This window comes from Escherichia sp. HH41S, from assembly GCF_009820115.1.
Classification (GTDB): Bacteria; Pseudomonadota; Gammaproteobacteria; order Enterobacterales; family Enterobacteriaceae; genus Escherichia; species Escherichia coli_F.
In genome coordinates this window covers 113,533-168,958 of record NZ_VNXE01000098.1, presented here as the reverse complement: position 1 = coordinate 168,958, position 55,426 = coordinate 113,533, and the positions used below count along the sequence as shown (strand labels likewise).

At 49.3% G+C, this 55,426-nt stretch carries 65 protein-coding genes, 3 tRNA genes and 1 pseudogene (2 of these 69 running past the window's edge); 25 read left to right on the top strand and 44 right to left on the bottom strand.

From position 1 onward, the window contains the following. Positions 1–10 carry the end of a hypothetical protein gene (locus FQZ95_RS20095; protein ID WP_000969103.1) on the top strand. 656 nt of this gene lie to the left of the window's left edge, so 10 of the gene's 666 nt are visible here — the last part of the coding sequence; its start codon lies beyond the left edge, outside the window; the stop codon is at positions 8–10. 30 nt (positions 11–40) lie between these two features. Here the strand turns inward: FQZ95_RS20095 and FQZ95_RS20090 are convergent, their stop codons facing one another. From FQZ95_RS20090 to FQZ95_RS20050, 9 genes and pseudogenes are all read right to left on the bottom strand, one after another. After that, the gene (locus tag FQZ95_RS20090) at positions 41–388 is read right to left on the bottom strand and encodes an antiterminator Q family protein (protein WP_024198211.1); all 348 of its coding nucleotides are present in this window, start codon (positions 386–388) and stop codon (positions 41–43) included. Continuing rightward, entirely contained in the window at positions 388–645 is a 258-nt protein-coding gene (locus FQZ95_RS20085; RefSeq protein WP_001520742.1) for a hypothetical protein, read from the bottom strand. Before FQZ95_RS20085 ends, FQZ95_RS20090 begins: the two co-directional genes overlap by 1 nt. Further along, positions 642–2,033: a replicative DNA helicase gene (locus FQZ95_RS20080; protein WP_103433233.1), complete on the bottom strand. Its 1,392-nt coding sequence runs from the start codon at positions 2,031–2,033 to the stop codon at positions 642–644. Before FQZ95_RS20080 ends, FQZ95_RS20085 begins: the two co-directional genes overlap by 4 nt. Next, positions 2,030–2,908: an ATP-binding protein gene (locus FQZ95_RS20075; RefSeq protein WP_000988191.1), complete on the bottom strand. Its 879-nt coding sequence runs from the start codon at positions 2,906–2,908 to the stop codon at positions 2,030–2,032. The genes FQZ95_RS20080 and FQZ95_RS20075 overlap by 4 nt, the downstream gene beginning before the upstream one ends. An 88-nt stretch (positions 2,909–2,996) precedes the next feature. Next, positions 2,997–3,743 (bottom strand): annotated as a pseudogene (locus tag FQZ95_RS20070) (helix-turn-helix domain-containing protein); the annotation flags it as partial. Beyond that, positions 3,740–3,964: a hypothetical protein gene (locus FQZ95_RS20065; RefSeq protein WP_000621185.1), complete on the bottom strand. Its 225-nt coding sequence runs from the start codon at positions 3,962–3,964 to the stop codon at positions 3,740–3,742. The gene FQZ95_RS20065 and the pseudogene FQZ95_RS20070, both read right to left, overlap by 4 nt. Beyond that, positions 3,961–4,194 carry a hypothetical protein gene (locus FQZ95_RS20060; RefSeq protein WP_000336163.1) on the bottom strand — a complete coding sequence of 78 codons (234 nt, stop codon included), beginning with the start codon at positions 4,192–4,194 and terminating at the stop codon, positions 3,961–3,963. Before FQZ95_RS20060 ends, FQZ95_RS20065 begins: the two co-directional genes overlap by 4 nt. Beyond that, positions 4,187–4,852 carry an ash family protein gene (locus FQZ95_RS20055; protein WP_160530571.1) on the bottom strand — a complete coding sequence of 222 codons (666 nt, stop codon included), beginning with the start codon at positions 4,850–4,852 and terminating at the stop codon, positions 4,187–4,189. Before FQZ95_RS20055 ends, FQZ95_RS20060 begins: the two co-directional genes overlap by 8 nt. Before the next feature lie 113 nt (positions 4,853–4,965). Continuing rightward, a complete protein-coding gene (locus FQZ95_RS20050; RefSeq protein ID WP_001406052.1) occupies positions 4,966–5,673 on the bottom strand; it encodes a Rha family transcriptional regulator in 708 nt (235 codons plus the stop codon). A 119-nt stretch (positions 5,674–5,792) separates the two neighbouring features. On the opposite strand from FQZ95_RS20050, the gene FQZ95_RS20045 reads away from it, so the two are divergent. Then, complete coding sequence (locus FQZ95_RS20045) at positions 5,793–6,086, top strand: hypothetical protein (RefSeq protein WP_000867914.1); 294 nt, start codon at positions 5,793–5,795, stop codon at positions 6,084–6,086. A 70-nt stretch (positions 6,087–6,156) separates the two neighbouring features. On the opposite strand, the gene FQZ95_RS20040 is transcribed toward FQZ95_RS20045, so the two are convergent. Next, the gene (locus tag FQZ95_RS20040; protein ID WP_001695592.1) at positions 6,157–6,429 is read right to left on the bottom strand and encodes a transcriptional regulator; all 273 of its coding nucleotides are present in this window, start codon (positions 6,427–6,429) and stop codon (positions 6,157–6,159) included. Between the two features lie 133 nt (positions 6,430–6,562). On the opposite strand from FQZ95_RS20040, the gene FQZ95_RS20035 reads away from it, so the two are divergent. The 16 genes from FQZ95_RS20035 (at position 6,563) to cmoB (ending at position 15,995) form a co-directional block, all read left to right on the top strand. Continuing rightward, entirely contained in the window at positions 6,563–7,252 is a 690-nt protein-coding gene (locus tag FQZ95_RS20035) for an XRE family transcriptional regulator (protein WP_000800136.1), read from the top strand. Between the two features lie 145 nt (positions 7,253–7,397). Continuing rightward, on the top strand, positions 7,398–7,946 hold the full coding sequence (locus FQZ95_RS20030; protein ID WP_032327430.1) for a helix-turn-helix domain-containing protein: 549 nt from the start codon (positions 7,398–7,400) through the stop codon (positions 7,944–7,946). 287 nt (positions 7,947–8,233) lie between these two features. Continuing rightward, complete coding sequence (locus FQZ95_RS20025) at positions 8,234–8,440, top strand: hypothetical protein (RefSeq protein WP_000141090.1); 207 nt, start codon at positions 8,234–8,236, stop codon at positions 8,438–8,440. A 196-nt stretch (positions 8,441–8,636) separates the two neighbouring features. Then, a complete protein-coding gene (locus FQZ95_RS20020) occupies positions 8,637–8,825 on the top strand; it encodes a hypothetical protein (protein WP_000660644.1) in 189 nt (62 codons plus the stop codon). Further along, a complete protein-coding gene (locus FQZ95_RS20015) occupies positions 8,822–9,403 on the top strand; it encodes a hypothetical protein (protein WP_012565120.1) in 582 nt (193 codons plus the stop codon). Before FQZ95_RS20020 ends, FQZ95_RS20015 begins: the two co-directional genes overlap by 4 nt. Positions 9,404–9,580: 177 nt before the next feature. Beyond that, complete coding sequence (locus FQZ95_RS26540) at positions 9,581–9,769, top strand: hypothetical protein (RefSeq protein ID WP_001242070.1); 189 nt, start codon at positions 9,581–9,583, stop codon at positions 9,767–9,769. Next, the gene (locus FQZ95_RS20010) at positions 9,766–10,593 is read left to right on the top strand and encodes an SPFH domain-containing protein (RefSeq protein ID WP_000720008.1); all 828 of its coding nucleotides are present in this window, start codon (positions 9,766–9,768) and stop codon (positions 10,591–10,593) included. Before FQZ95_RS26540 ends, FQZ95_RS20010 begins: the two co-directional genes overlap by 4 nt. Before the next feature lie 40 nt (positions 10,594–10,633). After that, positions 10,634–11,005, top strand: a complete 372-nt coding sequence (locus FQZ95_RS20005) for a DUF5406 family protein (protein ID WP_001695578.1) — start codon at positions 10,634–10,636, stop codon at positions 11,003–11,005. Between the two features lie 31 nt (positions 11,006–11,036). Further along, positions 11,037–11,279: a DUF4222 domain-containing protein gene (locus tag FQZ95_RS20000; protein WP_021558719.1), complete on the top strand. Its 243-nt coding sequence runs from the start codon at positions 11,037–11,039 to the stop codon at positions 11,277–11,279. Between the two features lie 3 nt (positions 11,280–11,282). Beyond that, on the top strand, positions 11,283–11,429 hold the full coding sequence (locus FQZ95_RS19995; RefSeq protein WP_001030144.1) for a hypothetical protein: 147 nt from the start codon (positions 11,283–11,285) through the stop codon (positions 11,427–11,429). A gap of 8 nt (positions 11,430–11,437) precedes the next feature. Next, positions 11,438–11,674, top strand: a complete 237-nt coding sequence (locus tag FQZ95_RS19990) for an excisionase family protein (protein ID WP_000528717.1) — start codon at positions 11,438–11,440, stop codon at positions 11,672–11,674. A gap of 55 nt (positions 11,675–11,729) precedes the next feature. Beyond that, entirely contained in the window at positions 11,730–13,043 is a 1,314-nt protein-coding gene (locus FQZ95_RS19985) for a tyrosine-type recombinase/integrase (protein WP_000361996.1), read from the top strand. Next, entirely contained in the window at positions 13,025–13,795 is a 771-nt protein-coding gene (locus FQZ95_RS19980) for a DUF72 domain-containing protein (RefSeq protein ID WP_160530576.1), read from the top strand. The genes FQZ95_RS19985 and FQZ95_RS19980 overlap by 19 nt, the downstream gene beginning before the upstream one ends. A 52-nt stretch (positions 13,796–13,847) precedes the next feature. Next, positions 13,848–14,243 (top strand): MAPEG family protein, encoded by a 396-nt coding sequence (locus FQZ95_RS19975; protein WP_000252980.1) that lies wholly within the window; start codon positions 13,848–13,850, stop codon positions 14,241–14,243. 40 nt (positions 14,244–14,283) lie between these two features. Continuing rightward, the gene (cmoA, locus tag FQZ95_RS19970) at positions 14,284–15,027 is read left to right on the top strand and encodes a carboxy-S-adenosyl-L-methionine synthase CmoA (protein ID WP_000019597.1); all 744 of its coding nucleotides are present in this window, start codon (positions 14,284–14,286) and stop codon (positions 15,025–15,027) included. After that, positions 15,024–15,995: a tRNA 5-methoxyuridine(34)/uridine 5-oxyacetic acid(34) synthase CmoB gene (gene cmoB, locus FQZ95_RS19965; RefSeq protein ID WP_000564758.1), complete on the top strand. Its 972-nt coding sequence runs from the start codon at positions 15,024–15,026 to the stop codon at positions 15,993–15,995. The genes cmoA and cmoB overlap by 4 nt, the downstream gene beginning before the upstream one ends. Positions 15,996–16,159: 164 nt before the next feature. On the opposite strand, the gene torZ is transcribed toward cmoB, so the two are convergent. The 4 genes from torZ to FQZ95_RS19945 all read right to left on the bottom strand — a co-directional run bounded on the left by torZ (position 16,160) and on the right by FQZ95_RS19945 (position 21,426). Then, positions 16,160–18,589 (bottom strand): trimethylamine N-oxide reductase TorZ, encoded by a 2,430-nt coding sequence (gene torZ / locus FQZ95_RS19960; protein WP_032184431.1) that lies wholly within the window; start codon positions 18,587–18,589, stop codon positions 16,160–16,162. Between the two features lie 24 nt (positions 18,590–18,613). Then, the gene (locus FQZ95_RS19955) at positions 18,614–19,714 is read right to left on the bottom strand and encodes a NapC/NirT family cytochrome c (protein WP_032184432.1); all 1,101 of its coding nucleotides are present in this window, start codon (positions 19,712–19,714) and stop codon (positions 18,614–18,616) included. A gap of 385 nt (positions 19,715–20,099) precedes the next feature. Then, positions 20,100–20,846 (bottom strand): copper homeostasis protein CutC, encoded by a 747-nt coding sequence (gene cutC / locus FQZ95_RS19950; protein ID WP_001185733.1) that lies wholly within the window; start codon positions 20,844–20,846, stop codon positions 20,100–20,102. Positions 20,847–20,859: 13 nt separating this feature from the next. Beyond that, positions 20,860–21,426, bottom strand: coding sequence for a VOC family protein (locus FQZ95_RS19945; RefSeq protein ID WP_032184433.1), 567 nt, complete (start codon positions 21,424–21,426; stop codon positions 20,860–20,862). 215 nt (positions 21,427–21,641) lie between these two features. On the opposite strand from FQZ95_RS19945, the gene argS reads away from it, so the two are divergent. After that, positions 21,642–23,375 carry an arginine--tRNA ligase gene (gene argS / locus FQZ95_RS19940; RefSeq protein ID WP_001025314.1) on the top strand — a complete coding sequence of 578 codons (1,734 nt, stop codon included), beginning with the start codon at positions 21,642–21,644 and terminating at the stop codon, positions 23,373–23,375. 41 nt (positions 23,376–23,416) lie between these two features. On the opposite strand, the gene yecV is transcribed toward argS, so the two are convergent. Continuing rightward, complete coding sequence (gene yecV / locus FQZ95_RS26535; protein WP_211180499.1) at positions 23,417–23,461, bottom strand: protein YecV; 45 nt, start codon at positions 23,459–23,461, stop codon at positions 23,417–23,419. Positions 23,462–23,551: 90 nt separating this feature from the next. Between yecV and FQZ95_RS19935 the strand changes: the two genes are divergently transcribed. Next, positions 23,552–24,040 (top strand): lysozyme inhibitor LprI family protein, encoded by a 489-nt coding sequence (locus FQZ95_RS19935; protein WP_001370468.1) that lies wholly within the window; start codon positions 23,552–23,554, stop codon positions 24,038–24,040. Positions 24,041–24,160: 120 nt separating this feature from the next. Here FQZ95_RS19935 and flhE read toward each other — a convergent pair whose 3' ends face one another. From flhE to flhD, 15 genes are all read right to left on the bottom strand, one after another. Further along, entirely contained in the window at positions 24,161–24,553 is a 393-nt protein-coding gene (gene flhE / locus FQZ95_RS19930; protein ID WP_001202066.1) for a flagellar protein FlhE, read from the bottom strand. Next, positions 24,553–26,631 carry a flagellar biosynthesis protein FlhA gene (gene flhA / locus FQZ95_RS19925; RefSeq protein WP_000066967.1) on the bottom strand — a complete coding sequence of 693 codons (2,079 nt, stop codon included), beginning with the start codon at positions 26,629–26,631 and terminating at the stop codon, positions 24,553–24,555. Before flhA ends, flhE begins: the two co-directional genes overlap by 1 nt. Further along, on the bottom strand, positions 26,624–27,772 hold the full coding sequence (gene flhB, locus FQZ95_RS19920) for a flagellar biosynthesis protein FlhB (protein ID WP_115738581.1): 1,149 nt from the start codon (positions 27,770–27,772) through the stop codon (positions 26,624–26,626). The genes flhA and flhB overlap by 8 nt, the downstream gene beginning before the upstream one ends. Positions 27,773–27,959: 187 nt before the next feature. Then, positions 27,960–28,604 carry a protein phosphatase CheZ gene (gene cheZ, locus FQZ95_RS19915; RefSeq protein WP_000983609.1) on the bottom strand — a complete coding sequence of 215 codons (645 nt, stop codon included), beginning with the start codon at positions 28,602–28,604 and terminating at the stop codon, positions 27,960–27,962. Positions 28,605–28,614: 10 nt separating this feature from the next. Beyond that, on the bottom strand, positions 28,615–29,004 hold the full coding sequence (gene cheY, locus FQZ95_RS19910) for a chemotaxis response regulator CheY (protein WP_000763867.1): 390 nt from the start codon (positions 29,002–29,004) through the stop codon (positions 28,615–28,617). A gap of 14 nt (positions 29,005–29,018) precedes the next feature. Next, the gene (gene cheB, locus FQZ95_RS19905; RefSeq protein ID WP_000036371.1) at positions 29,019–30,068 is read right to left on the bottom strand and encodes a protein-glutamate methylesterase/protein glutamine deamidase; all 1,050 of its coding nucleotides are present in this window, start codon (positions 30,066–30,068) and stop codon (positions 29,019–29,021) included. 2 nt (positions 30,069–30,070) lie between these two features. After that, positions 30,071–30,931, bottom strand: coding sequence for a protein-glutamate O-methyltransferase CheR (gene cheR / locus FQZ95_RS19900; RefSeq protein ID WP_000204337.1), 861 nt, complete (start codon positions 30,929–30,931; stop codon positions 30,071–30,073). Between the two features lie 18 nt (positions 30,932–30,949). After that, positions 30,950–32,551, bottom strand: coding sequence for a methyl-accepting chemotaxis protein IV (gene tap, locus FQZ95_RS19895; protein ID WP_160530570.1), 1,602 nt, complete (start codon positions 32,549–32,551; stop codon positions 30,950–30,952). Between the two features lie 45 nt (positions 32,552–32,596). Continuing rightward, complete coding sequence (gene tar, locus FQZ95_RS19890; protein ID WP_160530569.1) at positions 32,597–34,258, bottom strand: methyl-accepting chemotaxis protein II; 1,662 nt, start codon at positions 34,256–34,258, stop codon at positions 32,597–32,599. Between the two features lie 144 nt (positions 34,259–34,402). Next, positions 34,403–34,906: a chemotaxis protein CheW gene (cheW, locus tag FQZ95_RS19885; RefSeq protein WP_000147302.1), complete on the bottom strand. Its 504-nt coding sequence runs from the start codon at positions 34,904–34,906 to the stop codon at positions 34,403–34,405. 20 nt (positions 34,907–34,926) lie between these two features. Continuing rightward, positions 34,927–36,891 (bottom strand): chemotaxis protein CheA, encoded by a 1,965-nt coding sequence (gene cheA, locus FQZ95_RS19880; protein WP_072157041.1) that lies wholly within the window; start codon positions 36,889–36,891, stop codon positions 34,927–34,929. A 4-nt stretch (positions 36,892–36,895) separates the two neighbouring features. After that, positions 36,896–37,822, bottom strand: coding sequence for a flagellar motor protein MotB (gene motB / locus FQZ95_RS19875; protein ID WP_160530568.1), 927 nt, complete (start codon positions 37,820–37,822; stop codon positions 36,896–36,898). Continuing rightward, positions 37,819–38,706, bottom strand: a complete 888-nt coding sequence (motA, locus tag FQZ95_RS19870) for a flagellar motor stator protein MotA (RefSeq protein WP_000906336.1) — start codon at positions 38,704–38,706, stop codon at positions 37,819–37,821. Before motA ends, motB begins: the two co-directional genes overlap by 4 nt. Before the next feature lie 126 nt (positions 38,707–38,832). Next, complete coding sequence (flhC, locus tag FQZ95_RS19865; RefSeq protein WP_001291603.1) at positions 38,833–39,411, bottom strand: flagellar transcriptional regulator FlhC; 579 nt, start codon at positions 39,409–39,411, stop codon at positions 38,833–38,835. A gap of 2 nt (positions 39,412–39,413) precedes the next feature. After that, positions 39,414–39,764 carry a flagellar transcriptional regulator FlhD gene (gene flhD / locus FQZ95_RS19860; protein WP_160530567.1) on the bottom strand — a complete coding sequence of 117 codons (351 nt, stop codon included), beginning with the start codon at positions 39,762–39,764 and terminating at the stop codon, positions 39,414–39,416. 780 nt (positions 39,765–40,544) lie between these two features. On the opposite strand from flhD, the gene uspC reads away from it, so the two are divergent. After that, the gene (uspC, locus tag FQZ95_RS19855; RefSeq protein WP_160530566.1) at positions 40,545–40,973 is read left to right on the top strand and encodes a universal stress protein UspC; all 429 of its coding nucleotides are present in this window, start codon (positions 40,545–40,547) and stop codon (positions 40,971–40,973) included. Positions 40,974–40,979: 6 nt separating this feature from the next. Here the strand turns inward: uspC and otsA are convergent, their stop codons facing one another. The 5 genes from otsA to araF form a co-directional block, all read right to left on the bottom strand. Then, on the bottom strand, positions 40,980–42,404 hold the full coding sequence (otsA, locus tag FQZ95_RS19850) for an alpha,alpha-trehalose-phosphate synthase (RefSeq protein ID WP_001559270.1): 1,425 nt from the start codon (positions 42,402–42,404) through the stop codon (positions 40,980–40,982). Beyond that, on the bottom strand, positions 42,379–43,179 hold the full coding sequence (gene otsB, locus FQZ95_RS19845) for a trehalose-phosphatase (RefSeq protein WP_160530565.1): 801 nt from the start codon (positions 43,177–43,179) through the stop codon (positions 42,379–42,381). The genes otsA and otsB overlap by 26 nt, the downstream gene beginning before the upstream one ends. Positions 43,180–43,345: 166 nt before the next feature. After that, positions 43,346–44,332 carry an arabinose ABC transporter permease AraH gene (gene araH, locus FQZ95_RS19840; protein WP_001306740.1) on the bottom strand — a complete coding sequence of 329 codons (987 nt, stop codon included), beginning with the start codon at positions 44,330–44,332 and terminating at the stop codon, positions 43,346–43,348. A gap of 14 nt (positions 44,333–44,346) precedes the next feature. Continuing rightward, positions 44,347–45,861, bottom strand: coding sequence for an arabinose ABC transporter ATP-binding protein AraG (gene araG / locus FQZ95_RS19835; RefSeq protein ID WP_105271412.1), 1,515 nt, complete (start codon positions 45,859–45,861; stop codon positions 44,347–44,349). 69 nt (positions 45,862–45,930) lie between these two features. After that, positions 45,931–46,920 carry an arabinose ABC transporter substrate-binding protein AraF gene (araF, locus tag FQZ95_RS19830; protein WP_000548675.1) on the bottom strand — a complete coding sequence of 330 codons (990 nt, stop codon included), beginning with the start codon at positions 46,918–46,920 and terminating at the stop codon, positions 45,931–45,933. Positions 46,921–47,716: 796 nt separating this feature from the next. On the opposite strand from araF, the gene FQZ95_RS19825 reads away from it, so the two are divergent. After that, complete coding sequence (locus FQZ95_RS19825; RefSeq protein WP_000179469.1) at positions 47,717–48,220, top strand: non-heme ferritin-like protein; 504 nt, start codon at positions 47,717–47,719, stop codon at positions 48,218–48,220. Positions 48,221–48,299: 79 nt separating this feature from the next. On the opposite strand, the gene yecJ is transcribed toward FQZ95_RS19825, so the two are convergent. Both yecJ and azuC read right to left on the bottom strand, forming a co-directional pair. Further along, complete coding sequence (gene yecJ / locus FQZ95_RS19820) at positions 48,300–48,551, bottom strand: DUF2766 family protein YecJ (RefSeq protein WP_000082120.1); 252 nt, start codon at positions 48,549–48,551, stop codon at positions 48,300–48,302. 114 nt (positions 48,552–48,665) lie between these two features. Next, positions 48,666–48,752, bottom strand: a complete 87-nt coding sequence (gene azuC, locus FQZ95_RS19815) for a stress response protein AzuC (RefSeq protein ID WP_010723106.1) — start codon at positions 48,750–48,752, stop codon at positions 48,666–48,668. A gap of 262 nt (positions 48,753–49,014) precedes the next feature. Here azuC and FQZ95_RS19810 point away from each other — a divergent pair, with 262 nt between their 5' ends. Both FQZ95_RS19810 and ftnA read left to right on the top strand, forming a co-directional pair. Further along, positions 49,015–49,338, top strand: coding sequence for a YecR-like lipofamily protein (locus tag FQZ95_RS19810; protein ID WP_001237859.1), 324 nt, complete (start codon positions 49,015–49,017; stop codon positions 49,336–49,338). A 171-nt stretch (positions 49,339–49,509) separates the two neighbouring features. Then, a complete protein-coding gene (ftnA, locus tag FQZ95_RS19805) occupies positions 49,510–50,007 on the top strand; it encodes a non-heme ferritin (RefSeq protein WP_000917208.1) in 498 nt (165 codons plus the stop codon). Between the two features lie 37 nt (positions 50,008–50,044). Here ftnA and FQZ95_RS19800 read toward each other — a convergent pair whose 3' ends face one another. Then, complete coding sequence (locus tag FQZ95_RS19800) at positions 50,045–50,284, bottom strand: YecH family metal-binding protein (protein ID WP_000377231.1); 240 nt, start codon at positions 50,282–50,284, stop codon at positions 50,045–50,047. 190 nt (positions 50,285–50,474) lie between these two features. Between FQZ95_RS19800 and tyrP the strand changes: the two genes are divergently transcribed. Continuing rightward, on the top strand, positions 50,475–51,686 hold the full coding sequence (tyrP, locus tag FQZ95_RS19795) for a tyrosine transporter TyrP (RefSeq protein ID WP_000797564.1): 1,212 nt from the start codon (positions 50,475–50,477) through the stop codon (positions 51,684–51,686). A gap of 49 nt (positions 51,687–51,735) precedes the next feature. Here tyrP and yecA read toward each other — a convergent pair whose 3' ends face one another. The 6 genes from yecA to uvrC all read right to left on the bottom strand — a co-directional run. Then, complete coding sequence (gene yecA / locus FQZ95_RS19790; RefSeq protein WP_000847882.1) at positions 51,736–52,401, bottom strand: UPF0149 family protein YecA; 666 nt, start codon at positions 52,399–52,401, stop codon at positions 51,736–51,738. A 195-nt stretch (positions 52,402–52,596) separates the two neighbouring features. Next, positions 52,597–52,683, bottom strand: a tRNA-Leu gene (locus FQZ95_RS19785). A gap of 12 nt (positions 52,684–52,695) precedes the next feature. Next, positions 52,696–52,769, bottom strand: a tRNA-Cys gene (locus FQZ95_RS19780). A gap of 54 nt (positions 52,770–52,823) precedes the next feature. Then, a tRNA-Gly gene (locus FQZ95_RS19775) sits at positions 52,824–52,899 on the bottom strand. 151 nt (positions 52,900–53,050) lie between these two features. Continuing rightward, positions 53,051–53,599 (bottom strand): CDP-diacylglycerol--glycerol-3-phosphate 3-phosphatidyltransferase, encoded by a 549-nt coding sequence (gene pgsA, locus FQZ95_RS19770; RefSeq protein ID WP_032279737.1) that lies wholly within the window; start codon positions 53,597–53,599, stop codon positions 53,051–53,053. A 56-nt stretch (positions 53,600–53,655) separates the two neighbouring features. Next, positions 53,656–55,426, bottom strand: partial view of an excinuclease ABC subunit UvrC gene (gene uvrC, locus FQZ95_RS19765; RefSeq protein ID WP_001283421.1) — the 3' portion only. The gene runs 62 nt beyond the window's last position; 1,771 of the gene's 1,833 nt are visible here — the last part of the coding sequence; the start codon falls outside the window, past its right edge; it ends in the stop codon at positions 53,656–53,658.

The window sequence follows — 55,426 nt, the reverse complement described above, 5'->3', positions numbered from 1 at the left end:
CAGAAAATAATAAGTTTTATTATCTGGACCAAGGCTGTTTTTATCTATTTAGAATACACATAATACCATCAATAAATCCAAGTGCAGTTTGCAACTCCTTTCTAATAGTTCCATCCGAGCATTTCCGCTTCTTTGCGATTGTACGGAGTGAAATCCCGATAACAAAGTGAGCAATGATCAGCTCATATTCTTCTGGTTTATATTTCCGCAACCGGGCCACACATCCATCAATCATAATTCCTTCATCATCATCGCACTGGAGACGTGACTTTTTACCGTGTGGTAGAAGCCCCTTGAAACCAGCCGCTATCGGCTGCCAGTCGACACCACTATTTTCTGCTGCAGCCCAAGCCCCCCAACGATCTAAAACTTCGTACATATCACGCATCAGCGCAGTACCTCCTGCACCAGTTTTTCAAACTTACCAACTCTGGTTTCCAGCTCTGCCACACAATCCACCAGCTCATCCACTGCTTTTTGTGCACGGTGTTTTGCCTGCATCAGTTCCCTGAGCGCTGGCACCATATCCCGACGAATGGCATCTTTTGTTACACCTGTTTTTTCCAGTTGTTCCGCCTGCCGCAACATTTCCTGTGCCTGTTTACGTAATTGCTCAGGGGTAAAAGTCATTGTCTGGTTGTTCAAAAGAAACGCTCCATCTTACTGCTGTCAGTTCGTTTGTTGCTGTATCTGCGCGGCTGGGGCTGTTGCATTGGGGTGGAAAGAACCTGTGCGCTTTCCTGATCCACAGGCAGAAAATGTCCGTTATAAAAACGCCGGTAAACCGTCCCCAGAGAACCGTTACGCTGTTTCGTGATATTGATTTCTGCGATGCCCCTGGCCTGCGTATCCGGGTTGTACACTTCATCCCTGTAAAGCATCAGAATGATGTCTGCATCCGCCTCTATTTCTCCGGAATTTTTCAGGTCTGAGTTCATCGGACGTTTATTGGGTCTGGACTCCACACCGCGGGAGAGCTGACTCAGCGCAATCAACGGAAAACCACCGGATTTTGCCAGGCCTTTAAGCCCCTTTGAGATTTCACCCACGGCAAGGTCATGACGCCCCGTGGTTCGGGTTTTTATCAGTCCGAGATAATCAACCACCACCAGCGCCGTTTCCGGATGTTTAATCAGGTGGTGTTTCGTTGTTGCGCATATCTCGTCAATGGTCAGGTTCGCCTGGTCCACCATCCAGATATTGCGCCCGGTCATCCGCCCCACTCCTTGTGAGAAACGTGCCCAGTCTTCGTCTTCAAAGTGAGTGACAGATTTCAGGCGTGATACCGGCATTCCTCCAGCCGCAGATACCATGCGTTCACCAATCTGGATGTTCGCCATTTCCATTGTGAACAGAAGAACACCATGCCCCTGCTCAGTCACCTTGTCGATGATATCCAGCGCCAGTTCGGTTTTGCCCATCGAAGGACGTGCAGCAATAAATACCAGGTCGCCAGGCTCCATGCCGCCCGTTTTTGCGTCCAGTTCATCAATACCGGTCATCAACGTTCTGGATTTTTCCAGTCCCTGATTCCGGCATTCAACACGCTCAACCACTTCCGGAAGCACATCATCAATATGTACCGGCTGAATAACGCCCTTTTCCGTCGACAATGAGGCCATCATGTTCTGCGCATCCTTCAGGGCATCTTCAGCTGCTTCACAGGTATGCGCATCACGTAATTTCTGCAGCGCCTCATTCAGTGTTTTTTCTGCATCGCGCAATGCGGCATTGCGTCGCAACGCTGCAACATAGTGCTCCAGTGAAGACTTCACCCAAGTTTTACGCCCAGTATCAGTAATCACCGGAGCAAGTTCCGGCATCTCATTGCACAGCAGCACAGGATCAATCACACCTGAAACACGAGCCTGTCTGCAGATGCCTGTGTAGATATCCCTATACGCTCGTACAGAAAAAACGTCCGCAGGTAGTGTGGCCAGAATATCCATCACTTCAGGATCTGCCCCACGCAGAAAGAACGCGCCAATGACAGCGCCTTCCAGGTCATCGTTACGCCAGACTGGGGTTGTCATGCAGCCACACCTCTGATACGAGAACGGTAGCTGGGCCAGTTGAACGACAACCAGTTGCGCCCCCCGTCTGTGATCCTGTCGGCAATGCGGGGGCTGATGAACACCCACAACTCTTCCGGTGAAAGGTTGCTGATCAGAATGGTGGGCAGGATACTTTCGTACCGGGCATTGATAATTTCCTGCAAAATAGCCATTTCAGCCGCGCTGCCAAACTGAACACCAACTTCGTCGATGATCAGCAAATCCATTGACGCATAATGCTCAATAACTTCATCCGCTGTTTTTTCGCTGTCATTCCGCCAGCAGTTTTTCACAGCACGGGTAAGGCGCATCACGTCGGTGATCTCCACACTGGCCAGATAGTTACGGATGATGTGTTTTGCCATTGATACCGCCAGATGATTTTTCCCGGTTCCGCAACTACCAGTCATAACAAGACTGGTACCGTTCTCCAGCATATCTGGCCAGTTCTCCGCATAGCGGCGACAGGCCGCAAGATTTCTGGCTGCGTCAGGATTAACCTCCAGATAATTATCAAACTCGCAGTCCCGAAAACGCAGGGCAATTCCGGCGTTATCAGTCAGCTCTTCCGCCTTGAGGGACGACAGCTCCATGGTCAAATCGTTGGCCTCAGCGATCAAGCAGTCAGGGCAGCATGAAATTTTTTCTCTGTCCTCGCCATTACGATCGCTCCACACCAGTATATGCGTACTGTATTTACCGTGTTTTTCGCAATATCCGCGGCCTTCACGCATCAGGCAGGAACGATAAGGCCATGGCTTTTCGCCCTTCTGAGCAAATGCAATCTCTGCCCGTAACTCATCCATTCGCGCCTGTAGTCTTTTTTGTTGTTCACGCAGGTTAAACGTCATCATCGCTGTCACCTCAGAATGTCAGTTTGTCACTGGATTTACCGAATTTGTCAGACATGGCTCCCAGGCCAGCCAGGACATCGACCTGTCGCTGTCGCCCACCTCCGGGAGCGGCTGGCTGTTGCCAGAATTCTTCGAAGTGACGATCGGGTCCAAAGAACGTCGCGGCCTGCTTCACGAACTGTGTGCCGGTATTTCCTGTAGCACGTACCCAGGCGGCATAACGTCTCACACCATCAAGCATGGTCTCCGGTTTTATTCCCTCCCTGATACGGGCTTTCCAGGCTTTGAAGGCTGCTGACTTGGAATTGCCACCAGCACGTTTGGGATATTCCTGCCAGGCCTGTTCAAATTCCGGTGAATATTCCTGTCGGGCAGAGCGCGCTGGTGCAGACGCGTCAGCGGGTGCGCCAATTGTTGGTTCATTGACTGGTTCTTTGACTGGTTCAAAAGAGTGACTGGTTCTGGGTGAATCTCCTGCACTACCCCCTGGTGCAACTCCTGCACCACCTGGTGAATTTGCTGCACTAGGTAGTGAATTATTTGCACTACCCCCTGGTGAATCTTTTGCACCATCAAGACGAAGAAGATAAATATTGCTCGAGTTCCCTTTTTCACCTTTCCGGGAAACTTTTTTTACCAGTCCGGATTCACAAAGAGCCGTAATATGATTCATCACAGAACGTTTGCTAATCTCGCACTGATCAGCAATATGCTGATAGCTGGGCCAGCACTCGCCCTGATCGCTGGCATTATCAGCCAGCTTAATCAGAACCAGTTTTCGCAACGGATTTCCCACGCGAATTTTCATCGCTTTCACCATCAGCTCCATGCTCATAACACACCTCCCAGGCGTTTAAACATTTTTCCGGACTGAAACGCCATCAACGGATAGCTAATGGTGTAGTTACGCCCCAGTAATTCACACACGACTTTCTGGCTTTCGGTGCTGACCAGGCAAACCCGCAGAACGTGACCGTTGCTGGTGGCGAACCACTGCCCCACACGGGGGCAACGGTTGTATCGGTGATACAGGGAATTAACGATGCGGCGAATCATGGATGTACCTCCTGCACATCAGCCATGAGCATTTTACTGGCTGTTTCCAGCGCCTGGTCGGCGCTAATTTGCATGACAGCCAGTGAATGAGGAACGAAAGTCCCGGCATATTCTGTTTCACTGGTGGCGTGCTTATGCGCCCTGTCTGCAATAACAGAGATGTCAATAAGCGCATCCATCAGAGTTTTAATTACCGTAACAGTGGTATCTGAATAATGGTTATTACACATGACGCTCCTCCCGTTGATTACAGCGGAAAGCAGTGTGAGTCAGGCTGGTTTCGGCCTCATGAAATGCTTCAATACAGCTCTCGTAGTACCGCATTGTGCGCAGACTTAACCCAAGCTGAAGCATCATCAGACCATCAAGGGTGATGTAATAACCACGCAGGGAATCGCCATACACGTGGTAAGTACCCGGAATGAAATTACGGGAGAAGAATTCACGTGAGCAGTTCAGATACTCGATTTTGTCGACGATGTTCTGGTGCATGCGCTTAAAGTGGCAGGCAACATGCAGGGAGAAAATAACAGCTTTGCCGTTGACGACTTCGATTTTCAGGTATGGGGAAGTTGGGACTGTAGCCATGATGGCAGCCTCCGTATGCAATGGATAACTTCCACCACCGGAGGTTCCAATCTCACTGGTGGTGAACTGGACAGGGTTGGAACTACCGGCGCATACGGAAACCGGCGAGCCTTTCGGCTCCCCTGCCCAGCCCACCATAATTCTGGCGTGCGTGAGCGCGGACGATAAAAAAGACGCTGGCGCGTCATATATCGCCGTATGCAATTCCGGGGTTCCAATCCCGACACCCGCTTTATAAGGTGCCAGAACAGTGTAACGTCCCGAAATTGCAGAATCAATATTTAGGCTTGAAACATTCATATGCTTACTGGTATTTTTACTAACGCAAATGTTCTTGGATGTTACTGGCTTACTTCTTTTGTGAAGTTGCCTTTACTAACGTTGAGCGAGCCGGGTCACTACCCGGCTTTTTTTCACCGCTGCCAACCAATAACCTGAAATAACCCCATTTTCGGGTGATACCAGCGAGTCCCTCGCGGTTCTGCTTCCTCCATAACCCGATAAAAAGCAGCCATAAACGGTTCCACAGCAACAATTGCGCGACGTGACAACAATCCGTCCGGCGTCATGAACTCATGGGTGTCTGTAGGAATTTGATAGGCATTCACCAGATTGCGGCATTTATCATCTGACAAACCGGTTTTTGCTTTCAGTTGGCGATATCCGGCATAGCCCTCACGAATGGTACCCCTTTTGATTTGCTCAACTGTTTCGGCAACATGGCTGACTTTTTCTTCCACCTGAGTGATCCGTTTCTGCTGACGAACGGCTTCAAGAGCCATCGCAGCAACCATTTCAATTTCGCTCATTGGCTTACGGATCTGTTCTTCCAGTTCACGCCAGCGATCTACCAGGCGAGCAGTGAATTCAGGGCAGAGCTGTGCGACGACAATGATGCTGTCGCGCTTACCTTGTTCTCCTTCAAACAGGTAATGCTCATATTGAACTTTAAAACCTAAGTTATTGATTTTCTCGGAAACAGCCATTGGCGGTTTCCGGATGATGTTTTTAGCAACCAGGCGTTCGATACTACGTTTAACATCTGAGTGCTGACTACCCACCAGCTCTGCGATCTCAACGCTGGTCATGGATGCTTTGTCGTTAAAAATTGCGGTGTTCACTGCCATCTCCTTACGGATAAATTCTTTTAAGATTCCGCACATTCGTACTTATTGGTGCCGAACCTTCCTTCAGTTATCCTTTTGATCCCTATAAACAAAAGAACCAAAGGAGGTTCGACATGAAAGTTCAGGCCGTTGGTTTATTCTGGTTTCGCGATGCGATTCAGTATCATGAGCTCAAAAATATTTTTACTGATGCTGATGTGCTCTCCGACAGTTACACCGAGTGGAAACACGACGCTGAAAAATTGATTAAGCGTGTCGAAAGAAGCGGGCAACGAGTTATTAAAGTTGAAGCGGATACAGCCGAGTTCATCACCTGGTGTACAAGCGAAGGCATTGGAATCAATGCCGAAGGTAGAATGCAGTTCGCATCCTTTAAGGCTTACCAACAACTTCTCAGCGAACGCTAATGTGATTGGGGCAATCGAAATGGTTGCCCCATCGTATTTAATAGTTATTTTTTCGCTCATATCACCACCATCACTTCTCGTCCTCTGTGTGCGCTAAGCTTGGATTTGAAATTTTGCGTAACGAATCAGGAATTCCATCTTCAGGGTGAGGATAAAGATCTGGCCTTAAGCCATGTGGCGTGACCTTCCATGCAACTACTTCACATACGCGTAAAACGAAACGAGCAGGAATTGTGTTTTTTGAAAACCACTGATTCACCGCTTGCGGCGTCACACCAAGATTTCGCGCTATGGCATTTTGCGCAATTAATGCACGAAGTTTGTCGTAATCATTTCCTTTCATAACAAAGCACCAATATTAACTTTATAAATCAAGAATACATCAAGTTTAAATTAACATGCAAGTTGCAAAAGGATCGAATACACTAAAATCAAGTAAAGATTTATCCTTGTAAAGAAACCCACAGGATTTGGTCATGAAGAACGTCAAAAACACGGAAAATCGAATAGCCGCGATGCTGAAAGCAAAAGGATGGACTCAGGCTCAACTGGCCCGCAAGTTAGGTGTGAGTGCGCAATCAGTGCAGTACTGGACAACAGGAAAAACATTTCCACGGAGTGATAAGCTCGCGCATTTATCCGAGATTAGCGGTTATCCACAATCCTGGTTCTTAGGTGAAGACTCCTCACCAACCTTTTCCTCGCAAGAGAAACACCAGACAAGAACAGATAGCGTCGTGTTTAATGTCCTTGATGTTGAGTTTAGTTGCGGTGATGGAACTCATGTCCGTGGTGACTTGATAGATGTAGTGCGCTCAATAGAACTTGATCCTGAATATGCCCGACGCCTTGTTGGAAATCGGGCATTCAAAAATATAGAAATAGGTAACGCCAGAGGAGACAGTATGGCTCCCACAATCTCACCTGGCGACCTTCTTTTTCTCGATAAGACAGTAACTTATTTTGATGGCGATGGCATTTATGCATTTTGTTTTGATGGAGAATGCTACGTGAAAAGACTTCAAAAAATTGGAAGCAAAATCATGGTGTTATCTGATAACCCCAATTATCAACCATGGAGCATCGAAAAAGAGGGGTTAGCTCTGCTTTATATCCAGTCTAAAGTGATCTCATCAGTACCATTCAATATAAACAGATTTGGTTAGTCTTTGATTTTAACGGGCTTTGCCCGTTTTTTTCTGCCTAAAACACACGATATCAATTTTTTCTTGACAGCCTATTTCTCAAAGCATAATATCGCGCCATCAATTATAACTTGATTAAATTCAATTTAAAATTGTTGGCGGGTATATGAAGACACTAAAAGCAACTCCAGAAACAACTAATTTTATCAACTGCGGCTGTGTTACGCTTGAAGGCTTAGAACTTGATTCCTTTGCATTAAATATTGCAAATTTGCTAAGTGCTGTACGCACATTCCATCTTCTGGATTGTGCTCGCTCAAAGGAACTGGGCATTGAGGTAATGGAATTTATCCATGAATATGCCCTATCTGCGGCTTCTCCTGCACAACAAAAACAATCCTTCCCTAAAAGCTGGCTGGTTAACCTTCGCACCCAACGCGAAGCCTGCGGCTTAACAACCGCCGAACTCGCCAGGCTGCTCGATCTCGATGAAGAAATCATCATTCAGTGGGAGAGCGGAGAGTATGAACCAACCATCAGTATGCTTATCCCACTGGCAAATATTCTTGGCTGCGATCCGATGTGGCTGTTAACTGGCGAGGTTACTCCTCCGGAGCAACCAAAAAGTGAGGAGCAGCAACACCATGACGCATCTCAACAAGTTTGCTCCTTATCTCGCGAAGCTCTTCTACGGAAGAACCAATACCAATGGTGACATAATCGCCGCTTCGCCCCTCAAGGTACATGCGAACATTTTTATCAATCATTGCGGAAACAGTCTCAATATGAAAACACTTCTGAGACTCGCTATATAGCAGAACATATAAGTCAGCTGAGGAAGCCATGAAAAAGTTCGAAAACATAACTGTTCTCCATGTTGATGACTTTGATTATACAAACCCGGAACTTCTCCCGGAGGTTGTAAAGGCAATAGATGTTGCCGATATAGTGATTAGAGGAAAGAGAATTGTCAAAAACAGGCTCGCATGCACTTCAGGAGCAATGACAGAAACAACCTCACAACAAGATGATTATGAAGGCATTTGTCTGGAGCCGGACTCATTTGCGGTAAATGTTTATCATTTATTGCATGCAACACAGGTATTACATATGTCCAGTAATCACGAAACAAAAACACTTGGCAGCGAAATTCTGAATTTTGCATGTGAATATGCAAAATCTGCTGCCGAAAAAGAATTAGCGCAATAACAATAAATATTCCCTGAATGTTTATTACGGTTTTATCGCCGGGGATTGTTGCAATCTTTATTCGCAGGAGATTATGTTATGACCTTCCTGAAACATAAGGCATCGTATAAAACTGCCTGCCTCATTGCACAACATAGAGATTCTTATCTTCATATAGCCAACCTGTATTTGCGCAAAGCATATGGGAGATAAATAAATGAAAGAAAAACAACAGAACATAACACATAAAAAAGTAAGAGTGTTGCTAACCATTGAAAATGGTGAAGTAATTTACTCAAAACATCTGTTGGATAATGAATTCGTTGGCTGCATGGATACATTTCTGTGGATGGCAAAAAGAGCTGGCTACACGATTATTCCACCAGCAAAGGAGCAAACATTATGAATCATTCAGAGTTCCGACCAGAAGTTACGCCACATGGCATAAAAATTGGCAATACAACCATTGATTATGTTGAGGCCGTACAGCGGCTTAATGATGGTGAATACGATTATCCAAATTCTCACGGTTTAAGAATTATGCAATGTATTGCTGAAGCCGATGATGCCGGATTACTGGGACGATTTTCAGTCGATATGAAGATTGCTCAATGGCGATGGCTGTATGTGACGACGTTTATAAATGAAGAAGAAGGCAAGAACGGCACCATTGATATCCCTAACGATAACGGAACTACAGATCGCGCTGTTATTTATAAGGGGAAGCATGGTTGCATGAGTATATACCCAGGACCACTTCGCATTGCCCTGCAAAACCATGTCGAATGGGGATTTATTGAAAAATATGGCGAAGCTGAAGGCATGGGGCGAGTTCTGTTTCTCTATCAAAATATGCTCATCGCAGATCCTGATAATGGTTTCATTGTTTCTGCTATGGGGCGCGAAGGGCTTGAACTCCTTCTGGATGAAATGATTAACGACCTGAATACTCATGGTATGCCAGAAGCGCCAGTGACACATTAAATATTAAGAAGAAAATAATTCTTCCAGTTTTTTACTAACCGTTTGTATGAAAAGCAACCGTGAATTAAACAGAGTAAAACTGATTTTAATCCTTGCCACAGTACTGACACTAACTGAAATCATTATTCTCTTTATTGTGCTGTCAGTCGGTTAAAAATATCGGGATACCACAGACCAATGAGACTGTATTTCACAATAGTAATTTTACTGGCAATTATCGCATGTATTTACGGATTACTTGTTCCGTTCCTTATATCCATGAAGGATACGATAGCAGTTATTTCTGGCTTTGCACTGGCGTTTCTGACCCCGCCCTGCATTTATGCCATTTACAAGGGTCTTTCTTTCACTAAGGATAAAAGATGAAAAAAATTATTTTTGCTTTAGCCATTGTTCTGCCGACTATTGGCCTTGTCGGTTGCGATCGCGTTGAACCAGGTAATGTTGGCATCAAGGTAAATAAACTGGGCGACGACAAAGGCGTCGGTGAGGTGGTCGGTGTTGGTCGCTACTGGACTGGCTGGAATACTGAAGTTTACATCTTCCCCACCTTCAAGCAAATGAAGACCTACGATGAACCGTTCAGTTTCCAGATGAGTGACGGTACAACCATCGGCTATCACATTGGCGTGGCCTACAAAGTTGATCCATCCAAAGTTACCACGGTGTTTCAGACCTACCGCAAAGGCGTGGATGACATTACCGACACTGACCTGCGCCAGAAGATCGCCGACGCACTCAACCGACTGGCCAGCAAAATGACCACTGACAAATTTATCGACGGCGGCAAGTCTGAGCTGCTGGATGCAGCCCTTAAAGACATTCAGGCAGAAATGACGCCCATCGGTATTCAGGTAATGAGTCTCTCATATGTGGGTAAGCCGGAGTACCCGCCAACCGTTATCGACAGCATTAATGCCAAAGTCACGGCAAACCAGAAGACCCTGCAACGCGAACAGGAAGTAAAACAGCGCGAAGCGGAAGCCAACATGTTGCGCGCGGAAGCTGCCGGACAGGCTGACGCCATTCGCACAAAAGCCCAGGCCGAAGCCGATGCTATTCGTTTACGCGGTGAAGCTCTGCGCCAGAACCCTGGTGTTATGGAACTGGAAGCCATTAATAAATGGAACGGCACACTGCCGCAATACATGACCAGCGGTGCCAGTACACCATTTATCCAGGTTAAATAACTTATACGCCCGGCAGACCGCCGGGCTAAGGGAAAAGCAGATGAACACCCATAATGCCCAACCGCAAATAATGAACTATGACCCGAATCTGACGTCATGCGGACGTATGGCAAAACAAACCGTTCGATTAACTTTCGGGTTATGGGAATACCGCGAAACATTCGAAGTTACTGTCGGCGGCAATCTGACCGGACTGGATGTTATCAGTTGCGCTATTGAAAGCCTGTACGCAACACTGCCTTATGAAGAAGTCGAGGATGAGCGCACAGGGGGAACAGATATCATGGCCACCATTAATATTGGCGAACTGATATGTCAGGATGAAGACCTGTCCGGAGAACTCTGGCTTGCCGGGATGCTTATCTCAGCAGAAATTATCAGTATTGAACCCGCTACAAACATACGGCTCTGAAGTTCTCACTATTCAGAGAGCAGGAGAAAAAATGTTCGCTTTGATTAATCAGGGACAACTGTATACCGACAGTGCCGGTTACCCGGTAAAAATTATTCGCTGCATAAATAACACTGTGTTGTACAGAAGAATGGATGGGCGAACACAGTCGGTAAAAATAAACGATTTTAATGAACTGTTTGAACGGCTCGATCACCAGGAATACCGACAAATTCTGGCAGAAACAGAACAGGAAACTCATCTGAAAAAATTACGGGCCATGAAAAGGAAATAAAGAATGAATAAAGCGTTTGAGCTATGGGTACGCCAGCGTTACGGCAATCGCTATGACCTGACGCGAGATGTTGACGGTTTCTACAGCCGTGAAATTGTGAAACGAATGTTTGAAGTGTGGTGCCACTGCCGTGGGCTGAGTGTTGTGTGAGGTAATGCATGGGCAATGTGATTCAACTGGCTCCCAATGAATGGGTTTGTGAAAGCGTTCTTATCGCAATTACCGGGCTCAAACCAGGCACAATTCTCCGGGCCCGGAAAGAATGCTGGATGGTAGGAAGAGAGTATATTCACGTATCACCAGACGGTAATCCAAAGCCATCCAGCGAATGTATGTATAACAGAAAAGCAATAGATGCCTGGGTCGCTTCAATGAAAAACAAACAACCTGGGTGATTTAATGCCATGAAGTATGTAAGCTCGTATCGCTCTTGGGCGTCTGGAGGTATCAATGGATAAAGTCAAATATCCAACAGGCGTCGAAAACCACGGTGGCACATTACGCATCTGGTTTAATTTTAAAGGTAAACGTGTCAGGGAAAATCTTGGTGTCCCTGACACTGCCAAGAACAGGAAGATCGCCGGAGAGCTGCGGACATCTGTATGTTTTGCTATTCGTACAGGAAACTTTGATTACGCTGCGCAGTTCCCTGACTCTCCTAACCTCAAGGCTTTTGGGGTAAATAAAAAAGAAATTACGGTGAAGGAACTTGAAGAAAAGTGGCTGGATCTGAAACGAATGGAAATCTCTGCAAATGCATTCAATCGCTATGAATCCGTTGCAAGAACGATGGTTCCGAAAATTGGAGGCAGCAGACTGGTGTCATCGGTAACTAAAGAGGAATTGCTGTATATCAGGAAAGATTTGCTGACCGGGTATCAGAATTCAACGAAAAACAAAGCAGCAGCAAAAGGACGGAGCGTCGTTACTGTAAATTATTACATGACGACAATCGCTGGAATGTTTCAGTTTGCTGCAGATCACGGTTACTTAGAAGCAAATCCCTTCCAGGGAATTAAGCCTCTTAAAAGAGCCAGGGCAGAGCCAGATCCGCTAACTCGTGACGAATTTATTCGCCTGATAGATGCTTGCCGACATCAGCAGACGAAAAACCTGTGGTCATTGGCTGTGTACACAGGAATGCGTCACGGTGAACTGGTCTCCCTGGCCTGGGAAGATATCGATCTGAAAGCAGGAACTATTACTATCAGGCGCAATTATACGAAACTCGGTGAGTTCACTCTACCTAAAACTGAAGCAAGTACAAACAGGGTTGTGCATCTTATCCAGCCTGCTATCAGTGTCCTGAAAAATCAGGCTGAAATGACAAGACTGGGTAAGCAGCACCACATCAAGGTTCAACTACGTGAATATGGGCGTTCAGTGAATCATGAATGTACTTTCGTATTTAACCCCCAGGTGGTTAGAAAAAGCAAACAGGTCGGTTTTATCTACAAGGTAGATTCCATTGGCGACTCATGGGAAACAGCCATTAAGCGTGCGGGCATCAGGCACCGGAAAGCATACCAGTCACGACACACTTATGCGTGCTGGTCATTATCTGCCGGAGCAAACCCAAGCTTCATTGCCAGCCAGATGGGCCATGCAAGTGCCCAGATGGTGTTCAATGTATACGGAGCATGGATGACTGACAGTAATGCAGAACAGATCGCAATGCTGAATCAGAAGCTGGCAGATTATGTCCCAATGATGTCCCATGGTCACCAAAGTGACACAAGAGACTTATTAAAATCAGTGGGTTAGCCTTCAATACCCGTCATGTTAACTGTGTGGAGGGCAACACCACGCTATACGCTCTGCCGAAACCCGAGGTTGTCCTGCGCTGGCGTGAGCAGACCACAGATGACTTCCGCTTCTGTTTTAAGTTTCCGGCGACCATTTCGCATCAGGCAGCATTACGGCATTGCGATGATTTAGTAACTGAATTTTTGACTCGCTTGTCACCGTTAGCGCCGCGCATTGGGCAATACTGGCTGCAACTGCCTGCCACATTTGGCCCACGGGATCTGCCTGCGCTTTGGCATTTTCTCGACTCTATTCCCGGCGAGTTTAATTATGGTGTGGAAGTCCGCCATCCACAGTTTTTCGCCAAAGGGGAAGAGGAACAAACACTTAATCGCGGTTTACATCAGCGCGGCGTTAATCGGGTGATTTTAGACAGCCGCCCGGTTCATGCAGCACGCCCACACAGTGAAGCTATTCGCGACGCTCAACGGAAAAAACCTAAAGTTCCCGTACATGCTGTGCTGACGGCGACAAATCCGCTGATCCGTTTTATCGGTAGTGATGATATGACGCAAAACCGAGAGTTGTTTCAGGTTTGGTTACAAAAATTAGCGCAGTGGCATCAGACCACTACGCCTTATCTTTTTTTACATACGCCAGATATTGCCCAGGCACCGGAACTGGTACATACCCTGTGGGAAGGCTTACGTAAAACACTTCCAGAGATCGGAGCAGTTCCGGCTATTCCACAGCAATCTTCTCTTTTCTGAATTTGCCACCTATCATAGACAGGTGCCATCGGCCATTTTAAAGGGAGTTTGTATGGTAAGCGCGCTGTATGCCGTTTTAAGTGCGTTGTTATTAATGAAGTTCTCTTTTGATGTCGTTCGCCTGCGTATGCAGTACCGCGTTGCCTATGGTGACGGCGGTTTTAGCGAACTGCAAAGCGCTATTCGCATTCATGGTAACGCGGTGGAGTATATTCCCATCGCGATTGTGTTGATGCTGTTTATGGAAATGAATGGCGCCGAAACCTGGATGGTGCATATTTGCGGCATCGTTTTGCTTGCTGGTCGTCTGATGCATTATTACGGTTTTCATCACCGTCTGTTCCGCTGGCGACGTTCTGGCATGAGCGCCACCTGGTGTGCGCTGTTGCTGATGGTGCTGGCGAATCTTTGGTATATGCCCTGGGAGTTGGTTTTCTCCCTGCGTTAGCGCACAATACGCCACTTTCTTTTTCCCGGATTTTTACGTTATGTCTCACCGCGACACGCTATTTTCTGCCCCTATCGCCAGACTGGGCGACTGGACCTTTGATGAACGGGTAGCCGAAGTCTTCCCGGATATGATCCAGCGTTCCGTTCCCGGCTACTCCAATATTATTTCCATGATTGGTATGTTAGCCGAACGCTTCGTTCAACCTGGTACGCAGGTTTACGATCTGGGTTGTTCTCTGGGCGCGGCGACGCTCTCAGTGCGTCGCAATATTCATCATGATAATTGCAAAATTATCGCCATCGACAACTCTCCGGCGATGATTGAACGCTGCCGTCGTCATATTGACGCTTATAAAGCCCCTACGCCAGTAGACGTTATTGAAGGTGATATTCGCGATATCACCATTGAAAATGCATCGATGGTTGTGCTGAATTTTACCCTGCAATTCCTGGAACCTTCAGAGCGTCAGGCGTTACTGGATAAAATTTATCAAGGGCTGAATCCGGGCGGCGCGCTGGTGCTTTCAGAAAAATTCAGTTTCGAAGATGCCAAAGTTGGTGAACTGCTGTTCAACATGCACCACGACTTTAAACGTGCCAACGGTTACAGCGAACTGGAGATCAGCCAGAAGCGCAGCATGCTGGAAAATGTGATGCTGACCGATTCCGTGGAAACACATAAAGCTCGCCTGCATCAAGCCGGTTTTGAACATAGCGAGCTATGGTTCCAGTGCTTTAACTTTGGTTCACTGGTGGCATTAAAAGCAGAGGACGCTGCATGATCGACTTTGGTAACTTTTATTCTCTGATTGCCAAAAATCATCTTTCACACTGGCTGGAAACGCTGCCCGCGCAGATTGCCAGCTGGCAGCGCGAACAGCAGCACGGTCTGTTTAAACAGTGGTCCAATGCGGTGGAATTTCTGCCTGAAATTAAACCGTATCGTCTTGATTTACTACATAGCGTGACGGCAGAAAGCGAAGAGCCACTGAGCGCCGGGCAGATTAAGCGCATTGAAACACTGATGCGCAACCTCATGCCGTGGCGCAAAGGGCCGTTTTCGCTGTATGGCGTGAACATCGATACCGAATGGCGTTCTGACTGGAAATGGGATCGTGTTCTGCCCCATCTTTCTGATTTAACCGGGCGCACCATTCTTGATGTCGGCTGCGGCAGCGGTTATCACATGTGGCGCATGATTGGCGCAGGCGCACATCTGGCGGTGGGTATCGACCCTACGCAACTGTTCCTATGCCAGTTTGAAGCGGTGCGTAAACTATTGGGTAACGACCAACGGGCGCATCTGTTGCCCTTAGGGATTGAACAACTTCCGGCGCTGAAAGCCTTTGATACCGTCTTTTCGATGGGCGTACTTTATCATCGTCGTTCACCGCTGGAGCATCTCTGGCAGTTAAAAGATCAACTGGTGAATGAAGGTGAACTGGTGCTGGAAACACTGGTTATTGATGGCGATGAAAATACCGTCCTGGTGCCAGGCGATCGTTACGCGCAAATGCGTAATGTTTATTTCATCCCGTCAGCCCTGGCGTTGAAAAACTGGCTGAAGAAGTGTGGTTTTGTTGATATCCGCATTGCGGATGTGAGCGTTACCACGACCGAAGAGCAGCGACGCACCGAATGGATGGTCACCGAGTCTCTGTCCGATTTCCTCGACCCACATGATCCGGGTAAAACGGTGGAAGGCTATCCTGCGCCTAAACGCGCGGTACTGATTGCGCGCAAGCCGTAAAGGTCTGGTATTACTGCCGGATGCGGCGTGAACGCCTTATCCGGCCTACAAAGCCTTTGTAATTCAATATGTTGCAGGGACTATGTAGGTCTGATAAGCATAGCGCATCAGGCAGTTTTACGTTTGCATAACCTCAGCGCCCGTTTCCGGGCGCTTTTCACGTCTTATGCCTGAACAGCTGGCTGATCAAACGCCGTTAACTTCGGTGCATTGCCCGTATATTTTTCGATATACACCAGCGCAGAGTTACCGGCACAGGCATTTGCCAGCTGAGAGCTGGGGATATCCGCCGTTAACACGTTCGCACTGCCGTTTTTACACAAGCCATTTTCCAGATCTGGCCATGCACCTTCATGCACGCATACCACGCCTTTTTTGATCCCGTCAGTCACCACCGCGCCTGTCAGAATCTGACCACGTTTGTTCCAGACACGCACCAGATCGCCATTCGCAATACCAAAGCGAGCAGCATCTTCGGTGTGAATAGTGATCGGTTCACGATCGGCAACCGCATATTTTTTACGCAACTCAGCATAGTTAAGCTGACTGTGTAAACGGTGTGCCGGATGCGCGGTCAGAAGCTGCAACTGTTTCTCGTCGGCGGCACCCTTCCACTCATCAGGCGCAAGCCAGGTTGGGTGTGCCGGACAATCCTTATAGCCAAATTTTTCCAGCGTTTTAGAGTAGATCTCAATTTTGCCGCTTGGCGTACCCAGCGCATTTTTCACCGGATCGGCGCGGAAATCAGCATAACGAACGTACTGTTCGTTCTTCTCGCTGCGGCGCATTTCGATCAGTTTATTTTGCTGCCAGAAAGCATTAAACATCGGCATAGTCACGCGTTGCGCACGCGCACCTTTCTGAGCGGCATCATAGAAAAATTTCAGCCACGCCATTTCATCTCTACCTTCGGTATAGATCTCTTTTCCGCCAGGTTTGAGTAATTCAGCAAGATCGGCAAACACATCAAAATCGTTACGCGCTTCAAATTGCGGAGCGACAGCCTGCTTCATCGGTACAATATGCTGGTTGCTGTAATCACCGGTCATCGTCAAGTCATTGCGCTCAAACGATGTGGTGATCGGTAATACGATATCTGCATGTTTAGCAGCTGCGGTCCAGTAGCATTCAGAAACGACGATCATCTCCGGTTTCTGCCATGCTTTAATCAGACGATTAGTATCCTGGTGATGGGTAAAGTTACCGCCACCCGCCCACCAGATCATTTTGATATTCGGATACGTTTGTTCTTTACCGTTATGCTGATATTTGCCGCCAGGATTTTCCAGCGCATCAACAATACGGGCGACAGGAATCGCCGTCATTCCGCCATCATCAGCGGCCTCGCTGGCCTGTCCGGCAATCGCCGCAGACATTTCCGGCAGCACTCCGCCAACACGCGTCGGGTTGCCACCGTTTGAGTAATGATAAGAGAAACCAAACCCGCCGCCCGGTGTACCAATCTGCCCTAACATCGCCGCCAGCGTCACCAGCATCCAGTGTTTCTGTTCACCATATTGCTGGCGCTGAATTCCCCAGCCTGCCATCAGCATTGTGCGATTTGCCGCCATCAGTTCAGCGAGTTTGACTATCTGCGCTTCCGCTACGCCAGTAATTTCCGCCGCCCAGGCCGCGCTCTTCGGCGTATTATCGCTCTTACCTGTCAGATACTCTTCAAACTGCGGATACCCGGTGGTGTATTTTTCAAGGAACACTTTATCGTGTTTGCCTAGTGTCATCAGGGTATGTGCAATCCCCAACATCAGCGCCACGTCGGTGCCCATATTTGGCGCGATCCAGGTAGCATTGTCGCCAAAGAACTCAATAGTTTCGGAACGAATAGGGTCGATAGCAATCACTGGTTTGCCAGATTTTTTCAGCTGATGGAAGTATTCCAGCCCTTGCTCATCGGTACTGCTCCAGGCAATTTTTAAGGTATTCAGCGGGTTCATCCCCCACAACACCACCACCTGACTGTTTTCCAGAATCAGTGGCCAGGAGGTCTGCTGTTCATACACCTCCACGGAACCCACCACGTGCGGCATGATTACCTGTGCCGCCCCGGTTGAATAATCGCCGCTATGCCCTGAATAACCGCCCGCAAGATTCATATAACGTTGCAGTAAGGTTTGCGCTTTATGCAACACGCCAGAAGAGCGCCAGCCGTAAGATCCGGCAAAAATGGCCGATGGTCCGTTAGCTTTACGAATACGATCGTGTTGCCCATGAATCAGTTTTAATGCTTGTTCCCAGCTCACCTGTACATAGGTATCTTCGCCACGACCTTTCGCCGGTTGTAGTGGATTATCGAGATAGCTTTTTCTCACCATCGGATGCTGAATACGCGCCGTTGTATGTACCTGATCCGCCGCCGTAGACTGTAAGGAGTTCGGTATGGTTTTCGCCAGCGCGCCTGTCGAAGAAACAATCTTCCCGTCCTTCACTTCTACGTTCATCGCTCCCCAACGGCCCGCGGTGAGGATTTTGCCCCCCTTCTCTTCTGCCCATGCGGGTAGCGGTGCAGCCGATGTCACCACCAGCGCCCCAGCGGCAATACCGCTGTGTTTAATAAATTCACGTCTTGTTAATGTCATAACTTCCTCCCTGATCAACGAGGATCACTGTTTCTCGGTAATATCTTTGGCGTTGTACTGGAAGTACCGCGTCAAAATGTCCAGTTCGTTTTCGCTCATGCTGGTTCGCGCACCCATTCCTTTGGCAATGGACGGCCATGCATTGACGGTGTAATGGTCGGAGGCAATAGGGGCATGGCAACCAGCGCAATAGGTATCGTCAAGTTTTTCAGCGTATTGCCATAGCGGTTTACGGTCCGCTAATGCGGGATCGGTAAGCACACCCTGTAAAGACGCCTGACGCCATTGATTGCCGTATTCGTCAGCCTGCCATTCCCCGTTTACCGTTAACGCCTTGATACCTTCTTCACTTAATGTGGCTAGCGCCAGCCGTTGACCTGCCGCCAGGTAGAGCGTGTTTTCACTGCCCTGCATTTGATAACCCTGCAACAGAACGATCGGCTGTTTGCCACTGGCATCAACGACGGTGAGATCGGTACCAGGATTCACGGTAGCCAGCTCGCCTATGCGAGAAGTTTTGAAAGGATAAATATGTGCGCCATTGGTAACTGAAGTAGCGGCCTGACTTTCCAGCTCATGCGCCGCGTTGTCATCCATTTTTATTTCTGGTGGAAAATGGGCAATGCCTTTATGACAATCGATACAGGTTTCGCCGTCCTTTTGCGCTTTGTTATGCATTTTCTGCGCAGATTCACTTTGCGAGGCAATATCCATGGCATCAAAAGAATGGCAACTACGACACGTTGCAGAATCAGTTGCTTTTAATTCTTTCCATACTGTTTCGGCCATTTCCTGACGATGCGCTTCGAACTTATCGTCACTGTCTATTTTGCCGCTAACAAATTCATGATAAATATCTTTAGAAGCTTTTAATTTAGCAAATAAATAATCCACCCCTGACTTTGGAATATGGCAATCGGCACATTCCGCACGTATCCCTTTCTGGTTAGAAAAGTGGACAGTTCCCTGATATTCCTCAAAAGGTTTACTCATCGAGTGGCAGGAAAGGCAAAATGCGGTATCCGACGTTTTATGTAAGGCTTTTTGCGCCAGTAATAACCCGCCGCCACCAACCACAACCGTTATCAGCAAAAATAATAACCCAATGCGTTTTTTCCCTCGCATAGATTCCTCTAATTAATTCCAGAACACCGAAATCATTGTATAATTAAATATACAACGAATTGACCGCTTGCATAATTCGGCACAACACTGCCTGAAATAATCGATAAAGAATATGATTTATTACAATGTAATCATTAATTGCTAAGGAATAACTCAGTTGTTATTTAGAATATATATTTGTCAGTTTTAGTAATTTAAATTACATAATTAATATGAATATATAAAAATTTTTAGCACAACGCTATGCGCACTGTCACGCGCTCAACTGATTACAGAAATCGTTCGTTTTTTATACTTCTCGGGGATAAAAAAAGGCCCCTGTTGAAATTGCAGGGGCCTGGTACGAGCAAGCATCATATTGGGCGACATGATGCAACGGTAAAAATCATTTGGCCTGACGGCGTTCAATGATTCCTTTCATTTCAGCAACCGCCGCCCCGTCTACGACATAACGCGAATACTCGTCCGCGTGTGCATCTGATGACATGGACAATCCTTGATTACGATAACGCATTGGTGAGGCTTGCCACGCTCCCGCGGAGCTATGGACTTCCAGCACTCCGGCATCGAGGAAGTGGTGCAGGTTTTCTGCACGGACTCCTGCTCCGGCCATAATGATTGGAGCATCACCATGGGCAATAAGTTCCATAATTTTTGATAAACCTTGCAGTGCGTCTGATTTTTGCCCTGATGTCAGTACCCGAGCAACGCCCAATTCCGCAAGATTATTGAGTGTATTTAAAGGGTTAGCGCACATATCGAAGGCGCGATGAAAAGTCACTGCCAGCGGACCGGCAGCAGCCATTATTTTTTCCATTCGTGGCATATCGACATTCCCGTCAACATCGAGAACGCCCGTCACCAGTCCAGGAAAACCTAATTCGCGGACTGTGCGCACATCCTCAAGAATGGCGGCAAACTCACCGTCGCTGTAGCAAAAATCACCACCGCGTGGGCGAATAATTGGATGCACAGGGATCGTCACCCGCTGGCGCACGGATTTCAATACCCCCAACGACGGCGTTAAGCCCCCCTCTTTTGGGGCTGCGCATAATTCAACTCTGTCTGCGCCGTTTTGCTGCGCCGTTAGCGCGCATTCCATGCTGTAACAGCAAATTTCCAGTAATGCCATTTTTGCTCCTTAATTACGCCGACTGCTCGCTGGCAACGATCTCTTCAATGGACCACGGATGAAATTTAATGGTCGTTTTGCCATCGGTGACCGCCAGCGTCGGGTTCGGTAATCGCTCATGCTCACCTTTTGGCGAACTGGTTTTAACTGAGATCCCCGGCAGGCTGAGTCCTTCATCAGAAAGCAATGCCAGCGCACGGGAATTCAGCGTTTCTGGATCGCCCGGCAGAACGATTTCAATATGTTCCCAACCTTCGTGCGGGTAACGTTTTTCCCCGGGCCACGGTAGCTCGACAATGGAAAACTGCCAGTGCGCAACCTGTACCGGTTCATGCAATTTAAACAGACAAATCGGCCTGCTATTGATCATATTTTCTGACAAAAGCTCGCCGCACTGTTCAAACCCGCGACGCCAGCGTTCAGCGGTGACGTTTTGATGGCAACGCAAAGAAATGTGATCGGCAGTCAGTGGAGTGATATCCAACCCCAGACGGCGGGAAAGTTCATCTAATGCGTGGGTAAATCGCGGTAAATCCGATGCAATATCCTGCAGCTCGTCGATAGATTGCCAGTTCGCCATAATCACTCTTCGTCTTTCAGTAAAAGCGTTAATTTACCCTGTTGCCCTGCGCCAACCAACCGCTGATTTCACGCCGCTTCTGATGCAATAGTGAAAACGGCAATACACCACGCGCACGTTGCTGACGAAAACAGCCATTTGCAGTATACTCCCGCCCTAATTTCTTTAACTGGTGCGGGCAATTTTTGCTCGCTTCATCAATGTAAGGTATTCCGGTGAATATTCAGGCTCTTCTCTCAGAAAAAGTCCGTCAGGCCATGATTGCGGCAGGCGCGCCTGCGGATTGCGAACCGCAGGTTCGTCAGTCAGCAAAAGTTCAGTTCGGCGACTATCAGGCTAACGGCATGATGGCAGTTGCTAAAAAACTGGGTATGGCACCGCGACAATTAGCAGAGCAGGTGCTGACTCATCTGGATCTTAACGGTATCGCCAGCAAGGTTGAGATCGCCGGACCAGGTTTTATCAACATTTTCCTTGATCCGGCATTCCTGGCTGAACATGTTCAGCAGGCGCTGGCGTCCGATCGTCTCGGTGTTGCTACGCCAGAAAAACAGACCATTGTGGTTGACTACTCTGCGCCAAACGTGGCGAAAGAGATGCACGTCGGTCACCTGCGCTCTACCATTATTGGTGACGCAGCAGTGCGTACTCTGGAGTTCCTCGGTCACAAAGTGATTCGCGCAAACCACGTCGGCGACTGGGGCACTCAGTTCGGTATGCTGATTGCATGGCTGGAAAAGCAGCAGCAGGAAAATGCCGGTGAAATGGAGCTGGCTGATCTTGAAGGTTTCTACCGCGATGCGAAAAAGCATTACGATGAAGATGAAGCGTTCGCTGAGCGTGCACGTAACTACGTGGTAAAACTGCAAAGCGGTGACGAATACTTCCGTGAGATGTGGCGCAAACTGGTCGACATCACCATGACGCAGAACCAGATCACCTACGATCGTCTGAACGTGACGCTGACCCGTGATGACGTGATGGGCGAAAGCCTGTACAACCCGATGCTGCCGGGTATCGTGGCTGATCTCAAAGCCAAAGGTCTGGCTGTAGAAAGCGAAGGCGCAACCGTCGTATTCCTTGATGAGTTCAAAAACAAGGAAGGCGAACCGATGGGCGTGATCATTCAGAAGAAAGATGGCGGCTATCTCTACACCACCACTGATATCGCCTGTGCGAAATATCGTTATGAAACATTGCATGCCGATCGCGTGCTGTATTACATCGACTCCCGCCAGCATCAACACCTGATGCAGGCGTGGGCTATCGTCCGTAAAGCAGGCTATGTACCGGAATCCGTACCGCTGGAACACCACATGTTCGGCATGATGCTGGGCAAAGACGGCAAACCGTTCAAAACCCGCGCGGGTGGTACAGTGAAACTGGCAGACCTGCTGGATGAAGCCCTGGAACGCGCACGCCGTCTGGTGGCAGAGAAGAACCCGGATATGCCAGCCGATGAGCTGGAAAAACTGGCTAATGCGGTTGGTATTGGTGCGGTGAAATACGCAGATCTCTCCAAAAACCGCACCACGGACTACATCTTCGACTGGGACAACATGCTGGCGTTTGAGGGTAATACCGCGCCATACATGCAGTATGCATACACGCGTGTATTGTCCGTGTTCCGTAAAGCAGAAATTGACGAAGAGCAACTGGCTGCAGCTCCGGTAATCATCCGTGAAGATCGTGAAGCGCAACTGGCAGCTCGCCTGCTGCAGTTTGAAGAAACCCTCACCGTGGTTGCCCGTGAAGGCACGCCGCACGTGATGTGTGCTTACCTGTACGATCTGGCCGGTCTGTTCTCTGGCTTCTACGAGCACTGCCCGATCCTCAGCGCAGAAAACGAAGAAGTGCGTAACAGTCGTCTGAAACTGGCACAACTGACGGCGAAGACGCTGAAGCTGGGCCTGGATACGCTGGGTATTGAGACAGTAGAGCGTATGTAATCGATTTTTCGTGAGAGTGAAGCCTGATCAGGATTACCTGATCAGGCTTTTTTATTGCCATCTAAATGTATTCTGAAAATGGACATGCCACTGTTTTCTCACTGTTGGATAAGAGGCCAGAAGCGTAATATCCGGCCCCAGGGAAACGATAACGGTTGAATTTAAGGAATACCGCAGTGTTTAAATTTCTTGTATTAACATTAGGCATTATCTCTTGCCAGGCTTACGCAGAAGATACGGTTATAGTCAATGACCATGACATTTCAGCCATCAAAGATTGTTGGCAAAAAAATTCAGATGATGATACTGACATTAACGTGATCAAATCATGCCTGCGACAAGAATACAATCTCGTCGATGCGCAATTAAATAAAGCTTATGGTGAAGCTTATCGTTATATAGAACAAGTACCACGCACAGGTGTCAAAAAACCTGATACCGAACAACTTAACTTGCTTAAAAAATCACAACGAGCCTGGCTGGATTTTAGGGACAAAGAATGTGAATTAATCCTTTCAAATGAAGACGTTCAGGATTTAAGTGCCCCTTATTCTGAATCAGAATGGCTCTCATGTATGATCATACAGACCAATACGCGAACTCGCCAGTTGCAGTTATACCGTAACTCTGAAGATTTTTATCCAAGCCCTTTGACAAGAGGATAATTCACATATTTTTGGCATGTTTTGTTGCAAGCTATTCCTGATAAATAATTGCAACAAAACATCGAGCCCTTTTCACTGAGTTATTAAACATGCCGCGAGCGCGTAATTTTTATTTGTCCTTCAGCGATAATTCACAATCACTTCATTACGTTGTACTTTTAGCGGCGGAATTAACCGCCCGCCGCCAGGCACTTCCCAGATAAATCGCAACGGTTCTGCCGCCGGTATACCGGAAAAGGCCACGGTGGTTCCGCTCTGCCCCTCTAATTCGACACAACGAGATTGTGAACACAAGCGAACCCGCAGCCCTACGGGAGTTGGGCCGATAAGCTGATAACGCCACGCAACCAGCGTCATCAATCCTGATGCAGGTTGTCGCGAAGAAAGAGGCGCTGACGACATCGATTCACCACGGTGATTCAACGTAACGCCCACACTGCTCGCCTGCCACATCCCCTCCCCGGCGGCTTGCGCCAGCAGCGGAAACAATAATATTGCTAATAAGGCTCTCATTATTTGCCGCCAATCGTCGCCGTCATACGGATATGTCGGTTATCTGATAGTTCCAGATTCGACAGCACCACTAACTGCGGCAGGCTGCGACGCAGGAAGCGAGACAATAATGGTCGCAGCGCGTGGTTCACCAATAATACTGGCGGCGCACCCAGCATCTCCTGACGGGATAGCGCTTCCTGAGTTTGTGCCAGTAAACGATCCGCCAGCCCAGGCTCCAGTCCGCCCCCACCCTGCAAGGCCTGTAGTAACAAACGTTCCAGCGGTGTATCGAGGCCAATAACATGGACTTCATCTTTGCCAGGAAACCACTGCTGGGTTATAGCCCGTCCTAACGCCACGCGCACGACGGCGGTTAATTCATGTGGATCGCTTTGGATGGGCGCATGTTCCGCCAGCGTTTCGAGAATGGTGCGCATATCGCGAATCGGGACTTTTTCATCGAGCAGATTTTGCAGCACTTTATGCAGTGTGGTGAGCGTGACGACGCCAGGCACGAGATCTTCCGTCAGCTTTGGCATCTCCTGAGCGACACGATCCAGCAACTGTTGCGCCTCCTGACGACCAAACAGCTCTGCGGCATGCTGGCTTATGAGGTGGTTAAGATGCGTAGCCACCACCGTGCTGGCCTCAACCACGGTATACCCTTGAATCTGCGCCTGTTCTTTTAGCGCACTTTCAATCCAGATAGCATTCAGACCAAATGCCGGATCGACGGTCGCCTCTCCAGGTAACGTTCCAGCTGCGGTACCTGGGTTTATTGCCAACCAGCGCCCCGGATATGCATCACCACTGCCTATCTCCACGCCTTTCATCAAAATACGGTAGCGGGCAGGTTGCAGATCCATATTGTCGCGAATGTGTACTACCGGCGGCAGAAAGCCCATTTCCTGAGCAAATTTCTTGCGAATACTGCGAATACGACCCAGTAGTTCACCATCCTGCTGAAAATCGACCATCGGGATCAGTCGATAACCCACTTCCATTCCCAGAGAATCTTCCAGTTGAACATCGTTCCACGTTGCTTCGACAACGGCATTATTCTCTGCCATTTTTACCGGTTTTGGTTCGGCAGGCGCTTTTTGTTCGCGTCCGCGGATCCACCAGGCCAGCCCCAGCAATCCGGCAGTGAACAGCAAAAATACCAGGTTCGGCATTCCAGGCACCAGGCCGAGTAAACCGAGCACGGCGGCGCTTAACAACATAACGCTCGGGTTACTGAAAAGCTGATTCACCATCTGTTCGCCAACATCCTGATCAGTGCTGACGCGCGTAACGATAACCCCCGCGGCGGTAGAAATCACCAGCGCCGGAATTTGTGCTACCAGACCGTCACCAATGGTCAATAGCGTATAACTTTCCGCCGCATGTCCCATGCTCATGCCATGTTGCAGCACACCGACCAGCAATCCGCCGACAACGTTAATGACCATGATGAGGATCCCGGCGATGGCATCGCCGCGAACAAACTTACTTGCCCCGTCCATTGAGCCGTAAAAATCGGCTTCCTGAGTGACTTCACTGCGGCGTTTTTTCGCCTCATCTTCACCAATCAGTCCGGCGTTAAGGTCGGCATCAATCGCCATCTGCTTTCCTGGCATACCATCGAGAACAAAGCGCGCGCCTACTTCTGCGATACGCCCGGCACCTTTGGTAATAACCATAAAGTTGATGATCACGAGAATGACGAACACCACGATACCGATAGCGAAATTGCCACCAACGAGGAAGTGACCGAACGCTTCGACCACCTTTCCTGCCGCCGCCGCGCCAGTATGCCCTTCCATCAAAATGATACGGGTTGAAGCCACGTTAAGTGCCAGACGTAACAGGGTGGTAAACAACAGAATGGTCGGAAACGCAGCAAACTCGAGCGTGCGCTGGGTAAACATCGCGACCAGCAACACCATGATCGACAAGGCAATATTGAAGGTGAACAGCAGGTCGAGTATGAATGCGGGCAGGGGCAGCACCATCATCGACAAGATCAACAGGATCAAAATCGGTCCGGCAAGGATCTGCCATTGTGTCGATTTCAGGTTTGCGGGCAGGCGCAGCATCGCGGCCAGATTACTCATGGGTCGGTTTCTCGTTAATAAAATCCAGGGCTTCCGGCACCGGAAGATGAGTAGGTTGAACAGGGCGCTGTCCGCCAGCCAGACGCCAGCGTTTCAGTTGCCAGACCCAGGCCAGCACCTCCGCCACCGCGGCGTACAGTTGGCCTGGGATTTGTTGACCGATCTCCGCATGTCGATACAGCGCTCGCGCCAGCGGCGGCGCTTCAAGCGTCGGGACGTTATTTTCAGCGCCAATTTCACGAATGCGCAGTGCGACCAGCCCTGCACCTTTAGCGACCACTTTCGGTGCGCTCATTTTGTTTTCGTCATACTGCAACGCTACCGAATAGTGGGTCGGGTTATTGACAATGACATCCGCTTTCGGCACATCGTTCATCATCCGACGCCGCGCGGCAGCTCGCTGCATCTGACGGATCCGCCCTTTAACATGAGGATCGCCTTCGCTTTGTTTGAACTCATCACGAATATCCTGCCGCGACATTCGCAGCTTTTTCAGGTGGCTAAAGATTTGGAAAAAAACGTCAAATCCCACCATCGGAATAACACCAAGCACCACCAGCAGTGCGCATAGCCCAACCAGATCCATCGCATTACCCATGGCAGTAATCGGAGACTCAGCCATTAAGCGCATCATCTGCGGCCAGTGATGCCAGAGATAAAACCCCGTCACGCTGCCAACCAGGATGGTTTTCAAAATCGCTTTAAGCAACTCCGCGCCAGTCTGTGCCGAGAACATCCGTTTAATCCCCGGTAGCGGGTTGAGTTTGGAAAACTTCGGCTGCAAGGATTTTCCGCTAAATACCAGCCCTCCCAGCATGACCGGAGAAATGAGCGCCACCAGCACCACGCCGCTAATCAGTGGCAGCAGCGCCAGCATGGCTTCTCTGATCAGCAGAATAATCTGCCCGAGGATCAGATTCGGGTCATTGATAATATTGTGATCAAAATGCAGCCCAGCGGAGAGCATGCCCGACAATCGACGGGCCAGCGACACACCGCCAAACCAGATAACACAGACGCCCACCAACAAAATCAGCAGTGAGGTCAGTTCACGGGAACGCGGGATCTGCCCCTCCTCCCGCGCTTTTTCAAGTCGGTGGGGTGTGGGGGCTTCTGTTTTGTCGTCGCTCTCGTCAGACACGTCGCCAATCCTGGAAAGAGTATTAAGCGTGAATGATGCCAGAGCGACAAGCGTTCAATGGTCTGAGTAAGGGGCAAAACAGGGGGGATTTAGGGCTTTTGCTGCACACATCAAGCATGGTGTGCGTTTGTCGGATGCGGCGTCATCGCCTGATATGACGCGGTTACGCCACATCAGGCAATACAAATCAAAATCCAAGACTATCCAACAAATCGTCCACCTGATCCTGACTGGCTACCACACCGGCTTTGCTGGTATCAACCTGAGGTCCATTAAGCAAACTCTGGTTTTCACGTTTTGGACGCGACTCCTGTTCCGGGATGTTTTCCAACAGCACCATCAGCAATTGACGTTCGATCTCCTGAATGACATCCATCATCCGCTTAATGACCTGTCCGGTGAGGTCCTGAAAATCCTGCGCCATCATGATTTCCAGTAGTTGCGCGTTAGTAAAGCTGGTATGCGCGGGGACATCTGCCAGAAATTGCCGCGTATCTGTCACCAGTTCACGGGCATCGGCAAGGTCAATCGGATCGGCAAACCAGTCATCCCAACGTTGGGTTAATGCTTTTGCTGATTTCTCCATTTGATCCTGATGTGGTTGTGACGCTTCAACACTGTTCAGCGCCCGCTCTGCAGCCTGGGCAGTCATCTGCACAACATAGTACAAACGATCGCGGGCATCGGGGATGGCTTCCGCCGCTTCGGCAATTGCCTGATCCAGCCCCAGCTCGCGCAAACTGTCGCGCAACATACGCGTCAGGCTGCCGATGCGCGCAATGATATCGCCAGCTGAATGCTCGTCAGCAGGTTTGATTGATGGTTGCATCATAGTCGCATCCTCACATGCCCAGTTTCTCAAAGATTTTGTTGAGTTTTTCCTCCAGCGTCGCGGCGGTAAATGGCTTCACCACATAGCCACTGGCCCCCGCTTGCGCCGCAGCAATGATGTTCTCTTTCTTGGCTTCTGCAGTCACCATTAACACCGGCAATGCCGACATCGCGCCATCCGCACGAATCGTTTTCAGCAATTCCAGGCCATCCATGTTGGGCATGTTCCAGTCGGAGATAACAAATCCATAACCGCCTGCCTGCAACTTATTGAGGGCGTCGACGCCATCTTCCGCTTCCTCAACATTATTGAATCCCAGCTCTTTCAGTAGGTTACGCACAATGCGTCGCATGGTGGAAAAGTCATCCACAACCAAAAATTTAAGTTCTTTATCCGCCATTTCACACTCCTGATTTAAATACGTATCGCCTGTCCGGCACTGATTTTCGCCAGCATTTGCTGGCTTACCTGGCTAAGATCGACCACTTCGCAAACACCACCCATATTGATGGCCTCGCGCGGCATGCCGAACACCACGCAACTTGCTTCGTTTTGTGCAAGGGTCCATGCCCCCGCCTGCCGCATCGCTAACATTCCCGCCGCGCCGTCGTTGCCCATACCGGTCAGGATCACCCCAACCGCATTACGCCCCGCCTGTTTGGCAACAGAATGGAACAACACATCTACCGAAGGCCGATGACGGTTAACCGCCGGGCCATCGTGGATTTTGATTTGATAATTCGCGCCGCTACGCGCCAGTTCCATATGCCGATCTCCCGGTGCGATATAAGCATGCCCCGGCAGAACGCGTTCTCCGTCTTCGGCTTCTTTAACACCGATTTGGCACAACTTATTAAGTCTGTCGGCAAAAGAGCGGGTGAAACCGGGCGGCATATGCTGGGTAATTAACAGTGCCGGGCTGGAAAGCGGTAACGGTTGCAGGACGTGACGAATTGCCTCAGTTCCCCCCGTTGAAGCACCAATCGCAATCAGTTTTTCAGAACTCAACAACGGCCCCGCTTTCAGCGTTGTCGGTGCCGACAATGGCTTATGTGCTGCAAGGCTCGCCTTTGCTGCTGTACGCACCTTTTCAGCAATCATTTCGCTGTACGCCAGCATTCCTTCGCGAATACCCAGTTGCGGTTTGGTGACAAAATCTATCGCCCCCAGCTCCAGCGCGCGCAGAGTGACTTCTGACCCTTTGCCGGTCAGGGAAGAAACCATCACAACGGGCATTGGGCGCAAACGCATTAATTTTTCGAGAAAATCCAGTCCGTCCATCCGCGGCATTTCAACATCCAGCGTCAATACATCGGGATTGAATTTCTTAATCAAATCACGCGCAACCAGCGGATCAGGGGCGGTCGCCACCATTTCCATGTCGCTATGGCTGTTGATGATTTCTGTCATGATCTGGCGCATTAGTGCCGAATCATCGACAGATAACACCCTGATTTTGCTCATCGTTAATCCTTACTTAGCGCATACACCGTCTGACCACGCAGCGTGAAGCGGCGCTCAAGGTGGCTAAAGTTTTCAGAGTGACCCGCAAACAGCAATCCGTCGGGTTTAAGGAGCGGAACAAAGCGGCGCAAAATCTCCTGCTGGGTAGTTTGATCGAAGTAGATCATGACGTTACGACAGAAGATCGCATCAAACGGCCCCGGCACGGTGTATTGTTTCGCCAGTAAATTCAGCGGGGCAAAATCAACATAGTTCGCCAGCTCCTGACGCACGCGTACCAGCCCTTCATGCGGTCCCGTCCCTCGCATGAAGTACCGCTGCAGTTGCTGCGGCGTCAGATTTTTCAGCTCTTCATGGCGATAAATACCGCTTCTGGCTTTTTCCAGCACTTCGGTGTCAATGTCGCTGGCAAACACTTTCCAGCGTCCGGGCGCGGTGCCCAATGTGTCAGCCAGTGTCATCGCAATGCTGTACGGTTCTTCGCCGGTCGAAGCCGCCGCGCTCCATACACGATACTCGCCAGAACGACGCCGGGCATGATCTGCGAGCAGAGGAAAATGATGCGCCTCACGGAAAAATGCTGTCAGATTCGTGGTCAGCGAATTGATAAACGCCTGCCACTCACCGCTGTGCTGATTAGATTCCAGCAAGTTCAAGTAATGGCCGAAATCTGTCAGTCCCAGCGAACGCAAGCGACGAACTAATCGGTTGTAGACCATGTCGCGTTTATGGTCGGCCAGGACGATCCCGGCTCGTTGATAGATCAATTGACTTATCCGCCGAAAATGCGCGTCGGAAAGCGCCAGGCGCTCGGTCATCTGTAACAATAAAGACGTTTGCCCACAGGGCAGAGATGAAGTCATAGCGCCTTCTCAATCACTTCAGGATACCACTGGCGCAATATGTAACTGCGCCGACTCATGTCGTGCTACTTCATGTTCTTCAAGGGTAAATACCGCCACACGCGACGAAAGATGGTCAGCCTGGTTCGCCAGTTGTTCCGTTGCCACCGCCGCTTCTTCTACCAGGGAGGCGTTCTGCTGAGTCACCTGATCCATCTGGCTGACAGCCTGTGCAACCTGCTCAATCCCCCGCCGTTGTTCTTCCGACGCCGAGGCAATTTCTCCCATAATGTCGTTCACGCGGGTTACTGAACTGACAATATCGGTCATGGTCCCGGCGGCGTTATTCACCAGTTTCGAACCCTGCTGGACACGATTGACAGACTCTTCGATCAGTCCTTTGATCTCTTTTGCCGCCTGGGCGCTACGGCTGGCAAGATTGCGCACTTCACCTGCCACTACCGCAAAACCACGCCCCTGCTCTCCGGCGCGAGCCGCTTCCACTGCCGCATTCAGGGCCAGAATATTGGTCTGGAAAGCAATGCCGTCGATAACGCTGATAATGTCGCCAATTTTTTGCGAGCTGGTGGCGATTTCCTGCATGGTGTGAGTCATGGTACTGACCTGGACACCCCCCGCCTGCGCCGTTGTCGCGGCTTTTTTTGCCAGTTCCGAAGCCTGTTGCGCGTTATCGGCGTTTTGCCCTACCGTGGCGGTTAATTGCTCCATACTGGCGGCCGTTTGTGCCAGCGATGCCGCCTGCTGTTCGGTACGACTTGAGAGATCGTTATTGCCTGCAACGATCTCCGCGATACCAATGTGCATCTCCTGGCTTCCCTTACGCACATCACTCACCGTCCCACGTAAAGCCTGCTGCATGGTCTTCAGGCTGGCAAAAATGGCGGTGATCTCATTGCGACCATATACCGCAATCGGACGCGCCAGATTACCCGCAGCAATGCTGTCAAAATGGCTACCGATGATGGCCAGTGGTTGAACAATCATCTTGCGCGTCCACCACAGCGCACTGCTGATGTAGAGCGCTGCAACAATAATCATGCTGATAAACACCAGCGCCGAAATCTGATAGTTACGCTGGCTTTGCGCACTGGCGGCTTCCAGCACATGGTTGATCTCCTGCTGCCAGGCCTCAAAGTTAACGTCAAACGCATTCTGTGATTCCTGCACCGGCGCAGTGAGGAAATCCGAAAGTTGATTACTTTCAAGCCAGGTCGCCTGATGTTCGAGATCGTTGTGCCAGCGGGCAAAACTTTTCTCCGTCTCTTTTTGCAACGCCCTCACGTGCTCGTTGCCCGCAGTCATCGCCATAAAACTTTTAAATAACGTAGAGGATTGCGTCAGACTGGCGCGCGCCGTCGTCATCAACGTTTTAATGTCATCTGCCGGATAGCTAAGCGCCGTCAGAGTGCCCGCTTTATTCAGCGCGGTGCTGGCCTGTAACATCACCGCCCGAGTTTGCGCTAATGCCGCACGTTGCTGATTGCTCTGCTCGACCTGATTCAATCGTTGCAAATCATCGCGAAATGCCCAAAAAGACATGCCGTTACTGCCAATCTGCAAGATCCCGCAGAGAATCAAAATTAAAAACAGCGTGGTCGAAATTCGAATACGATTAAACATCAACGCTCCCCATCAGGCGGCAATGACCGCGTTAGTCAATGCTCGTTAAAATGTTTCCCAGTTTGGATCTTGTTCTGCAATTCGCAGTCGTGGCTGTGCCAGTGGTTGCTCACTGGCAGGACGGGATGGTGTTTGCGGTTTATTGGTGAGTGGGCTGGCTGCCAGACGGAACGCGGAAACCGCTTGCGTTAAACGACTGGCCTGTTCTTCCAGCGCAGCTGCGGCGGCAGCTGATTCCTGCACCAGCGATGCGTTCTGTTGCGTGACGCGATCCATTTCCGAAACCGCCAATGCGACTTGATCGATGCCGCGGCTCTGTTCATCTGATGCCGATGCAATTTCGCCCATAATGTCAGTCACGCGAGTGACAGCATTGACGATATTGTTCATTGTTTCCCCGGCGCTTTCGACCAACACCGAACCGGTATCAACGCGCGAGACGGAGTCTTCAATGAGGGCTTTGATCTCTTTTGCCGCCTGGGCGCTGCGGCTGGCAAGATTACGCACTTCGCCCGCCACCACGGCAAAACCACGGCCTTGTTCACCCGCTCGCGCGGCTTCAACAGCGGCATTCAGCGCGAGGATATTAGTCTGGAAGGCAATACCGTCGATAACGCTGATAATGTCGGCAATTTTCTTCGAACTATCGGCGATCTCATGCATCGTTTTCACTACGCCATCCACTACTTTGCCGCCATGCTGGGCGGTGTCGGAGGCACTTTGCGCCAGTTGCGAGGCCTGGCGGGCGTTATCGGCATTTTGCTTCACCGTCGCGGTGAGCTGCTCCATGCTGGCAGCAGTTTCTTCCAGCGCGGATGCTTGCTGTTCAGTACGAGAGGAAAGATCGGTATTGCCCGCCGCAATTTCACGGGTACCGACATAGATGGCATCTGAACCTTCGCGCACATGAGTGACGGTGTCAGTCAAAGAGCGTTGCATATGTGAAACGCTCTGCGCCAGGTCGCCCATTTCACTGCGCCCGTCAATGGTCAGGGTATTCGCCAGGTTACCACCGGCGATTTCGCGAATGTGAGCAATAATTTTTGCCAGCGGTGTAAGCAACATACGGCGAATGCCGTACCACGCCACCAGCAGAATTAATACCACCACCAGCGCAATAACCGCCAGTTGCCACTGGGCAAATCGGTAATCATCTGCGTTGTCAGTGACGATATCGCGATACAGTTTTTCACTGCTGAGGGCGTACTGAGCAAACGCTTCGCCCATTGCATTTTGCATTCCCTGGGTTGGCTGAGCGAAATAAGCTCCAGTATTGCCATAATCAAGATAATCAATCAGTTCAGTTAATGCTGTGTGATAGTTTTTATATTTTTCATCAATATTACGACTGGTAGCGACCATTTCAGGTAACGGCGCCATGCTTTTGAATTTTTTATAATGTGTCGCGGCCTGGGCCAAAGTTTTCCTGGCGCTATCGAGCAATTCAACTTTGGCGTTACTTTGTTGATTGGAGGAATCCATCATCATCCGCACCGCTGATCGACTCAGGTTAATGCGCGTTTGCAGCATTAAATCCCAGGTTGACGTCAGCTCGCCCTGCTGTTCCCGTAATTGATTGGAAACCACAAAGCTCTTCTGGCTATGGTGAAGGGAAGAAAAAAACAGACTGCCGGAAATAAGCTGTAACAGTGCGAATACCCCCAGCACCATTACCAACAGCGTGACTACGCGGATACGGTTAATCATAAGGCACCTTCCTGAAAACAAGTTGATCTCGTTATCGGCAAGGAAGGGGGAAACTTTATTGCTGATGCCACCCACCGCGAAACTGAAATAAAAAACCCGATGCGCAGGTCATCGGGTTCATTGCAATTGAGGAAATCAGGAGAATTACGCCACTTCTGACGCCGCGCTATCTAACAGCGCCATCTCTTCGCTGTTCAGCAGTTTTTCGATGTTCACCAGAATCAACATGCGGTCACCCAGTGCGCCCAGTCCAGTGAGATATTCTGTTGAAAGAGTCACGGCAAATTCCGGTGCCGGACGAATTTGCTCCGCCGTCAATGAAAGAACGTCCGAAACCCCGTCCACTACGATGCCGACTACCCGCTGCCCGAGATTCAGGACAATAACTACTGTGTTGTCGTTATAGTCCACATCCACCTGACTGAACTTAATTCGTAAGTCGACAATCGGCACAATAACACCGCGCAGATTAGTGACACCTTTGATAAACGCTGGCGTGTTTGCAATCCGTGTCACCTGATCGTAACCACGGATCTCCTGCACTTTCAGAATATCAATACCGTACTCTTCGTCACCAAGGGTAAATACCAGGAATTCCTGGCCTGACGGCTCGCTGGCCAGCTTTGTTACATTCGTCATACCGGTCATATTGTTACCTTTTTACTCATTCAGGCGGCGGTGTTCGCCATACGTTGTTCGCGGTTTATCGCCTGCAAGGCGGAGACATCAACAATCAGTGCCACGCTGCCGTCGCCAAGAATGGTCGCAGCAGAAATGCCGGGGACTTTGCGATAGTTACTTTCAAGGTTTTTAACCACAACCTGGTGTTGACCAATTAATTGATCCACCAGCAAGGCGTAGCGGCGACCGCCACTTTGTAAGATCACCACAATTCCCTGAGTAGCTTCGGTTTTCGCGCCCGCGACGTTGAACACTTTCCACAGTTCGACGATGGGCAGATATTCACCCCGCACTTCCAGCACCCGCTCGCCACCTGCCAGTGGATGCAGATCGGCTTCACGGGGTTGCAGTGATTCCATGACAGCATTCAGCGGCAGAATGAAAACTTCATCCGCAACGCGTACGGACATGCCGTCGAGGATTGCCAGCGTCAGCGGCAGTAAAATGCGGATCGTAGTGCCAGTACCCTGCTTCGACTGGATTTCGACATGACCGCCCATCTCCTGGATATTACGTTTAACGACGTCCATGCCGACGCCGCGCCCGGAGACGTCGGTGACCTGCTCCGCCGTGGAGAAGCCAGGTGCAAATATCAGCATCGCGACTTCGTCGTCGCTCATGTTTTCGCTGACGGTCAAACCTTGCGAGGCCGCTTTTGCCAGAATTCGCTCACGGTTTAGCCCCGCACCATCATCGGTCACTTCAATACAAATGTTGCCGCCCTGATGTTCGGCAGACAGAATTAAATTTCCGACACTGTTTTTACCTGTGGCGAGCCGTTTTTCTGGCAGTTCAATACCGTGATCGAGGCTATTGCGTACCAGGTGGGTCAGCGGGTCGATAATGCGTTCTATCAGGCTCTTGTCGAGTTCAGTGGAACTGCCCACCAGCGTCAGTTCTACCTGCTTGCCGAGTTTTCCCGCCAGATCTCGCACCAGGCGGGGATAGCGACTAAAGACATACTCCATCGGCATCATGCGAATCGACATCACTGATTCCTGCAAATCACGAGCGTTACGTTGTAACTGCCCCATGCTGGTAATCAAATCACCATGATTAACCGGGTCCAGTTCGCTGGAACGCTGGGCAAGCATGGACTGGGTGATGACCAGCTCGCCGACGAGGTTAATTAATTGATCAACCTTTTCTACCGCTACACGGATGCTGGTGGATTCACTGCTGCGCGTCGTTTTTTCCCGCTCCACGCGACCGGTTGGCGCTTGTTCGGCTGCCAGTTTAAGCACTGGTGGGGGGGATATTTTTGGCGAGACTTCTACTGTTTCAAAGGTAATCTGATCGGCCTCGATCACAAAACAGAGTACCGCTGTGATGTCATCTTCGGCAATGTCGCCCGGTAATATTGCCGAGAGAGAATCCGCCCCCTTTACCACGTCAGTTAGGGTTGTCAGATGTCCCAGCTCTTCTTCCAGCAGGTCGACTTCCCCGGCCTTCAGGCGCGAGAGGATAATTCGACGCGGTGACTGACAGCGACTCTGCTCATCTTGCGGTTCACTTTTGGCAACCACACTTAATCGGGTCACTGCGGATGGCGTTTCGCCTTTCGCTTCTAATGCCAGTTGACGCAAGGCCTGGCAGATATAATCGAAGCTGGCGGCATCCGGCTCTTGCGACTGTTTATAAGCGTCGAGCTGTTCTTGCATGATGTCCTTCGTTTCCAAAAACAGATTGATAATGTCGGTGTTGAGTTGCATCTCACCTCGTCTGGCTTCGTCGAGCAGGTTTTCCATCAGATGCGTGGTTTCCTGCAAAACGCTGAAGCCAAAGGTTCCTGCCCCTCCTTTGATCGAGTGGGCAGCCCGAAAGATGGCATTCAATTGTTCGGCATCCGGCGCTTCCGGCTGCAAAACCAGCAGATGCTGCTCCATGTCAGCCAACAGTTCGTCCGCTTCATCAAAAAATGTCTGATAAAAATCGCTTATATCCATGCTCACGCTGTCACCTCGGTTCGGCTGATGGCATTGTGGGAACACTGACCTGTGGTGCAACCTCAGGTTTTTCCAGGGCGCTTACTGGCTCATTCTGGCTTTCGGCGTTTTCATGCAAAATGGCCTGTTCGGCTTGTTTGTTCAGTACCAGCAGGCTGATGCGACGGTTGACAGCATCATCAGGACCGCGATCGCTTAAGCGCATCGTTGCCGCCATGCCGACGACACGTAACACTTTGCCGCCATTCAACCCGCCAACCATCAGTTCGCGGCGGGATGCATTGGCCCGATCGGCAGAAAGCTCCCAGTTGCTATATCCTTTCTCACCACTGGCGTAAGGGAAATCATCGGTATGACCCGAAAGGCTAATACGGTTGGGAATACCGTTCAGTACGGGCGCGATGGCGCGCAGAATGTCGCGCATATAGGGTTCGACGTCGGCACTGCCGGTTCTGAACATCGGGCGATTCTGGCTATCGATGATCTGAATACGTAGACCTTCCTGGACCAGATCGATTTTGAGATGTGGACGTAACGCCCGCAGTTTCGGATCGGATTCAATCAACTGGTCGAGATCGCCACGCAATTTCCGCAATCGACTTTGCTCCATGCGTTTTTTCAGCTCTTCGATGTTCGGCTGCTTATTCACTTCCCCCTGGCTTTGGGTGTAATCATCACCCCCACCGGGAATTGGGCTTTCACTATTAGAAATGCGATCGCCGCCCGTAACCGCAGTCGCCAGTGGAGTCCGGAAGTACTCCGCAATCTGAATCAGCTCTTTTGGGCTGGAGATGGAGATTAGCCACATCACCAGAAAAAAGGCCATCATCGCGGTCATAAAGTCGGCATAAGCAATCTTCCACGATCCATGTGCTGCCCCGTGGCTTTTGGTTTTGCGTCGTTTGACGACAATAATCGGATGCGCTTGATTCTTCATGCTTCCTCGGTTGTCGTCTGTTGTTGCGGATTTTTCACCGCACGCACATGCTCTTCCAGTTCAATAAACGACGGACGTTCGCTGGAATAGAGCGTTTTGCGACCAAACTCAACGGCGATAGGCGGTGCGTAACCGTTCAGATTAGAAAGCAGTGTGACTTTGACGCATTGCATCATTTTGCTGGTTTCGGCGCTTTTCTGACGTAAAACACTCGCTAATGGGGAAATAAATCCGTAAGCCAATAAAATACCGAGGAAAGTCCCCACCATCGCATGTGCGATAAGCGCCCCCAGCTCGGCGGCAGGACGATCGGCTGAACCTAACGCGTGAACGACCCCCATCACAGCCGCGACAATACCAAACGCCGGAAGTGAGTCCCCGACCAACGCCAGACTGTTCGCCGGGACTTCTGCTTCGCTTTCGTGCGTCTCAATCTCTTCATCCATCAGGGCTTCAATTTCGAAGGTATTCATGTGACCGCTGATAATCAGGCGCAGATAATCGACGATAAAATCAAGCATGACGCTATCCGCAAGGATGCGTGGGTAGCTGGCGAAGATCTCGCTCTCACGGGGATTTTCAATATCGCGTTCCAGCGAAAACATCCCCATCTGCCGCGATTTCGCCATCAACCGATAAAGCAGAGCCAGCAGATCCATATACATTGCTTTGGTATATTTGGAGCGACGAAATAGTAACGGCAGCGCCTTCAGCGTGCCTTTAATCGCTTTGCCATTATTGCCGACGATAAACGACCCAATCCCTGCACCGGCAATAATCACCAGTTCAGCGGGTTGATAGAGTGCTCCAAGGCTTCCACCGGTCATCAGATAACCGCCGAAAACTGTACCGAGAACAACCAGGTAACCTAATAAGATAAGCACGACATCATCCTTCCACTGTTGACCATGACAGGATGTTCAGTCGTCAGACGTTAACGCGCGATTGGGGCAAAAAAAAGCAGCGGTACGTCGTTACCGCTGCTGGAATGTTTCGCCACACCGTATCAGTTAAACAGCCTGTACTCTCTGTTCATCCAGCAGTTGTGGGATAATATCGGCAGGATTCTGGGAAAGTTTACGTCTTTTTACTGCCCGGGATGGCGGCTGACATAAGCTGCAGGCAAAGCTGCCAACAGGCTGATGAGCGTGGGTAATAAAATTGCCGCCGCAGCAGTTGCAGCTGGAAAGTTGCAGTAATCCACTTTCAACAAACCGTACCAATGTCCAGGCACGGGTTAATGCCAGTAGCGGTCCTTCTTCTGCTTGCGGGCACTGTTCAAGGTATAAACGGTAGGCTTTGATTACCGCATCGACGCCATTACACAAGCCGGTTTTCAGTAAAAACTGCCATGCGTTACAGAACATCGAAGCATGAACGTTTTGTTCCCAGGTCATAAACCAGTCGGTTGAGAATGGCAGCATGCCTTTCGGCGGTGGGCTTCCGCGCAGTTCTTTATAGAGTTTTATCAGGCGTCCGCGACTTAACTGTGTTTCGCTTTCCAGCATCTGCAAACGAGCGCCCAGGGTGATCAATTCCATTGCCAGCTGAATATCCCGCGCTTCCTGAACAATGCTTTTTTCACTCATGATCACGCCCTTTTCTTGCGCAGCGCTTCTTCAGGCTGATTAACATCATTCAGCAAGCGTGTTGAGAGCATGATGCCGGTATGAATTTGCTGGAGATCGTCAACGCGGGAATCTTGCGTCAACTGAGTAATCGTCTGGTGGCTGTCAAAACGGAAGTGACAAACCAGTTGATTGGTTTCCGCCAATTTAACCATTTGCGGAAGAGTCAATGTTGCTAACGTTGTCGCCATTTCTTCATTTATGCCGAGACGAAACATAGCGGACGCTTTGTCCTGAACTATCAGACGCTGTGCAAGTAGTAAATATGACAAGTTGATGTCATAAATGTGTTTCAGCAACTCGGAGGTATGCATTATTCCCACCCAGAATAACCAACTTTATTTTTATGCGGTCTCACCGCACCCCGTGATGTCGCCGGGAAGCCCCGGTAAAAAATAATTAGCATTAGAATAGTTGCGATAAGCTGCAATAGGCAGAGCCCCTTTTTTGGATTTAATAAGTCCTTACAAATAGAAGGGGCTCTTTACACTTATCTAAGATTTTTCCTAAATCGACGCAACTTTACTCGTCACTACACTCACATACAACGGAGGGGGGCTGCGATTTTCAATAATGTGTGATGCAGATCACACAAAACGCTCAATTACTTAACATAAATGTATAAGTCATACTTTTGTTTTGGGTGTATTTCAATCTGTTAAAAAGTTTTTCGCTACGATAGCAAGTAAAAATGAAACAGGAATAATCGAAATGGGATGTTGCGCACAGTTAAAATAACTCACCGTAAATAATCATCTGCTATAAATAATTGCTTTAATGCAATACCCGATAAGCTATTTTTAAACAGACACTTACCGCACAACAAACTAATTAAATACAAAGAAAGGCAACAATCAACTTAATGTTAATAAAATGTTTTACATATATTAACCACTTGTTTGATATGGAGAATCAGTACATTATTTTCTTATAATTACAGTTGAAATCATATGATCACCGAGAGTGATTGATTAATTGTATTTACTAATAATCACACTAATATTTACCTGTTTGACTGAGTTGGGATTGCGTCGATTCTCCATTAGGAGTAAAGCTTTAATGTCACCTGAAGTTCACAGAATAAGGAACAGGTTATGAGCTATAGCAATATTCTTGTCGCCGTTGCGGTTACACCGGAAAGTCAGCAACTGCTAGCAAAAGCGGTATCTATCGCCAGGCCAGTAAAGGGACACATCAGTTTAATTACTCTCGCTTCCGACCCGGAAATGTACAATCAATTAGCCGCGCCGATGCTTGAAGATTTACGCAGCGTGATGCAGGAAGAAACGCAAAGCTTTCTTGATAAGTTAATTCAGGATGCGGAGTATCCCGTTGACGAGACGTTTATTGCCTACGGTGAGTTAAGCGAACATATTCTGGAGGTTTGTCGCAAACATCATTTCGATTTGGTGATTTGCGGTAATCACAATCACAGTTTCTTTTCGCGAGCATCCTGCTCGGCGAAAAGAGTGATTGCCTCAAGTGAGGTCGATGTGCTGTTAGTTCCACTTACGGGAGATTAACCGCACTTACGCAAGCTTAGGAAAGGTAGCAACTTTATCGCGCTGCTGGCTTTCCGCGCTTCGCGGAACTATCTGCTTTAGGTCGCTAATGAAGCACTCCTGCCAGTGGTTAATATCGTTTTTCACGATAACGTCCAGCATTTCTGCATGACGGGAAATACGTTCCGCCAGCGACATAGTCAATGCACGATCCAGCGCAGCTGCAACTTCGTCACGATCGTAGGGATTAACAATTAACGCCGACGTTAACTCGTTTGCCGCTCCCGCAAATTGCGAAAGAACAAGTACGCCCGGGTTGGCTGGGTCCTGAGCGGCAACATACTCTTTTGCCACCAGGTTCATCCCGTCACGCAGTGGCGTCACTAAGCCCACGTCAGAGTAGCGGAATATTTTCATCAGTAATTTACGGTCAAAATGCTGATTCAAATAATAAAGCGGCGTCCAGCCTAATTGCCCATATTTACCATTAATTCGTCCGGCTTCATTTTCGAGCTGATGACGAATATCCTGATAGGCTTGCACATCACCACGCGACGTTGGCGCGATCTGGGTATAACGAATTTTACCGTGATGTTGCGGATATTTTTCCAGTAACGCTTCATAGGCGAGAAAACGCTCCGGCAAACCTTTGGAATAATCCAGTCGTTCAACAGAAAAGATGTTCTGTACGTTTTTCAGTTCCGCTTTGAGTTGCGCCAGTTTTGGCGGCAGTGGTCCGGCAGCCTGTTTCGCTATTTCTTTCGGCTCAATACCGATCGGGTAAACTTCTGTTCGAAACGCTTTGCCGCAGGCCGTATGGCTTTTTGCGCTACGCGTCGTGACACGGGTCAGGTTAGAAAGGCAATCCAGGAACGCCAGACGATCGTTTTCTGTCTGGAAACCCAGCAAATCATAATCACAAAGCTGTTCAAGCAAGGTGTCATATGTCGGCAGCGCGTTGAAGATTTCCGGTGTCGGGAAAGGAATATGCAAAAAGAAACCAATGCGATTATTCACCCCTCTTTTGCGTAATTCATGCGCAAAGGGCAACAGGTGATAATCGTGGATCCAGATAATGTCATCGTCTTGCAACAGCGGCAGTAATTTATCTGCCAGCAACGCATTTACGCGTAGATAGCCGTCCCAGGCAGGACGCTGAAATTGCACCAGATCGAGGCGATAATGAAAAGCAGGCCAGAGAACGGCATTGGAGAATTGGTTGTAGTATTCGTCAAGGTCCTGTTCGCTGAGGTTAAAAGAGGCCCACGTAATGTTACCCTTTTTCACCTTTTTTAGTGGCTGATCCTCATTTCCTGTTTCGCCACTCCAGCCAAACCACAGTCCACCTGCGGCTTTCAGTGCCCCCAGTATGCCAACGGCAAGGCCACCGGCACTGGCGGCGTGCTCGTCTGGTGGTGCAATCCGGTTAGATACTACGACTAAACGACTCATAGTCATCACTCCTGTTATTTTCTCTTTTTTGTTGTAATGCGGTGGTTATCATTTCAAGCCAGCTCCAGACATCCGGCACGGCCGCCAGTCGCCATGATGCCTGAGTTGCGCCTGTGCCAATTTTTACTGACATTCCGCCCAGCCGGTTAACGACTGCGAAGCCAGATTCATCGGTTAAATCATCGCCCAGAAATACCGGCGTTCGCCCGATAAAGGGAGCTTCCTGCATAAAGGCAGCAATCGCCTCACCTTTACTGGTGCCTCGCGGCTTGATCTCGACAACACACTTTCCCTGCTGTAACGCCATTTGTGGCCAGATCTGGGTAATACGTTGCGCTAATGTCATTAATGCGTCTTCATGCTGCGGAGCCTGACGATAATGCAGCGCAAAGGCCATCCCTTTCGTCTCCAGCTCCGCGCCGGGAAGCTGGGCGATAGCCGTATGCAGTTGCACGCTAATATCACGCGCAATCGCATCCGGCAGATGAACGATATGCGTTTTACCATTGATGTCACGGCGCTCCGCCCCATGCACGCCCGCTAACGGGAAGCGATAAGGTTTTGCCAAAGCGTCAAGCTCTACCATTGAGCGCCCTGATATCAATGCCAATGCACCATCACTTGCGGTTGCCAGTAGCTGAAGTCCTTGCAGAATATTGTCAGGCACGACGACCTGATCGGGATGCGGTTTGATTTCCGCCAGCGTTCCATCGAGATCAAAAAACCAGGCATATTTCGCGGATAGTTCAGGGGTTTCGGTTAACGGTTCTGTCACCCGGTTCTCCTCCTTCTCTTTTCTTATTGTGTTGCGCAGAACGCGCTTTACAGACATGTAAGTATAGACAGTGTGACGGGGGTCGCCATTTGTAACGAAGAACAGCCAACCGTTGTGGCGGCTGGCTGTGGTGGGAAAAAACGCTAAATTGTTGCAGAAAAAAGCATCAAACAGTGCGTTTCGCTTTTTGCTTGTAACGGTCGAAGATCACCGCTGCCAGCAGGATTAAGCCGCGAACCACGTACTGGGCGAAAGGAGAAATATTAAGCAGGTTCATGGCGTTTTCCACGGTGCCTAAAATTAAGATACCCGCCACCACATATGAGATTTTTCCGATGCCACCTTTCAGAGAAACGCCACCTAAAACGCAGGCGGAGATAACAATCAGCTCATAACCAATCGACGTCATTGGCTGCCCACTGGTCATACGTGAAGCCAGAATAATTCCGGCTATCGCTGATACCAGACCAGAGAGAACAAAGATAATAATTTTGGTGCGAACAACCGGTACACCCGCCAGACGCGCAGCCTCTTCGTTCCCGCCAATCGCCAGGGTGTTACGCCCAAAGGTGGTTTTATTCAACAGCAAACCAAAGACAATCAGACACGCGACGGTAAGCCAGATTGGCGCAGGCAGACCGAACCAGTTGGCGTAACCAAGGGCAAAGAAGCTTTCATCTTCGATACCGACCGCTTTACCGTCTGAAATGATGTACGCCAGACCTCGAACAATCTGCATCGTTGCCAGTGTCGTGATCAGGGCATTTATTTTCAGTTTGGCGATAACAAAGCCATTGACCAGACCACAGAGAACGCCCAGCAACAAACCCGCTGCCACGCCAATCCACAGGCTTTCAGTCAGGTTGATAACCACCGCCGTGGTGACACCCGCACAGGCAATTACGGAGGCGACAGAAAGGTCAAAGTCACCGGAAGCAAGGCAGAACAACATGCCACACGCCACCATCCCCGACATAGAAATTGCCAGGCCCAACCCTTTCATATTAATGAAGGTGGCAAAATTTGGGACAAAAATGGCACAGGCGATAAAAAGCACCGCAAACACCACCAGCATGCCGTACTGATCCCAGATACGCCCAAAGCTGAAAGACGACTTAGGTGCGCCAGAACCCGATGTAGAAACAGAAGACATCATACTCTCCTTACTCAGGCAACTGCCTGGCTGACTTTAGGCATTGCAAGGCTTAATGCCTGACGCTCATCTGCCTGCTCGTGTAACAATTCACCGGCGATTTCGCCTTCGCGCATCACCACAATCCGGTCGGCAACGCCGAGGACTTCAGGTAAGTCGCTGGAGGCAAACAGCACCGCCACACCCTGCGCTGCCAGCGCATAAATCACGTTGTAAATTTCATGCTTAGCACCAACATCAATGCCGCGCGTAGGTTCATCCAGCAAAATGACCTTCATCTCTTCCGATAACCAGCGGCCCAGAATGGCTTTTTGCTGATTTCCGCCTGAAAGATTCATGATCAGTTGCTCTGCGCCCGGCGTTTTGATGTTGAGCGAACGAATGTGGTGATCGGCATTGTTTTCTTCCCAACCGTTGTTGATTACACAACCGCCGAGCACATGTTTGCGTCTGGCACTGATGTTGATATTGTCGCGAACGGAGTGCACAGGAATAATGCCTTCCGCTTTACGATCTTCCGGGCAGAGCATCATGCCTGCGGCAATGGCATGACCCGGTTTACGGATATCGATCGGCTGTTGGTCGATATAAACCTGACCGGCGGTGATTTGCGTCCCGCCAAACATGCCTTTCATTAATTCACTGCGCCCGGCCCCCACCAGACCAAACAGACCGACAATTTCACCACTACGAACCGCCAGACTTATTGGCGTACGCACGCCTGGTGCTTTCACAGCATCAAGACGCAGCCGCTCCTCGCCATAACTACGCGGTTGCCAGCCGTAGATATCGCCGATGTCGCGCCCGACCATCGCCTGCACCAGCGCGTCATGATCAACCTGCTGCATATCGGTAAAGGTTTTGACATAACGCCCATCTTTAAAGACGGTGATGGCATCACTGAGGGCAAATATTTCTTCCATACGGTGAGAAACATATAAGATCACGCGCCCTTCTTTACGCAGTTCACGAATAACGCGGAAAAGATTGTCGATTTCACGGGCAGAAAGGGAACTGGTTGGCTCATCAAAGGCGATGATTTTGGCGTTACGCGCCAGCGCTTTGGCAATCTCAACCATCTGCCACTGACCAATAGAGAGATATTTCAGCGGCGTATCCGGGTCAATATCCATACCAAGATGTTTAAGTTGTAAACCCGCTTCATAATTCAGCAGTGAGCGATTCACTATGCCGCCTTTATGAGGAAGCTGGCCGAGATAGATGTTTTCCGCGACGGTCATTTCCGGCACGAGATGCAGTTCCTGATAAATAATCGCCACACCCGCGTTAAGTGCCGCGGTCGTGTCGGAAAAGGACATTTCTTGTCCATTAATCACTACAGAACCCGTGGTTGGCGCATAGTTGCCGCTGAGGATTTTTAAGAGAGTTGATTTTCCTGCGCCATTTTCACCCATCAACGCATGAACCTGACCGGCATAGCAGTCAAAACTAATATCCGTCAGCGCCTTAACGCCGGGAAACGTTTTACCGATGCCGCGAAATGAGAGATACGGGGTAGACTGTTGCATAACGTCTCCGTGAATCACTGGTCGTTCACACCCCCTCTGCATCATGCAGAGGGGAATTTTTCCGGCAAATTACTTACCGCCTAAACCTTTTTTCTCCAGTTCTTCTTTAAAGTTGTCACGCGTGATCAGTACCACGTCGGTAACTTCGGTAAATTTTGGCGGTTCAACGTCTTTTGCTACCCAGTTGTAAAGCATTTCACTGGATTTATAGCCATGTACGTCCGGGCTTGGCAGCAGGGAACCGTAGAAGCCGGTTGCCTGTGCTTTAGACAGTTCGCTTACTGCATCCACACCGTTAATACCAATACCGATGATATCGGCTGCTTTAAAGCCCTGACCTTCGGTTGCACGTACGCCGCCAAGTACGGTGCTGTCGTTCATACCGACGATCAGCCAATGTTTAACTTCCGGATGTTGAACCAGCATTGAGTTGGCAGCGTCAAATGCCCCCGGGATGTCGTTAGATTTGGTAGGTACCTGATAAATTTGTTTTTCCGGGAATCCGGCCGCTTTCAGCGCATCCATAGATCCCGTAGTACGGCGACGTGCCGTATCCAGTTCGTTGGCGGTAATCGCCATCACCGCGCTTTCTTTGACATCCCAGCCACGTTTCTGCATCTCTTTATACAGTTCCTGGCCCTGACGTTCGCCAATTTTAGTCGCCGCCATCATCACCAGAGGAACGGTATCCATTGGCTTACCTTTGGCGTTAACAAACTGGTCATCCACGGCAATGACTTTCATATCGTAGCCACGCGCTTTCGCCACAATGGCAGAGCCGAGCTTCGGGTCCGGAGTACAAATAACGAAACCTTTTGCGCCACTGGCTGCCAGGCTGTCGATCGCGTTCAATGTTTTTTCGCCATCCGGCACGGCAATCTTAATAACCTCAAACCCTAAATCCTTCCCGGCTTTATCGGCAAACTTCCATTCGGTCTGGAACCACGGCTCTTCCGGTTGCTTCACCAGGAAACCGAGCTTCAAGTTCTCCGCCATAGCGGATTGTGACATAACGGCTGCCAGACCAATGGCTGCCAGGGCTTTAGTAAATTTGTGCATGGTTCTCTCCAGCTTTAGTGTCGTTTTGTGTAGGGCAAAAACGAATATCTCTCGTTAATTTAATCGGAAAACAAAGCATTACCTTTTAACTAAAAGATAAGTAACTGTGTTGACATAGTTTTAGCGAGAAATTAATTCTCCATAGGAGAGCAATATCACATCGCAGAATTACAGTGAGAACGTGCATAAATTTAGCGGGAAAAGACATAGAGAAAGGCTCATTTGTCAGACAAATCATCGAGTACACAGCAGATTAATCCATAAGATTAGCCTGGAAGTCCTTGTTGTGTTTTGTACCCATACGGAACGTCTTCTTTTCAACCAGCCAATTGGCCACATTACCTGGCGTTGAGCTTTTGAAATGGTGTAATAACCGCAACTCAAAGATGTGGAAAATGAGCGTCATTCATTTCGCCATTAATTATCACCGTGCTCATTAATTAACAGAACACGTATACTGAGAGCCATATCGCAAAAATGAAAAAACGTTTTAAAAAATCATCGCTTCATCATGAATTCAAATCCCCCTATTAATATCAACAAGATACAAAAAGCATCATCATTAAAATTCATCGCAGTTACATTGATTTCATCAATGAAATGTAAAAATATATAAACTTGATGATTTAAGCATTTTCTTATACCCGTTCAGACGTTATTCTTATTTCAGATCATCGTCAGAATTGACTCCACGATCACATTTCGGACCGGCAGAAAGGAATTATTCTGCAAACAGTAATTATGGTGTTTTGATTTATCTTGCACCTCTCCACTTCTGGATATAAGGATATTAGGTATGGCAACCGCTGGAATGCTTCTCAAACTCAACTCTCAAATGAACCGCGAGTTTTACGCATCCAATCTCTACCTTCACCTGAGTAACTGGTGTTCTGAACAGAGTCTGAACGGCACCGCCACTTTCCTTCGCGCCCAGGCACAGAGTAACGTGACCCAAATGATGCGCATGTTTAACTTTATGAAGAGTGTCGGCGCTACTCCCATCGTTAAAGCCATTGATGTTCCCGGTGAAAAACTGAACTCACTGGAAGAACTTTTCCAAAAAACGATGGAAGAATATGAGCAACGTTCAAGCACGCTGGCGCAGTTAGCCGATGAAGCGAAAGAACTGAATGATGATTCAACCGTCAATTTCCTGCGCGATCTGGAAAAAGAACAGCAGCATGATGGCCTGTTGCTGCAAACCATTCTTGATGAAGTGCGCAGTGCGAAACTTGCGGGTATGTGCCCTGTGCAGACCGACCAACATGTTCTGAATGTCGTGTCACACCAGCTGCATTGATCATACATCGGCGCTAATGCATTGCGCCGATGAAGTTTTTGAGAAACCGCTGCCTCATCTGTTTGAAGCAGCGGTTTTTTTAATGGGATTCGCCCTGTGGGGTAAACTTGAGTTCAATCAGCGCGATGGCTTTTTGGATTGCCCGCATGGTGACCGGGTCTGCGGCGGCGGGATGGTGAGTAAAGTCGATATTCTTCAGCTGGCTGGACATTTTTTCGCGAACTTCAACGGGCGCGATTACATCGAGAACATCCAGAATTTGTTTGATAACCAACTGGCAAGCAACCACGTCAGAAACCAGTTCCTGATCGGCATTCAGCGGCTGGGACATCGTAAACTCCTGATAGCATTTTGAAAGCCGTTATAGTAGCGGCTTCACTTCTTCAGCGATAGTCACAACCACCGTCATCAGGACACAAAAAAACCTGCCGGAGCAGGTTTTTTGTTATCGGAACATATTGCCTGGCGGTACGTCTTTGAACGTCTTGCAATAGTTATTGAACATACTTTTCAGGATCTTGCGCAATTTCATCGCGGCACTCCGACTATTTGTTATGCAGGTGTTATTGTCTTTGCACTTATAATATGACAACCATCACAAAAATCAATCTTTATGTGATGCAAATCACATAAATACCCCTTTAATGTTATAAAAATGATAATCAAAAAGCAGCCCCCCCATTTCTGACACATACAGATGGCGAGAAATAGCGCCTGCCAGGCGTCTTTTCCGGCCATTGTCGCAGCGCTGTAACGCGTAAAATACTGCTTTCTTTTACTCTTCTGGCTGGACCATGAGACTTCTGATTCTGACTCTTTCATTAATAACGCTGGCGGGGTGCACAGTTACTCGCCAGGCTCATGTGGGCGAAGTTGACGCGGCAACAGGTATTGTTCGGTTGGTTTATGATCAGGCTTTTTTGCAGCATGCCCGTACCGATCGTTATGTCAGTCGCGGGATCGCCGATCGCGCATGCCAGCAGGAAGGCTATACCCACGCTATCCCCTTTGGTCAGCCAGTAGGCAACTGTAGCCTCTTTGCGGGTTCCTTATGTTTGAATACGGAATTCACTTTGTCATATCAGTGCCATCATTCCGCCTTCCCTGTCTTTCTCTAAATGTTTTAATCAGCGAGGGGGATCTTCGCTGATTAAATAAATAGCGGTAATGCGTTTTATTCCCATTCGTATTTTTAATAATTGAAGTTTATATTTTACCTTTTGCAAATAATAAAATAACAAATTATAGTGACGCCACAGCAACAAATATAACCTTTGTGGAGCACTATCATGCTGAAACCAGAAATGATTGAAAAACTTAATGAGCAGATGAACCTGGAACTGTACTCTTCACTGCTTTATCAGCAAATGAGCGCCTGGTGCAGCTATCATACCTTCGAAGGTGCTGCCGCGTTCCTGCGCCGCCACGCCCAGGAAGAGATGACGCATATGCAGCGTCTGTTTGATTATCTGACTGATACCGGCAACTTACCGCGTATTAATACCGTTGAATCTCCGTTTGCTGAATATTCCTCACTTGATGAATTATTCCAGGAAACCTATAAACACGAACAATTAATCACGCAGAAAATTAACGAACTGGCTCATGCTGCAATGACCAATCAGGACTACCCAACATTTAATTTCCTGCAATGGTATGTTTCTGAGCAGCATGAAGAAGAGAAGCTGTTCAAATCGATTATTGATAAATTAAGCCTGGCAGGCAAAAGCGGCGAAGGTTTGTATTTTATCGACAAAGAACTCTCCACCCTCGACACACAAAACTAATGTTCTCCGGCGGCAGGTTTACTGCCGCCGTTTCAAATCAGTGACGGCAAATCTTACTCTGATCGGTCGAAAAACCTTCTTCCGAAGGTATAAATTTGCCTTTTGCTGCCAGAAACGCTACCAGCTCTCCCGCTGTCATCCCTTCTGCCGAGCAAGTGTGAAAACGTACCTGTTCACCAAAACGCGCTTTAATCGCAGCTTCCAGACTGGCATGCGTATATTGCTCACCTGATTCAATCATCATATTTAACACTTCATGACCGTGAATAGAGTCCATCGTTCCTCCTCAAAAAAAGGCTAGCGTAGCGATTGCCGCTTACCAAGACTTTGCGCCAGCGCAGGACTGAACGCATTTTATTGTACATTTATATTTACACCATATGTAACGCCGATTTGACGAAGCAGCCGTTATGCCTTAACCTGCGCCGCAGATATCACTCATAAAGATCGTCAGGACAGAAGAAAGCGTGAAAAACAGAACTCTGGGAAGTGTTTTTATCGTGGCGGGAACCACAATTGGCGCAGGCATGCTGGCAATGCCGCTGGCTGCGGCAGGTGTTGGTTTTAGCGTCACGTTAATCTTGTTGATTGGGCTTTGGGCGTTGATGTGCTACACGGCGCTATTACTACTGGAGGTGTACCAGCATGTCCCGGCAGATACCGGTCTGGGCACGCTGGCAAAACGCTATCTGGGACGCTACGGTCAGTGGCTGACGGGCTTCAGTATGATGTTCTTAATGTATGCTCTGACTGCGGCATACATCAGCGGTGCTGGTGAATTGTTGGCTTCCAGCATCAGCGACTGGACAGGTATTTCAATGTCGGCAACCGCTGGCGTGCTGTTGTTCACTTTTGTTGCCGGTGGCGTGGTTTGTGTCGGAACTTCGCTGGTCGATTTATTTAACCGTTTTCTGTTCAGCGCCAAAATTATTTTTCTGGTGGTGATGCTGGTACTGCTACTTCCGCATATTCATAAGGTGAATCTTTTAACCCTGCCGTTGCAACAGGGGCTGGCACTGTCTGCAATCCCAGTGATTTTTACGTCGTTTGGTTTTCACGGTAGCGTGCCGAGCATTGTCAGTTATATGGATGGCAATATTCGTAAGCTACGCTGGGTGTTTATAACCGGTAGTGCGATCCCCCTGGTGGCATATATTTTCTGGCAGCTGGCGACGCTTGGCAGCATTGATTCAACAACCTTTATGGGATTGCTGGCTAATCATGCCGGATTAAACGGGCTGTTACAGGCGTTACGCGAAATGGTGGCCTCTCCGCATGTTGAGCTGGCGGTGCATTTATTTGCTGATTTGGCCCTCGCCACGTCCTTCCTTGGTGTAGCATTAGGTTTATTTGATTATCTGGCAGATTTGTTTCAGCGTTCAAATACCGTTGGTGGACGATTGCAAACTGGTGCAATTACCTTTTTGCCGCCACTGGCGTTTGCACTGTTTTACCCACGAGGTTTTGTGATGGCGCTGGGTTACGCCGGTGTGGCGCTGGCGGTACTGGCATTGATTATCCCTTCGCTGCTGACCTGGCAAAGCAGGAAACACAATCCTCAGGCGGGTTATCGGGTGAAAGGTGGTCGTCCGGCGCTGGTGGTGGTGTTTCTCTGTGGAATTGCTGTGATTGGCGTGCAATTTTTGATTGCGGCAGGCTTGTTACCAGAAGTGGGATGATTAGATCTTATTGGGTGCCAGAATTAACGCTGACACCCAATTTGACCTCTTAATGCAGGCAGCACTGCTTAAATTTCTTACCACTGCCGCACGGACAAGGATCGTTACGACCCGGTTTCTCTTCTGCTTTGATCGGTTGCTGAACAGCTTTTTCCTGCGGATGCGCCATCCAGTATGCATGTAAATCAAGCGCCGCCAGTCGAATGGCATCTACGCTCTCTTCAAACGCTTCTGGCGACATCTTCTCTACCCGCTCGAAGTTTTCCTCAGTACCGTGCAGCGCAATCGCCTCCAGCGCCGGTTTTAACGAATCGGGCAACGTTGACCAGTCAGAAAGTGCCACGCCCCGCATATAGCCAAAGCACCACTCCTCAACAATCGTCAGCTCGCTGCCATCGACTTCTCGCAAGCCGAATAACGGCTCAAACTGCTCCGGGAATTCGTTCAGACGCTCTGCGGTATCGGCCATATGCTGAAAAGCCAGGTTCATAAAGCGCGTCATCTCTTTCTCTGACGCCCAGCGTGGCACATAGTCAGCCCCACCCCATACGGCAACCAGCCACTGTGCCGGTTCAATCTCTTGCGGAGAACTCAACACCGCCGTCAATAAACCGTCCAGCTCCGCCACATCAAGAATGGCGTGGTCAGTGTTGTATTTGGTCAGAATATCGTCCAGCCATTCCAACTCACTTTCGTTTAACGGTCCCGTTTTCATACGCTTTTCCTTGTGGATCTCAACTCGCCAACACCTATCTTACATGTCGGTCCGTATCAGAGATACTTTTTGAGTGGCTTTGCCGGTGATTAAAAATTAAGGAGGGTGTAACGACAAGTTGCAGGTACAAAAAAACCACCCGAAGGTGGTTTCACGACACTGCTTATTGCTTTGATTTTATTCTTATCTTTCCCATGGTACCCGGAGCGGGACTTGAACCCGCACAGCGCGAACGCCGAGGGATTTTAAATCCCTTGTGTCTACCGATTCCACCATCCGGGCTCGGGAAGAAAGTGGAGGCGCGTTCCGGAGTCGAACCGGACTAGACGGATTTGCAATCCGCTACATAACCGCTTTGTTAACGCGCCAAATTCTTCAGGCCTTTCAGCCAGACATCCGCTTGACGCCGATGCCTTTTAAACTGGAGCGGGAAACGAGACTCGAACTCGCGACCCCGACCTTGGCAAGGTCGTGCTCTACCAACTGAGCTATTCCCGCATTCATCAAGCAATCAGTTAATCACTTGATTTTATTATCGTCTGGCAATCAGTGCCGCCGTTCGATGCGTTGCATTCTACTTACCTGGCGCGATGAGTCAACGATATTTTTCACCACTTTTGATCGTTTGCTGAAAATTGCGCCGAAACGATCACTGATCAAGCAAATCTGCACGCGCAGCGCTCAAATATTGCAACATTGACCACAGAGTCAGTACCGCAGCCACAAAGAAAAGTGCAATACCGGCGTACTCAACCCAAATGTTCGGACGCCACAGCAGCCAGGCCAGCGCTACCATCTGGGCAGTGGTTTTCACTTTCCCAATCCAGGAGACAGCCACGCTACTGCGTTTACCCAACTCTGCCATCCATTCGCGTAGCGCAGAAATAATAATTTCACGGGCGATCATCGTTGCCGCCGGTAATGTCACCCACCAGCTGTGATAATGCTCGGTTACCAGCACCATGGCGATAGCCACGAGAACTTTATCTGCTACAGGGTCAAGGAAAGCACCAAACCGGGTACTCTGGTTCCAGCGGCGTGCCAGAAAACCATCGAACCAGTCAGTCACCGCCGCGATGCAGAAAATGAGCGCGGCGGCAAACGGCGACCAGGTGACAGGTAGATAAAAGACCAATACAAAGAATGGGATAAGGATGACACGGAACAGTGTAAGCAACGTAGGAATATTAAATTGCATAATGACGGGTAACTATCTGTTGTCAGTAAGATTACCCCTATGTTGCTACAGAGACATCAATGTTTCAACGACCAGAAGATCTTTTCTGCCAGACCTTGCGAAATACCCGGCACTTTTGCAATTTCCTCGACGCTGGCGTTACGTAAACCTTGCAAACCGCCCATATATTTCAACAACATTTGCCGACGTTTTGGCCCGACGCCTTCAATGGTTTCCAGGGAACTGGTATTTTTGACCTTCGCCCGTTTTTTGCGGTGCCCGCCAATCGCGTGATCGTGTGATTCGTCGCGAATATGTTGGATAACATGCAGCGCGGGAGAATCTGGCGGCAAACTGAATCCCTCACCTTCCGGCTCAAAGAACAGCGTTTCCAACCCAGCCTTCCTATCTGCTCCTTTGGCAACACCAAGTAGCAGCGGATGATTTTTATCCCATGAGACATCCAGTTCGGCGAAGACATTTTTCGCCTGTGCAAGCTGGCCTTTGCCGCCGTCGATAAGGATCACATCCGGGATCTTACTGTCGTCGATGGCTTTACCATAACGCCGACGCAGCACCTGATTCATCGCCGCATAATCATCGCCCGGCGTAATGCCAGTAATGTTATAGCGCCGATACTCCGCACGCAGCGGGCCGTTAGCATCAAATACCACACAGGAGGCGACGGTTTGTTCACCCATGGTATGGCTGATGTCAAAGCACTCCATCCGCTTCACTTCCGGCAATTTCAACACGCTGGCAAGCGCGGTCAGTCGCTGGTGAACGGTAGATTGCTGCGAGAGTTTGCTGGTTAAGGCCGTCGCCGCATTGGTGCGCGCGAGTTTCAGATAACGCGCCCGATCGCCGCGAGGTTTGGTTTGAACATTAATCTTGCGTCCCGCCAGTTCTGAAAGGGAATCGGCGAGCAGCGTTTTATCGCTAAGATTAAAATCGAGCAGGATCTCACCCGGTAAGGTGCGCATCTGGCTGCCTTGTAAATAGAACTGACCTACGAAGGTTTCCACCACCTCGCTCAGTTCCGTACCGCCCGGCACTTTCGGGAAATAGCTGCGGCTGCCGAGCACTTTACCCTGACGAATGAACAATACGTGGACACAAGCCATGCCCGCATCGAACGCCACACCAATAACGTCAAGGTCGTCGCCGGTATTGGACACAAACTGTTTTTCGGTGACGCGTCGCACCGCCTGAATTTGGTCGCGAATACGTGCCGCTTCTTCAAACTCCAGATTCTGGCTGGCAGTTTCCATACGGCTAATGAGTTGCGTAAGCACCTGATCATCTTTGCCAGACAAAAACAGGCGCACATACTCGACCTGCTGAGCGTATTCTTCTTCACTCACCAGTCCTTCAACGCACGGTCCCAGACAGCGCCCTATCTGATATTGCAGACACGGACGCGAGCGATTGCGATAAACACTATTTTCGCACTGGCGAATGGGGAATATCTTTTGCAGTAACGCCAGTGTTTCACGTACGGCATAGCCATTCGGGAACGGGCCGAAATATTCACCTTTGGCATGCTTCGCACCACGATGCATCGCCAGACGCGGGTGGGTATCGCCACTCAGGAAGATAAAAGGATAAGATTTATCATCGCGTAGCAAAACGTTGTAACGCGGCTGATAGAGTTTGATGTAGTTGTGTTCCAGCAACAGCGCTTCGGTTTCTGTATGAGTAACCGTTACATCAATTTGCTGGATCTGGGCGACCAGCGCTTCGGTTTTGCGCGAAGCGAGGTTGCTACGGAAATAGCTGGAAAGCCGTTTTTTCAGGTCTTTCGCTTTGCCGACATAGATAACCGTACCACCAGCATCGTACATGCGA

What these genes read in the sequence shown, in the direction of transcription:
- FQZ95_RS20090 (WP_024198211.1), bottom strand. Translation starts at nt 388, where the DNA reads ATGCGTGATATGTACGAAGTTTTAGATCGTTGGGGGGCTTGGGCTGCA.
- FQZ95_RS20080 (WP_103433233.1), bottom strand. Translation starts at nt 2,033, where the DNA reads ATGACAACCCCAGTCTGGCGTAACGATGACCTGGAAGGCGCTGTCATT.
- FQZ95_RS20075 (WP_000988191.1), bottom strand. Translation starts at nt 2,908, where the DNA reads ATGATGACGTTTAACCTGCGTGAACAACAAAAAAGACTACAGGCGCGA.
- FQZ95_RS20065 (WP_000621185.1), bottom strand. Translation starts at nt 3,964, where the DNA reads ATGATTCGCCGCATCGTTAATTCCCTGTATCACCGATACAACCGTTGC.
- FQZ95_RS20060 (WP_000336163.1), bottom strand. Translation starts at nt 4,194, where the DNA reads ATGTGTAATAACCATTATTCAGATACCACTGTTACGGTAATTAAAACT.
- FQZ95_RS20055 (WP_160530571.1), bottom strand. Translation starts at nt 4,852, where the DNA reads ATGAATGTTTCAAGCCTAAATATTGATTCTGCAATTTCGGGACGTTAC.
- FQZ95_RS20045 (WP_000867914.1), top strand. Translation starts at nt 5,793, where the DNA reads ATGAAAGTTCAGGCCGTTGGTTTATTCTGGTTTCGCGATGCGATTCAG.
- FQZ95_RS20040 (WP_001695592.1), bottom strand. Translation starts at nt 6,429, where the DNA reads ATGAAAGGAAATGATTACGACAAACTTCGTGCATTAATTGCGCAAAAT.
- FQZ95_RS20035 (WP_000800136.1), top strand. Translation starts at nt 6,563, where the DNA reads ATGAAGAACGTCAAAAACACGGAAAATCGAATAGCCGCGATGCTGAAA.
- FQZ95_RS20030 (WP_032327430.1), top strand. Translation starts at nt 7,398, where the DNA reads ATGAAGACACTAAAAGCAACTCCAGAAACAACTAATTTTATCAACTGC.
- FQZ95_RS20025 (WP_000141090.1), top strand. Translation starts at nt 8,234, where the DNA reads ATGACAGAAACAACCTCACAACAAGATGATTATGAAGGCATTTGTCTG.
- FQZ95_RS20020 (WP_000660644.1), top strand. Translation starts at nt 8,637, where the DNA reads ATGAAAGAAAAACAACAGAACATAACACATAAAAAAGTAAGAGTGTTG.
- FQZ95_RS20015 (WP_012565120.1), top strand. Translation starts at nt 8,822, where the DNA reads ATGAATCATTCAGAGTTCCGACCAGAAGTTACGCCACATGGCATAAAA.
- FQZ95_RS26540 (WP_001242070.1), top strand. Translation starts at nt 9,581, where the DNA reads ATGAGACTGTATTTCACAATAGTAATTTTACTGGCAATTATCGCATGT.
- FQZ95_RS20010 (WP_000720008.1), top strand. Translation starts at nt 9,766, where the DNA reads ATGAAAAAAATTATTTTTGCTTTAGCCATTGTTCTGCCGACTATTGGC.
- FQZ95_RS20005 (WP_001695578.1), top strand. Translation starts at nt 10,634, where the DNA reads ATGAACACCCATAATGCCCAACCGCAAATAATGAACTATGACCCGAAT.
- FQZ95_RS20000 (WP_021558719.1), top strand. Translation starts at nt 11,037, where the DNA reads ATGTTCGCTTTGATTAATCAGGGACAACTGTATACCGACAGTGCCGGT.
- FQZ95_RS19995 (WP_001030144.1), top strand. Translation starts at nt 11,283, where the DNA reads ATGAATAAAGCGTTTGAGCTATGGGTACGCCAGCGTTACGGCAATCGC.
- FQZ95_RS19990 (WP_000528717.1), top strand. Translation starts at nt 11,438, where the DNA reads ATGGGCAATGTGATTCAACTGGCTCCCAATGAATGGGTTTGTGAAAGC.
- FQZ95_RS19985 (WP_000361996.1), top strand. Translation starts at nt 11,730, where the DNA reads ATGGATAAAGTCAAATATCCAACAGGCGTCGAAAACCACGGTGGCACA.
- FQZ95_RS19975 (WP_000252980.1), top strand. Translation starts at nt 13,848, where the DNA reads ATGGTAAGCGCGCTGTATGCCGTTTTAAGTGCGTTGTTATTAATGAAG.
- cmoA (WP_000019597.1), top strand. Translation starts at nt 14,284, where the DNA reads ATGTCTCACCGCGACACGCTATTTTCTGCCCCTATCGCCAGACTGGGC.
- cmoB (WP_000564758.1), top strand. Translation starts at nt 15,024, where the DNA reads ATGATCGACTTTGGTAACTTTTATTCTCTGATTGCCAAAAATCATCTT.
- torZ (WP_032184431.1), bottom strand. Translation starts at nt 18,589, where the DNA reads ATGACATTAACAAGACGTGAATTTATTAAACACAGCGGTATTGCCGCT.
- FQZ95_RS19955 (WP_032184432.1), bottom strand. Translation starts at nt 19,714, where the DNA reads ATGCGAGGGAAAAAACGCATTGGGTTATTATTTTTGCTGATAACGGTT.
- cutC (WP_001185733.1), bottom strand. Translation starts at nt 20,846, where the DNA reads ATGGCATTACTGGAAATTTGCTGTTACAGCATGGAATGCGCGCTAACG.
- FQZ95_RS19945 (WP_032184433.1), bottom strand. Translation starts at nt 21,426, where the DNA reads ATGGCGAACTGGCAATCTATCGACGAGCTGCAGGATATTGCATCGGAT.
- flhE (WP_001202066.1), bottom strand. Translation starts at nt 24,553, where the DNA reads ATGAGAGCCTTATTAGCAATATTATTGTTTCCGCTGCTGGCGCAAGCC.
- flhA (WP_000066967.1), bottom strand. Translation starts at nt 26,631, where the DNA reads ATGAGTAATCTGGCCGCGATGCTGCGCCTGCCCGCAAACCTGAAATCG.
- cheZ (WP_000983609.1), bottom strand. Translation starts at nt 28,604, where the DNA reads ATGATGCAACCATCAATCAAACCTGCTGACGAGCATTCAGCTGGCGAT.
- cheY (WP_000763867.1), bottom strand. Translation starts at nt 29,004, where the DNA reads ATGGCGGATAAAGAACTTAAATTTTTGGTTGTGGATGACTTTTCCACC.
- cheB (WP_000036371.1), bottom strand. Translation starts at nt 30,068, where the DNA reads ATGAGCAAAATCAGGGTGTTATCTGTCGATGATTCGGCACTAATGCGC.
- cheR (WP_000204337.1), bottom strand. Translation starts at nt 30,931, where the DNA reads ATGACTTCATCTCTGCCCTGTGGGCAAACGTCTTTATTGTTACAGATG.
- tap (WP_160530570.1), bottom strand. Translation starts at nt 32,551, where the DNA reads ATGTTTAATCGTATTCGAATTTCGACCACGCTGTTTTTAATTTTGATT.
- tar (WP_160530569.1), bottom strand. Translation starts at nt 34,258, where the DNA reads ATGATTAACCGTATCCGCGTAGTCACGCTGTTGGTAATGGTGCTGGGG.
- cheW (WP_000147302.1), bottom strand. Translation starts at nt 34,906, where the DNA reads ATGACCGGTATGACGAATGTAACAAAGCTGGCCAGCGAGCCGTCAGGC.
- motB (WP_160530568.1), bottom strand. Translation starts at nt 37,822, where the DNA reads ATGAAGAATCAAGCGCATCCGATTATTGTCGTCAAACGACGCAAAACC.
- flhC (WP_001291603.1), bottom strand. Translation starts at nt 39,411, where the DNA reads ATGAGTGAAAAAAGCATTGTTCAGGAAGCGCGGGATATTCAGCTGGCA.
- flhD (WP_160530567.1), bottom strand. Translation starts at nt 39,764, where the DNA reads ATGCATACCTCCGAGTTGCTGAAACACATTTATGACATCAACTTGTCA.
- uspC (WP_160530566.1), top strand. Translation starts at nt 40,545, where the DNA reads ATGAGCTATAGCAATATTCTTGTCGCCGTTGCGGTTACACCGGAAAGT.
- otsA (WP_001559270.1), bottom strand. Translation starts at nt 42,404, where the DNA reads ATGAGTCGTTTAGTCGTAGTATCTAACCGGATTGCACCACCAGACGAG.
- araH (WP_001306740.1), bottom strand. Translation starts at nt 44,332, where the DNA reads ATGTCTTCTGTTTCTACATCGGGTTCTGGCGCACCTAAGTCGTCTTTC.
- araG (WP_105271412.1), bottom strand. Translation starts at nt 45,861, where the DNA reads ATGCAACAGTCTACCCCGTATCTCTCATTTCGCGGCATCGGTAAAACG.
- araF (WP_000548675.1), bottom strand. Translation starts at nt 46,920, where the DNA reads ATGCACAAATTTACTAAAGCCCTGGCAGCCATTGGTCTGGCAGCCGTT.
- FQZ95_RS19825 (WP_000179469.1), top strand. Translation starts at nt 47,717, where the DNA reads ATGGCAACCGCTGGAATGCTTCTCAAACTCAACTCTCAAATGAACCGC.
- yecJ (WP_000082120.1), bottom strand. Translation starts at nt 48,551, where the DNA reads ATGTCCCAGCCGCTGAATGCCGATCAGGAACTGGTTTCTGACGTGGTT.
- azuC (WP_010723106.1), bottom strand. Translation starts at nt 48,752, where the DNA reads ATGAAATTGCGCAAGATCCTGAAAAGTATGTTCAATAACTATTGCAAG.
- FQZ95_RS19810 (WP_001237859.1), top strand. Translation starts at nt 49,015, where the DNA reads ATGAGACTTCTGATTCTGACTCTTTCATTAATAACGCTGGCGGGGTGC.
- ftnA (WP_000917208.1), top strand. Translation starts at nt 49,510, where the DNA reads ATGCTGAAACCAGAAATGATTGAAAAACTTAATGAGCAGATGAACCTG.
- FQZ95_RS19800 (WP_000377231.1), bottom strand. Translation starts at nt 50,284, where the DNA reads ATGGACTCTATTCACGGTCATGAAGTGTTAAATATGATGATTGAATCA.
- yecA (WP_000847882.1), bottom strand. Translation starts at nt 52,401, where the DNA reads ATGAAAACGGGACCGTTAAACGAAAGTGAGTTGGAATGGCTGGACGAT.
- pgsA (WP_032279737.1), bottom strand. Translation starts at nt 53,599, where the DNA reads ATGCAATTTAATATTCCTACGTTGCTTACACTGTTCCGTGTCATCCTT.